General features: G+C 67.9%; 60 protein-coding genes and 1 pseudogene (2 of these 61 only partly in view). 34 read left to right on the top strand and 27 right to left on the bottom strand.

The window, feature by feature from the left end:
• Both CVM50_RS11720 and CVM50_RS11715 read left to right on the top strand, forming a co-directional pair.
• Positions 1–584: the 3' portion of a sulfite exporter TauE/SafE family protein gene (locus tag CVM50_RS11720; protein ID WP_085889445.1), read on the top strand. Its footprint begins 334 nt before the window's first position; the window shows 584 of its 918 coding nt (coding positions 335–918); its start codon lies off the left edge, out of view; it ends in the stop codon at positions 582–584.
• A gap of 2 nt (positions 585–586) precedes the next feature.
• Complete coding sequence (locus tag CVM50_RS11715) at positions 587–1,405, top strand: TIGR02186 family protein (protein ID WP_085889444.1); 819 nt, start codon at positions 587–589, stop codon at positions 1,403–1,405.
• 222 nt (positions 1,406–1,627) lie between these two features.
• Here CVM50_RS11715 and CVM50_RS11710 read toward each other — a convergent pair whose 3' ends face one another.
• From CVM50_RS11710 to CVM50_RS11680, 7 genes are all read right to left on the bottom strand, one after another.
• On the bottom strand, positions 1,628–2,521 hold the full coding sequence (locus CVM50_RS11710; RefSeq protein WP_085889443.1) for a lysophospholipid acyltransferase family protein: 894 nt from the start codon (positions 2,519–2,521) through the stop codon (positions 1,628–1,630).
• Positions 2,522–2,592: 71 nt separating this feature from the next.
• Positions 2,593–2,871 (bottom strand): HPr family phosphocarrier protein, encoded by a 279-nt coding sequence (locus CVM50_RS11705; RefSeq protein ID WP_085889442.1) that lies wholly within the window; start codon positions 2,869–2,871, stop codon positions 2,593–2,595.
• A 36-nt stretch (positions 2,872–2,907) separates the two neighbouring features.
• Complete coding sequence (locus CVM50_RS11700) at positions 2,908–3,306, bottom strand: PTS sugar transporter subunit IIA (protein ID WP_085889441.1); 399 nt, start codon at positions 3,304–3,306, stop codon at positions 2,908–2,910.
• Positions 3,307–3,350: 44 nt separating this feature from the next.
• Positions 3,351–4,253, bottom strand: coding sequence for an RNase adapter RapZ (gene rapZ, locus CVM50_RS11695; protein WP_085889440.1), 903 nt, complete (start codon positions 4,251–4,253; stop codon positions 3,351–3,353).
• 45 nt (positions 4,254–4,298) lie between these two features.
• Positions 4,299–4,748: an HPr kinase/phosphorylase gene (locus tag CVM50_RS11690; RefSeq protein ID WP_085889439.1), complete on the bottom strand. Its 450-nt coding sequence runs from the start codon at positions 4,746–4,748 to the stop codon at positions 4,299–4,301.
• A 1-nt stretch (position 4,749) separates the two neighbouring features.
• A complete protein-coding gene (locus tag CVM50_RS11685; protein WP_085889438.1) occupies positions 4,750–6,495 on the bottom strand; it encodes a sensor histidine kinase in 1,746 nt (581 codons plus the stop codon).
• A 12-nt stretch (positions 6,496–6,507) separates the two neighbouring features.
• Positions 6,508–7,209, bottom strand: a complete 702-nt coding sequence (locus CVM50_RS11680; RefSeq protein ID WP_085889437.1) for a response regulator transcription factor — start codon at positions 7,207–7,209, stop codon at positions 6,508–6,510.
• Between the two features lie 473 nt (positions 7,210–7,682).
• Between CVM50_RS11680 and CVM50_RS11675 the strand changes: the two genes are divergently transcribed.
• From CVM50_RS11675 to rimK, 3 genes are all read left to right on the top strand, one after another.
• Positions 7,683–9,281, top strand: a complete 1,599-nt coding sequence (locus CVM50_RS11675; RefSeq protein ID WP_085889436.1) for a phosphoenolpyruvate carboxykinase — start codon at positions 7,683–7,685, stop codon at positions 9,279–9,281.
• A gap of 5 nt (positions 9,282–9,286) precedes the next feature.
• Positions 9,287–9,889, top strand: a complete 603-nt coding sequence (locus CVM50_RS11670; protein WP_085889435.1) for a DUF3859 domain-containing protein — start codon at positions 9,287–9,289, stop codon at positions 9,887–9,889.
• 182 nt (positions 9,890–10,071) lie between these two features.
• Positions 10,072–11,454 (top strand): 30S ribosomal protein S6--L-glutamate ligase, encoded by a 1,383-nt coding sequence (gene rimK / locus CVM50_RS11665; protein WP_085889434.1) that lies wholly within the window; start codon positions 10,072–10,074, stop codon positions 11,452–11,454.
• 227 nt (positions 11,455–11,681) lie between these two features.
• Here rimK and CVM50_RS11660 read toward each other — a convergent pair whose 3' ends face one another.
• Complete coding sequence (locus tag CVM50_RS11660) at positions 11,682–12,461, bottom strand: sulfite exporter TauE/SafE family protein (protein WP_198431894.1); 780 nt, start codon at positions 12,459–12,461, stop codon at positions 11,682–11,684.
• Positions 12,462–12,622: 161 nt separating this feature from the next.
• Between CVM50_RS11660 and CVM50_RS11655 the strand changes: the two genes are divergently transcribed.
• Positions 12,623–14,311, top strand: coding sequence for an acyl-CoA dehydrogenase family protein (locus CVM50_RS11655; protein ID WP_085889432.1), 1,689 nt, complete (start codon positions 12,623–12,625; stop codon positions 14,309–14,311).
• A gap of 181 nt (positions 14,312–14,492) precedes the next feature.
• Positions 14,493–14,942 (top strand): SH3 domain-containing protein, encoded by a 450-nt coding sequence (locus CVM50_RS11650; RefSeq protein WP_143515633.1) that lies wholly within the window; start codon positions 14,493–14,495, stop codon positions 14,940–14,942.
• A 99-nt stretch (positions 14,943–15,041) separates the two neighbouring features.
• Here CVM50_RS11650 and CVM50_RS11645 read toward each other — a convergent pair whose 3' ends face one another.
• On the bottom strand, positions 15,042–15,617 hold the full coding sequence (locus CVM50_RS11645) for a fasciclin domain-containing protein (RefSeq protein WP_085889430.1): 576 nt from the start codon (positions 15,615–15,617) through the stop codon (positions 15,042–15,044).
• Between the two features lie 187 nt (positions 15,618–15,804).
• Between CVM50_RS11645 and CVM50_RS11640 the strand changes: the two genes are divergently transcribed.
• The gene (locus tag CVM50_RS11640) at positions 15,805–16,641 is read left to right on the top strand and encodes a BKACE family enzyme (protein ID WP_085889429.1); all 837 of its coding nucleotides are present in this window, start codon (positions 15,805–15,807) and stop codon (positions 16,639–16,641) included.
• 158 nt (positions 16,642–16,799) lie between these two features.
• Here CVM50_RS11640 and CVM50_RS11635 read toward each other — a convergent pair whose 3' ends face one another.
• Complete coding sequence (locus CVM50_RS11635) at positions 16,800–17,153, bottom strand: hypothetical protein (protein ID WP_085889428.1); 354 nt, start codon at positions 17,151–17,153, stop codon at positions 16,800–16,802.
• Between the two features lie 172 nt (positions 17,154–17,325).
• The gene (locus CVM50_RS11630; protein ID WP_306372321.1) at positions 17,326–17,580 is read right to left on the bottom strand and encodes a DUF6732 family protein; all 255 of its coding nucleotides are present in this window, start codon (positions 17,578–17,580) and stop codon (positions 17,326–17,328) included.
• Between the two features lie 266 nt (positions 17,581–17,846).
• Here CVM50_RS11630 and CVM50_RS11625 point away from each other — a divergent pair, with 266 nt between their 5' ends.
• Positions 17,847–18,836 (top strand): glutathione S-transferase family protein, encoded by a 990-nt coding sequence (locus CVM50_RS11625; protein WP_085889427.1) that lies wholly within the window; start codon positions 17,847–17,849, stop codon positions 18,834–18,836.
• Between the two features lie 67 nt (positions 18,837–18,903).
• Here the strand turns inward: CVM50_RS11625 and CVM50_RS11620 are convergent, their stop codons facing one another.
• On the bottom strand, positions 18,904–19,269 hold the full coding sequence (locus CVM50_RS11620) for a response regulator (protein ID WP_100148495.1): 366 nt from the start codon (positions 19,267–19,269) through the stop codon (positions 18,904–18,906).
• Between the two features lie 384 nt (positions 19,270–19,653).
• Between CVM50_RS11620 and CVM50_RS11615 the strand changes: the two genes are divergently transcribed.
• The 3 genes from CVM50_RS11615 (at position 19,654) to CVM50_RS11605 (ending at position 22,771) form a co-directional block, all read left to right on the top strand.
• The gene (locus tag CVM50_RS11615) at positions 19,654–20,592 is read left to right on the top strand and encodes a threonine-phosphate decarboxylase (protein WP_085889426.1); all 939 of its coding nucleotides are present in this window, start codon (positions 19,654–19,656) and stop codon (positions 20,590–20,592) included.
• Positions 20,589–21,503 (top strand): adenosylcobinamide-phosphate synthase CbiB, encoded by a 915-nt coding sequence (gene cbiB, locus CVM50_RS11610; RefSeq protein WP_085889425.1) that lies wholly within the window; start codon positions 20,589–20,591, stop codon positions 21,501–21,503. Before CVM50_RS11615 ends, cbiB begins: the two co-directional genes overlap by 4 nt.
• 83 nt (positions 21,504–21,586) lie before the next feature.
• Positions 21,587–22,771: a lytic murein transglycosylase gene (locus CVM50_RS11605; protein ID WP_085889424.1), complete on the top strand. Its 1,185-nt coding sequence runs from the start codon at positions 21,587–21,589 to the stop codon at positions 22,769–22,771.
• A gap of 268 nt (positions 22,772–23,039) precedes the next feature.
• On the opposite strand, the gene CVM50_RS11600 is transcribed toward CVM50_RS11605, so the two are convergent.
• Positions 23,040–26,495 carry a chromosome segregation SMC family protein gene (locus CVM50_RS11600; protein ID WP_085889423.1) on the bottom strand — a complete coding sequence of 1,152 codons (3,456 nt, stop codon included), beginning with the start codon at positions 26,493–26,495 and terminating at the stop codon, positions 23,040–23,042.
• A gap of 457 nt (positions 26,496–26,952) precedes the next feature.
• Here CVM50_RS11600 and CVM50_RS11595 point away from each other — a divergent pair, with 457 nt between their 5' ends.
• A complete protein-coding gene (locus CVM50_RS11595; RefSeq protein ID WP_085889422.1) occupies positions 26,953–27,423 on the top strand; it encodes a GNAT family N-acetyltransferase in 471 nt (156 codons plus the stop codon).
• A 3-nt stretch (positions 27,424–27,426) separates the two neighbouring features.
• Positions 27,427–27,891, top strand: coding sequence for a GNAT family N-acetyltransferase (locus CVM50_RS11590; protein ID WP_085889421.1), 465 nt, complete (start codon positions 27,427–27,429; stop codon positions 27,889–27,891).
• Here CVM50_RS11590 and CVM50_RS21715 read toward each other — a convergent pair.
• Entirely contained in the window at positions 27,888–28,307 is a 420-nt protein-coding gene (locus CVM50_RS21715; RefSeq protein ID WP_198431892.1) for a hypothetical protein, read from the bottom strand. The genes CVM50_RS11590 and CVM50_RS21715 overlap by 4 nt on opposite strands.
• A 118-nt stretch (positions 28,308–28,425) precedes the next feature.
• On the opposite strand from CVM50_RS21715, the gene CVM50_RS11580 reads away from it, so the two are divergent.
• Positions 28,426–29,196, top strand: coding sequence for a FadR/GntR family transcriptional regulator (locus CVM50_RS11580; RefSeq protein WP_085889420.1), 771 nt, complete (start codon positions 28,426–28,428; stop codon positions 29,194–29,196).
• Between the two features lie 199 nt (positions 29,197–29,395).
• On the opposite strand, the gene CVM50_RS11575 is transcribed toward CVM50_RS11580, so the two are convergent.
• The 5 genes from CVM50_RS11575 to CVM50_RS11555 all read right to left on the bottom strand — a co-directional run bounded on the left by CVM50_RS11575 (position 29,396) and on the right by CVM50_RS11555 (position 32,006).
• Positions 29,396–29,956, bottom strand: coding sequence for a F0F1 ATP synthase subunit B (locus CVM50_RS11575; RefSeq protein WP_085889419.1), 561 nt, complete (start codon positions 29,954–29,956; stop codon positions 29,396–29,398).
• 5 nt (positions 29,957–29,961) lie between these two features.
• Positions 29,962–30,504, bottom strand: a complete 543-nt coding sequence (locus tag CVM50_RS11570) for a F0F1 ATP synthase subunit B' (RefSeq protein ID WP_085889418.1) — start codon at positions 30,502–30,504, stop codon at positions 29,962–29,964.
• Positions 30,505–30,596: 92 nt separating this feature from the next.
• Complete coding sequence (locus tag CVM50_RS11565; RefSeq protein ID WP_010142019.1) at positions 30,597–30,833, bottom strand: F0F1 ATP synthase subunit C; 237 nt, start codon at positions 30,831–30,833, stop codon at positions 30,597–30,599.
• A gap of 76 nt (positions 30,834–30,909) precedes the next feature.
• The gene (locus CVM50_RS11560) at positions 30,910–31,674 is read right to left on the bottom strand and encodes a F0F1 ATP synthase subunit A (protein ID WP_085889417.1); all 765 of its coding nucleotides are present in this window, start codon (positions 31,672–31,674) and stop codon (positions 30,910–30,912) included.
• A 2-nt stretch (positions 31,675–31,676) separates the two neighbouring features.
• On the bottom strand, positions 31,677–32,006 hold the full coding sequence (locus CVM50_RS11555; RefSeq protein WP_085889416.1) for an AtpZ/AtpI family protein: 330 nt from the start codon (positions 32,004–32,006) through the stop codon (positions 31,677–31,679).
• A 318-nt stretch (positions 32,007–32,324) separates the two neighbouring features.
• Between CVM50_RS11555 and CVM50_RS11550 the strand changes: the two genes are divergently transcribed.
• A complete protein-coding gene (locus CVM50_RS11550; protein WP_085889415.1) occupies positions 32,325–32,699 on the top strand; it encodes an ArsR/SmtB family transcription factor in 375 nt (124 codons plus the stop codon).
• On the opposite strand, the gene CVM50_RS11545 is transcribed toward CVM50_RS11550, so the two are convergent.
• The gene (locus tag CVM50_RS11545) at positions 32,696–33,598 is read right to left on the bottom strand and encodes a DMT family transporter (RefSeq protein ID WP_085889414.1); all 903 of its coding nucleotides are present in this window, start codon (positions 33,596–33,598) and stop codon (positions 32,696–32,698) included. The genes CVM50_RS11550 and CVM50_RS11545 overlap by 4 nt on opposite strands.
• Positions 33,595–34,482 (bottom strand): LysR family transcriptional regulator, encoded by an 888-nt coding sequence (locus CVM50_RS11540; RefSeq protein ID WP_085889413.1) that lies wholly within the window; start codon positions 34,480–34,482, stop codon positions 33,595–33,597. Before CVM50_RS11540 ends, CVM50_RS11545 begins: the two co-directional genes overlap by 4 nt.
• A 199-nt stretch (positions 34,483–34,681) precedes the next feature.
• Here CVM50_RS11540 and CVM50_RS21345 point away from each other — a divergent pair, with 199 nt between their 5' ends.
• From CVM50_RS21345 to CVM50_RS11485, 13 genes and pseudogenes are all read left to right on the top strand, one after another.
• Positions 34,682–34,855, top strand: a complete 174-nt coding sequence (locus tag CVM50_RS21345; protein ID WP_157792175.1) for a hypothetical protein — start codon at positions 34,682–34,684, stop codon at positions 34,853–34,855.
• Between the two features lie 290 nt (positions 34,856–35,145).
• On the top strand, positions 35,146–36,690 hold the full coding sequence (gene ffh, locus CVM50_RS11535; RefSeq protein WP_085889412.1) for a signal recognition particle protein: 1,545 nt from the start codon (positions 35,146–35,148) through the stop codon (positions 36,688–36,690).
• A gap of 1 nt (position 36,691) precedes the next feature.
• Positions 36,692–36,934 carry a hypothetical protein gene (locus CVM50_RS11530; protein WP_085889411.1) on the top strand — a complete coding sequence of 81 codons (243 nt, stop codon included), beginning with the start codon at positions 36,692–36,694 and terminating at the stop codon, positions 36,932–36,934.
• Positions 36,931–37,485 (top strand): GNAT family N-acetyltransferase, encoded by a 555-nt coding sequence (locus CVM50_RS11525; RefSeq protein ID WP_085889410.1) that lies wholly within the window; start codon positions 36,931–36,933, stop codon positions 37,483–37,485. Before CVM50_RS11530 ends, CVM50_RS11525 begins: the two co-directional genes overlap by 4 nt.
• 1 nt (position 37,486) lies before the next feature.
• Positions 37,487–38,038, top strand: coding sequence for a GNAT family N-acetyltransferase (locus CVM50_RS11520; RefSeq protein WP_085889409.1), 552 nt, complete (start codon positions 37,487–37,489; stop codon positions 38,036–38,038).
• Positions 38,035–38,589: a GNAT family N-acetyltransferase gene (locus CVM50_RS11515; RefSeq protein ID WP_085889408.1), complete on the top strand. Its 555-nt coding sequence runs from the start codon at positions 38,035–38,037 to the stop codon at positions 38,587–38,589. The genes CVM50_RS11520 and CVM50_RS11515 overlap by 4 nt, the downstream gene beginning before the upstream one ends.
• Positions 38,586–39,188 (top strand): GNAT family N-acetyltransferase, encoded by a 603-nt coding sequence (locus CVM50_RS11510; protein WP_085889407.1) that lies wholly within the window; start codon positions 38,586–38,588, stop codon positions 39,186–39,188. Before CVM50_RS11515 ends, CVM50_RS11510 begins: the two co-directional genes overlap by 4 nt.
• Complete coding sequence (locus tag CVM50_RS11505) at positions 39,181–39,480, top strand: chorismate mutase (RefSeq protein WP_085889406.1); 300 nt, start codon at positions 39,181–39,183, stop codon at positions 39,478–39,480. Before CVM50_RS11510 ends, CVM50_RS11505 begins: the two co-directional genes overlap by 8 nt.
• Before the next feature lie 165 nt (positions 39,481–39,645).
• Positions 39,646–40,011 carry a 30S ribosomal protein S16 gene (gene rpsP, locus CVM50_RS11500; RefSeq protein ID WP_085889405.1) on the top strand — a complete coding sequence of 122 codons (366 nt, stop codon included), beginning with the start codon at positions 39,646–39,648 and terminating at the stop codon, positions 40,009–40,011.
• Between the two features lie 216 nt (positions 40,012–40,227).
• Entirely contained in the window at positions 40,228–40,359 is a 132-nt protein-coding gene (locus CVM50_RS22160; protein WP_263625143.1) for a hypothetical protein, read from the top strand.
• A 64-nt stretch (positions 40,360–40,423) separates the two neighbouring features.
• The gene (rimM, locus tag CVM50_RS11495; RefSeq protein ID WP_085889403.1) at positions 40,424–40,960 is read left to right on the top strand and encodes a ribosome maturation factor RimM; all 537 of its coding nucleotides are present in this window, start codon (positions 40,424–40,426) and stop codon (positions 40,958–40,960) included.
• A gap of 144 nt (positions 40,961–41,104) precedes the next feature.
• Positions 41,105–41,872: pseudogene (trmD, locus tag CVM50_RS11490) on the top strand (tRNA (guanosine(37)-N1)-methyltransferase TrmD); the annotation flags it as partial.
• 269 nt (positions 41,873–42,141) lie between these two features.
• Positions 42,142–43,092 (top strand): 2-hydroxyacid dehydrogenase, encoded by a 951-nt coding sequence (locus CVM50_RS11485; protein ID WP_085889401.1) that lies wholly within the window; start codon positions 42,142–42,144, stop codon positions 43,090–43,092.
• A gap of 117 nt (positions 43,093–43,209) precedes the next feature.
• Here CVM50_RS11485 and proS read toward each other — a convergent pair whose 3' ends face one another.
• Complete coding sequence (gene proS, locus CVM50_RS11480; protein ID WP_085889400.1) at positions 43,210–44,547, bottom strand: proline--tRNA ligase; 1,338 nt, start codon at positions 44,545–44,547, stop codon at positions 43,210–43,212.
• A gap of 167 nt (positions 44,548–44,714) precedes the next feature.
• On the opposite strand from proS, the gene CVM50_RS11475 reads away from it, so the two are divergent.
• The 4 genes from CVM50_RS11475 (at position 44,715) to CVM50_RS11460 (ending at position 50,376) form a co-directional block, all read left to right on the top strand.
• Complete coding sequence (locus CVM50_RS11475; protein ID WP_085889399.1) at positions 44,715–45,812, top strand: AI-2E family transporter; 1,098 nt, start codon at positions 44,715–44,717, stop codon at positions 45,810–45,812.
• 3 nt (positions 45,813–45,815) lie between these two features.
• Positions 45,816–46,514: a P-loop NTPase family protein gene (locus tag CVM50_RS11470; protein WP_085889398.1), complete on the top strand. Its 699-nt coding sequence runs from the start codon at positions 45,816–45,818 to the stop codon at positions 46,512–46,514.
• A gap of 71 nt (positions 46,515–46,585) precedes the next feature.
• Positions 46,586–48,766 (top strand): RNA degradosome polyphosphate kinase, encoded by a 2,181-nt coding sequence (locus tag CVM50_RS11465; protein ID WP_085889397.1) that lies wholly within the window; start codon positions 46,586–46,588, stop codon positions 48,764–48,766.
• A gap of 56 nt (positions 48,767–48,822) precedes the next feature.
• A complete protein-coding gene (locus CVM50_RS11460; protein ID WP_085889396.1) occupies positions 48,823–50,376 on the top strand; it encodes a Ppx/GppA family phosphatase in 1,554 nt (517 codons plus the stop codon).
• A 151-nt stretch (positions 50,377–50,527) separates the two neighbouring features.
• Here CVM50_RS11460 and CVM50_RS11455 read toward each other — a convergent pair whose 3' ends face one another.
• The 3 genes from CVM50_RS11455 to CVM50_RS11445 form a co-directional block, all read right to left on the bottom strand.
• Positions 50,528–50,950, bottom strand: coding sequence for a hypothetical protein (locus CVM50_RS11455; RefSeq protein ID WP_085889395.1), 423 nt, complete (start codon positions 50,948–50,950; stop codon positions 50,528–50,530).
• Between the two features lie 55 nt (positions 50,951–51,005).
• On the bottom strand, positions 51,006–51,692 hold the full coding sequence (locus CVM50_RS11450) for a molecular chaperone DjiA (RefSeq protein ID WP_085889394.1): 687 nt from the start codon (positions 51,690–51,692) through the stop codon (positions 51,006–51,008).
• A gap of 120 nt (positions 51,693–51,812) precedes the next feature.
• Positions 51,813–52,307 (bottom strand): GNAT family N-acetyltransferase, encoded by a 495-nt coding sequence (locus CVM50_RS11445; protein WP_085889393.1) that lies wholly within the window; start codon positions 52,305–52,307, stop codon positions 51,813–51,815.
• A 208-nt stretch (positions 52,308–52,515) separates the two neighbouring features.
• On the opposite strand from CVM50_RS11445, the gene CVM50_RS11440 reads away from it, so the two are divergent.
• Positions 52,516–52,965 (top strand): cupin domain-containing protein, encoded by a 450-nt coding sequence (locus CVM50_RS11440; protein ID WP_085889392.1) that lies wholly within the window; start codon positions 52,516–52,518, stop codon positions 52,963–52,965.
• A gap of 15 nt (positions 52,966–52,980) precedes the next feature.
• On the opposite strand, the gene CVM50_RS11435 is transcribed toward CVM50_RS11440, so the two are convergent.
• Together CVM50_RS11435 and scpA are read right to left on the bottom strand one after the other, a co-directional pair.
• On the bottom strand, positions 52,981–53,520 hold the full coding sequence (locus CVM50_RS11435; RefSeq protein WP_085889391.1) for an NADPH-dependent FMN reductase: 540 nt from the start codon (positions 53,518–53,520) through the stop codon (positions 52,981–52,983).
• 103 nt (positions 53,521–53,623) lie between these two features.
• A protein-coding gene (gene scpA, locus CVM50_RS11430; protein WP_085889390.1) for a methylmalonyl-CoA mutase crosses the window boundary here: on the bottom strand, positions 53,624–54,034 show its final stretch. It continues 1,719 nt past the right edge of the window; the window shows 411 of its 2,130 coding nt (coding positions 1,720–2,130); its start codon lies beyond the right edge, outside the window — the gene reads right to left on this strand; it ends in the stop codon at positions 53,624–53,626.

Here is a 54,034-nt window from a genome sequence, read left to right as displayed (position 1 = left end):
TGCTGGTGAACCTCTGCTACGTGGTCTTCCTCGGCGCCATCGGCTCCCTGATGTTCGTGGAAAGCCTCTCGGCCCTGCGCCGGGCGCGCGGCGGTGGCGGCGGGCCGGTGAAGAAGCGCAAGCAGCGCGGGCTGGTGCACACCCTGCCGATGAAGATGCGGTTCCGCACCTCGGGCCTTTATATCTCGGTCATCCCGCCCTTCCTGGTGGGGGCGGCCGTGGGCGTGCTGTCGGCGGTGATGGGCGTCGGCGGCGGCTTCATCATGGTGCCGGCGATGATCTACCTGCTGCACATGCCCACCAAGGTCGTGATCGGCACCTCGCTGTTCCAGATCATCCTGGTGGCCGGTGTCACCACCTTCCTGCACGCGGTCACCAACCATTCGGTCGACATCGCCCTGGCCCTGTTCCTGCTGATCGGCGGCGTGGTGGGGGCACAGATCGGCACCCGCATCGGGGCCAAGATGAAGGCTGAACAGCTGCGCATCCTGCTGGCCCTGCTGGTGCTGTCGGTCTGCTTCAAGCTGGGCCTCGACCTGGTGCTGCCCCCGGCCGAAGTCTACACGCTGACGGAGGTGCAGTGACCATGCGCCTGCCTCGCCTCTCTGCCCTTCGCGCCCTCCTGGCCGCCGCCCTTCTGGCCGCCCCCGTCGCCCTGCCCGCGCAGGAGGCGGAGGAGGTCCCCGCCCTGCCCGCACCCGAGGAACTGGTCCTGGGCCTGTCGCAGAACCGCGTGGCGATCACCGCCAATTTCGACGGCTCCGAGATCCTGATCTTCGGCGCCGTCAAACGCGACACCGCACCCCTGGCGGAGCCGGCCGATGTCATCATCACCGTCGCGGGGCCCACCGAGCCGATCGCGGTGCAGCGCAAGGAACGCCGCGCCGGCATCTGGGTGAACGCCGACCAGGTGACGATCCGCCAGGCGCCCAGCTTCTACGCCGTGGCCACCTCAGCGCCCCTGGAAGACATCCTGTCGGCCACCGAGGACCTGCGTCACCGCATCTCGATCCCCCGCGCCATCCGCTCGATCACCTCGGGAGACGAGGTGACGGACGAGGACGCCTTCGTCGAAGCGCTGGTGCGGATCCGCCAGCGCGCCGGGCTCTACCAGATGCGCGAGGAAACGGTGGGCTTCGACCGGCAGACCCTGTTCCGGACCTCGGTGCCGCTGCCCTCGTCGCTGCCCACGGGCGTCTACAGCGTCAACGTCTACCTGGTGCGCGATGGCTCGGTGGCCTCCACCCATGAAACGGCGATCCGCGTGGGCAAGGTGGGGCTGGAACAATGGCTCTACGCGCTATCGCGCGAACAGGGCGTGCTCTACGCGCTGCTGGCGATCTTCATCGCCATCTTCGCGGGCTGGGGCGCCTCGGAAATCTTCCGGCTTCTGCGCAACCAGTAACCGGATCGCCCGGGCCCGTTGGTTCACCGTGGAGGCCAGCCTCCGCGCGCCCGGGATCCTTCCGGCAAAGAGAAGACAGGGCATACAGGATCAGGGGCAGGCCGTCTTCACCGGGCGCCCGGCAAAGTGGTCATCCGACAGCCGAAAATACTCTGGGGGGAGGCGTGGCCTGCCACGACGGGGGGCAAAGCCCCCGCTGCCGTCAAACCGCAGCGGACGCGCTCAGCCCTTGCTGCCCAGCTTCAGCGTGTGCTCGCGCAGCCAGGCCATGAACCCGCGGGGGTTCTTCTTCAGCTCTTCCATCTGCGCGTCGTCGATCACGTCACCGACGATCGGCGCCTGCGGCTTGTTCAGCGAATGCACGATCTCATGCAGCAGCAGCCCCTGGCGCAGGGTGGCCGAGATGCGGTTGGCCACATGATACCAACGCGAATTGCCGCCGGTGAAATGGATCGGCACGACCTTGGCGCCGGAGCGGCGGATCATCTGCGCGGTGAAGACGTTCCACTCGGCCTCGATAGCCGGGCCGAACATGCTCTCCGAGGCGGCGACCACACCGGAGGGGAAGAGTGCGACCAGCCCGCCTTCCTTCAGATGCGCCATGGCCTTTGCGCGCATCTCGATCATCTTCTTCTGCGCTTCCGGATCATGCGGGAAGGGCACCGGGATCATGTAGGAGGAGGCGACCTCGTCGATGCCGGTCAGCACCGAGCGGGTCAGGATCTTGTAGTCGAGGCGCCGACGGCCGACCATCTCGGCCAGGATCATGCCGTCGACCATGCCGTGCGGGTGGTTCGCGACCACCACGACGGGGCCATCGGCCGGGATCTTCGCCAGCTGCTCCTCGGGGGTGGTGACGGGAATGCCCATCACGTCCAGGCAGGCCTTCCAGAAGGCCTGGCCCTGCGGCGCGCCCTGACGCTCGAACTTGCGGATCAGCCGCAGGATCGTCAGCTTGCCGGTGAACCATTCCAGGGTGCGGATCGCATTGCGCTGGAAGGCATTGTCGAAGGTGTTGGAATAGGTCAGGGACCGTCGGTCATACTTGGTATAGTTGACCTGATCGGGCGCGCTCTGGTGCCCGCGAGCGACGTGATTTTCAGTCGAGTCTACCAAGGCAAGTCACCTGTCTTCGTCGTCCGCGTTCTGTCGTGTGGGTTATACGCGGCGGGACGGAATGTCCGTCTCTACATGTCTTCCCCGAAACGGTCCGCCACCAGCTTTTCCAGCGCATCGGCCAGTGCCACGGCATCGGGCCCGGAGGTTTCAACCTCAATAGAGCTTCCCTTGCCTGCTGCCAACATCAAAAGGCCCATGATGCTGTCGCCGCCGGTGGACATCCCGTCGCGGCTGACTTCGGCGGAGGCGTCGAAAGCCTCCACAACCTCGACGAACTTGGCCGAGGCCCGGGCATGCAGACCCTTCTCGTTCACGATCTCAAAATGTCGTGTGACGCTTTCGCTCATCCCGGCCCCTCATTCGTCCCAAAACCCGATCGACCCTCAGGCGGACCCGGCGCTCAGATTGCGGCTGTCGATATACTTGCGCCCGGCTTCCGTGGCCACGCGCACCGCCTCCGGCAGCGTTTTATGCCGCGACTTGGCCAGCTTGATCAAGGCCGGAAGATTGACACCGTAGAGGATCCGCCGATCATCGGGACGGCAGGCCATCAGCGACAGGTTGCTGGGCGATCCGCCGAACATGTCGGTCACCACCACGACGCCCTGCCCCTGGTCCACGGACTCGGCGGCGGAACATATCTCCCGCTCCTTCGTACCGCGGTCGCAATTGGCGTCTATGGAGATGGCAGAGATTCCCGGTTGCGGGCCGACCACATGTTCGACCGCAGCCTTGTATTCCCGTGCCAGCCCGCCATGGGCGACGATGACGATTCCGATCAAGGCCGGTCTTCCCTCGGGTATGCGCGCGGGGACCACGTCGGGGGTCATCCTCCCCCCTCCGCAGTCCGGCGCCGTTCCTGTTCGCGATGCCTAATTGACACTTGCCAACCGGCCTCCGCAAGAGCCCGGCCGAGCCTTTCCGCCAAAGTGACGGAACGGTGCTGACCGCCGGTACAGCCGAAGCCGATGGCCAGGTGGGCCTTGCCCTCCTCTATATAGGCAGGCAGCAGCATCAGCGTAAGATCGGTCACCTTTTCGAGAAAAGGCGCGAAGCGCGGGTCGGAGGCCACATAGGTCTGCACCGGCTCGCTGGTGCCATCCAGCGCCCGCAGCGCCGGTTCCCAGTGCGGGTTGGCCAGGAAGCGCACGTCGAAGACCATGTCCAGCCCGCGCGGCAGCCCGCGCTTGTAGCTGAAGGAATGCAGCGACACCGCCAGGCCCTGTCCGCCCTGGGGGGCAAAATGGCCGTCGACCTCGCCGCGTAGGTCATGCACCGTCATTTCCGAGGTGTCGATCAGGATGTCGGCCAGGGCGCGGATCGGCCCCAACAAATCCAGTTCCCGCGCGATGCCTTCCTCCGGCGTGCCGTCGGGCGCTATCGGGTGGCGCCGCCGGGTCTCGCTGAAACGTCGTGACAGAACGTCGGCCCGGCAATCCACGTAAAGCAGCTCCAGCGGCAGGCCGCGCAGCTGGCGCAGCCGGTCCAGCGCCTCGATCAGCGCCTCGGTGGAGAAGTCGCGGTTGCGGGTGTCCACGCCAAGCGCCAGCGGGCGCGCCAGCGGCGGCCCGTCCAACAGGCGCGGCAGCAACGACAGGGGCAGGTTGTCGATCGCCTCGAACCCCAGATCCTCCAGCGCGCGGATCGCCGTCGACCGGCCCGCGCCGGCGGGGCCCGTCACGAGGACGAGGCGCGGGGATTGTCGGGGCTGATCTTCGGCGGTGGCCATGGCTGCCGTCGGTCTCGGGTGGACGGGAGAACCCGCCTCGCGTGTCTACGCGCGACGTCCCTCCCGCAAATATTGCAGAATCGCCGCGGCGAATGCCGCGGTCCCAGTATTGTGAAGCAAGGTTAAGGAAACCCCCAGCAAATTCGTGCTGCGCTGCGGCGGCAACCGCTCTGTTTCCGGGCGATCCAGGTCGACGACCAGCGCCAGCGGGCTGGGCCCGGCGGGGCTGGCGTTCAGCAGGCCGACGCCGCGCGCCTCGATCATGCCCGACAACGCCTCGGGGGCGCGGGCGATCACGCGGGGGCCGTCGCAGGTCAGGATCACCCGGTCATCGGCCACCAGCCGCGCACCACGGGCCATCAACTCCAGCGCGAGGGAGGATTTTCCGGACCCCGAGGCGCCCCGGATCAGCGCCGCGCACCCCCCAACCACGACGCAGCTGGCATGGACGACCTGCGCCCCCTGCCCGCCCACGCTGTCGGTCGCGGACACCATCTCAGATCGGCAGGCCGACGACGAAGCGCGCGCCCAGCGGGTCGGAGGTGATGTCGGCATCGGTGGGGCGGATGTTCTCGGCCCAGATCACCCCGCCATGGGCCTCGACGATCTGCTTGGAGATCGCCAGACCGAGGCCCGAGTTGTTGCCGAAATCCGACGCCGGCCGGTGCGAGTAGAAGCGTTTGAAGATCTTCTGCAGCGACTGGTCGGGGATCCCCGGTCCAGTGTCCTCGACCACCACCAGCACGCGGTTTTCCCGGCGCCGGGCCCAGACCCGGATCGCATCCCCCTCTTCGCAGAAACTGATCGCATTGGTGATGAGGTTGACGAAGACCTGCGCCAAGCGCGCCTCCAGCCCGCTGAGGATCAGGGTCTCGTCCGGCAGGTCGGTGATGAAGTCGATCCCCTTGCCGGCGGCCTGTTCGCCCAGATAGTCGGTCAGGCTGCCCAGCATGCGCAGCAGGTCGAACTCCTCTTCTTCTTCCTTCACCAGCTCCGAATCCAGCCGCGAGGCGTTGGAAATGTCGCTGACCAGCCGGTCAAGGCGGCGCACGTCATGTTCGATCACGTCCATCAGCTGTTCGCGCTGATCGTCGCGCTTGGCCACCCGCAGGGTACCCACGGCACTGCGCAAACTGGCCAGCGGGTTCTTGATCTCATGCGCCACGTCGGCGGCGAACTGTTCGTTGGCGTCGATCCGGTCGTAAAGGGCGCTGACCATGCCGCGCAGGGCGCCGGACAGCCGGCCGATCTCGTCGGGACGGGCGGTCAGGTCGGGAATGCGCACGCGGCTGGGTTTCGGCCGGGTATTGCCCCGATCGCCGCCCAGCTCGGCGGCGGCGGCCAGGTCCGACAGCGGGTTGGCGATGGTCGAAGCCAGCACCAGGCTGAGCCCCACCGAGACCAGCGTGGCGATGATGAACATCTGCAGCACGCGCTCGCGTTCCTGCCGGACCAAGTCATCGATCTCGCCCACGGATCCGGCCAGCGCCACGGCGCCCACCACCTGGCCCCCCGCCTCGATCGGCGACAGCGCGGTGTGGAACCGCCCCTCCGATCCGTGCGCGGTGGAGGTTTCGGCGGCGCCGATCCCGTGATCGGCCAGCAGGCGTTGCGCCTCCTGCTCGATGGCGACGGTGGGCTGGGGCACCCGACCGGAGGAGAAGACGGCGGTGATGCCGTTCCAGATCGCGGTCAGCGCATCGGTGACATAGGTGGGCTGATCGGACTGCGACCGGGGGGCCGCGCCGGATGCGGTGCCGGCCCGGCCCGCGACCAGCTCGCCCGCGTCATCGAAGACCAGCAGGGTCAGGCCGCTGCGCAGATCAAGGGCGGTCAGCGTGCCCGGCACGTCGACGCCGCGGCGGGCCCTCAGATCGACCTCCGCCCCCGGGGCGATCTGTGCCTCGAAGACACTGGCCACCAGGTCCGCCTCGCTGACCAGCGCGGCCTGGCGCTGTGCCAGCAGGCTGTCGCGCGACGAGTTCAGGTAGAGAACCCCCGCCACAAGCACGTTCAGTGCGATCAGGTTGAAGATGATGATCTTGCGCGTCAGCGGCGACGCCTTCAGCGCCAGCAGCCCACGTTTCTCGCGGCGGGCGCGGAACTCCTCGTCCACGACCGTTCCCGGGGCCTCGAACTCCTCGCCCAGCACGACATCGCCGCGGCGCTTCTTCGCGCCGCCGCTGCCTCGCCGTGCCCTGGCCGTGTCGTCCTGCACGCTGATCCCTTCGGCAAGCGCCATGGGCCTGGCCCGTTACTCTTCGTTGTAGCGATAGCCGATGCCGTAGAGCGTCTCGATCGCCGAGAACTCGTCATCGACCGAGCGCAGCTTCTTGCGCAGGCGCTTGATGTGGCTGTCGATGGTGCGGTCGTCGACATAGACCTGGTCGTCATAGGCCACGTCCATCAGCTGATCGCGGCTTTTGACGAAGCCGGGTCGCTGTGCCAGGGCCTGCAGCAGCAGGAACTCCGTCACGGTCAGGGTCACGTCCTGGCCCTTCCAGGTCACCGAATGGCGCAGCGGGTCCATGCGCAGGTGGCCGCGTTCCATCACCTTGGTGTCGTCGGTCTCGGCCACGACATCCCCCGACTGGGCCTCCTGCCGGCGCAGCAGCGCGCGGATCCGGGCCACCAGCAGGCGCTGGCTGAAGGGTTTCTTGACGTAATCGTCGGCGCCCATGCGCAGGCCCAGCACCTCGTCGATCTCGTCATCTTTCGAGGTCAGGAAGATCACCGGCATGGTGGTCTTCTGACGCAGCCGCTGCAGCAGGTCCATGCCGTCCATGCGCGGCATCTTGATATCCAGCACCGCCATGTCCGGCAGCGCCTTGTTGAAGGCCTCCAGCGCGGCCTGGCCGTCGGAATAGGTCTCGACCTCGAACCCCTCGGCCTCCAGCGTGATCGCCACGGAGGTCAGGATATTCCGGTCGTCGTCCACGAGTGCGATCTTGGACATTCTGCTTCCCTTCTAAACTGCTCGCTCCGGTCCCGGCTGTCTGTCGCCCCGTGCCGTCCCGAGATCGGGGAAACCGGGGCCCGCATCCTTCGGACCAGTCTGGGAGTCTCATTGACATGATTTTGCCGCAATACTCGCCCCTCCGGAGGGATCAGGCAATCCTGAAACGCGAATCGCGCTTTGCACCAGGATTGGATTGTGGCGAAAATGTCTTATGCACGTCGGCATTTTCCGTTGCACGACAGAGACCTGCCACCCCAGTGGCCGGTTCCCGCGCGTGGTTGCGCTAAACGCGGTATGGTTGCGCTAACCTCCCGGAAGCGCCCTGTTCACATCCGAAGACGACATGCTAAGAGGCCGATTATCGAGGCGTCCCGCCCCGGTTCCGCCGCCAGCCGCCCCATCGGGCGCGCGAACGGACGGCGACGGATGAGAGGACCGCCGCACCGACGCGGCTACAGGAGTGTTAAGATATGGCATTTGGACGGGTGAACCCGCACTTCCGGCTCGAAGATCAGGGGATCGAAGGGCTCGGCAATGTCTATTACAACCTTATGGAGCCCGCGCTGATCGAAGCCGCCCTGAAGAAGGGCGAAGGCACCCTCGGCAAGGGCGGCACCTTCCTGGTCACCACCGGCAAGTTCACCGGCCGGTCCCCCAAGGACAAGCACGTCGTGAAGACCCCCGACGTGGCCGACAAGATCTGGTGGGACAACAACGCCGAGATGTCGCCGGAGGCCTTCGATGTCCTCTACGCCGACATGGTCGAACACATGAAGGGCAAGGATTACTACGTCCAGGACCTCGTCGGCGGCGCCGACCCGGCCTATGCGATCAATGTCCGCGTCATTTCGGAACTGGCCTGGCACAACCTGTTCATCCGCCACCTGCTGCGTCGTCCCGACCGCGACGCGCTGAACGACTACGTGTCCGATTTCACCATCATCAACTGCCCCAGCTTCTCGGCCGATCCCGAAAAGCACGGCTGCCGCAGCGAAACCGTCATCGCGCTGAACTTCGCCAAGAAGGTCATCCTGATCGGCGGCACCGAATACGCCGGCGAGAACAAGAAGTCGGTCTTCACCCTGCTGAACTACCTGCTGCCCGAAAAGGGCGTGATGCCGATGCACTGTTCGGCCAACCACGCCAAGGGTAATCCGGTCGACACCGCCATCTTCTTCGGCCTGTCGGGCACCGGCAAGACCACCCTCTCCGCCGATCCCTCGCGCACCCTTATCGGCGATGACGAGCACGGCTGGTCCGACCGCGGCACCTTCAACTTCGAGGGCGGCTGCTACGCCAAGACGATCAACCTGTCGAAAGAGGCGGAGCCGGAGATTTACGCCACCTGCTCGATGTTCGGCACGGTGATCGAGAACATGGTCCACGACGAAGAGACCTTCGAGCTCGACTTCGAGGATTCCAGCCTCACCGAGAACATGCGCTGCGCCTACCCGCTGGAGGCGATCTCCAACGCCTCCGACACGGCGCTCGGCGGCCATCCGAAGAACATCATCCTGCTGACCTGCGACGCCTATGGCGTGCTGCCGCCGATCGCGCGGCTGACGCCGGCACAGGCCATGTATCACTTCCTGTCGGGCTTCACCTCCAAGACCCCGGGCACCGAGCGTGGCGTCGTGGAACCGATCCCGACCTTCTCAACCTGCTTCGGTGCGCCCTTCATGCCCCGTCGCCCGGAGGAATACGGCAACCTGCTGCGCGAGAAGATCGCCAAGCACGGCGCCACCTGCTGGCTGGTCAACACCGGCTGGACCGGTGGCGGTTTCGGCACCGGCTCGCGCATGCCGATCCGCGCCACCCGTGCCCTGCTGACCGCCGCCCTGGACGGCTCGCTGAACGAGGCGGAGTTCCGCAAGGACGCCAACTTCGGCTTCGAGGTGCCGGTCTCGGTCTCCGGCGTGGCCGACGCCCTGCTGGACCCGCGCCAGACCTGGGACGACAAGGCCGCCTACGACGCCCAGGCCGCCAAGCTGGTCGGCATGTTCTCGGAGAACTTCGAGCAATACCTGCCCTATATCGACGACGACGTGAAAGCCGCCGCGATCGGCTGAGGCGGATGCAGATCCTCTCGCACATATCCTCGCAGCGCCCCGCCCGGTCTTCCGGCGGGGCGTCTGCACGTCGGGGATGGGCCGCGCTGCTGGCGGTCCTGCTGCTGGCAGGCCCCGCGCCCGCGCAGACCGGCCCCGACATGATCGCGCCCCCGCTGGAGATGGACGAGGCCGGGATCTACTGCCCCGCCGACCATGTCAGCAAGGAACCGGCGCCCAACACGGAATCGGGCTACATCCTGCTGACCGAAGGCAACCCCGATCTGGCCCTGACCAGCCGCGTGGTGCCGGCCTACATCGGCATCTCCTTCGGCATCCGCATCCGGCTGGCGCCCGGCACCGCTCCCGGCCCCTACCTCTTTACCGTGCGCCATCCGCCGATCGGGGCCCGCCAGGTCACCGTCGAAAGCTGGGACCCGGCGCTGTCGGCCAACTGGGGCGTGCGCAGCTTCAACTTCGAGTTCGACCGCGAACTGGTGCCCGGCACCTGGACCTTCGAGGTCAGCCACGGCGAGGAGACCCTGCTGCGCCAGAGCTTCGAGGTGGTCCCCGCCATGCAGGCCCCCGCCGCCATCGACATCTGTTTCGGCAACAGCTTCGTCTCCTGACTGGGGCGCAGACGTATCCGGCGGGAATATTTCAGGCAGGACGACGACTCGCACGCCCTTGCGGCACTGCTGTCATATGGCCATTGCACCCGTCGGGTGTGATTGGCTAGTGGCCCTGTTAGGGTCGCACCCAGACCCGACGATTCCGCCCGCATCCAGCCCGCATTCCAGAAGGACCCGACATGGCGCAATTCACACTCGGCTGGGAGGAATGGCTCTCGCTGCCCGGCCTCGGCCTGCCCGCGATCCGCGCCAAGGTGGACACCGGCGCCCGGACCTCGGCCCTGCACGCCTTCGCCATCGAACCCTTCGGCCCGGCCGAGAAACCCATGGTGCGCTTCGCCATCCACCCCGACCCCTCCGACGAGTCGCTGGAGATCATCTGCTCCGCGCCGCTGAAGGACCGGCGTGAGGTGACCTCGTCCAACGGCGAGACCGAGCTGCGCTTTGTCATCGAGACCGAGGTGACCATGGGCGATCGCAGCTGGCCGCTGGAGGTGACGCTCACCGATCGGGGCTCCATGGCCTACCGCATGCTGCTGGGACGGTCGGCCATCGCCGAGGACATGATCGTCTCGCCCGCTCAGAGCTTCTGCCAGCCGGAACTGTCCTTCGACAGCTACCGCGACACGCCCCGACTGAAGAAGCATCGCCGCGCCCTGCGTCTGGCGATCCTGACTCGGGAACCGGGTAACTATTCCACGGGGCGCTTCATCGAGGCGGCAGAGGCGCGCGGCCATACGCTGGAGGTGATCGACACCTCGCGTTGCTACATGAACATCCGCGCCGTCGGTGGCGAAGTGCATTACGACGGCCGCCGCCTGCCTCATTACGACGCTGTGATCCCCCGCATCGGCGCCTCGATCACCAACTACGGCACCGCCGTGGTGCGCCAGTTCGAGAGCATGGGCACCTATTCCCTGGCCGGCTCCGAGGGCATCGCCATGTCCCGGGACAAGCTCTATGCCCACCAGGTCCTGGCCCGGCACCGCATCGGCATGCCCACCACGGCCTTCGCCCGCAGCCCGAAGGATTCGGGCAACCTGATCCAGCTCGTGGGCGGCGCGCCTCTTGTGCTGAAGCTGCTGGAATCGACGCAAGGCAAGGGCGTGGTCCTGGCCGAGACCAAGAAGGCCGCCGAGTCGGTGATCTCGGCCTTCCGCGGTCTGAAGGCCGACTTTCTGGTGCAGAGCTTCGTCAAGGAGGCGGCGGGCGAGGACATCCGCTGTCTCGTCGTGGGCGGCAAGGTGGTGGCCGCGATGCGCCGACGGGGCGCGCCGGATGATTTCCGCTCGAACCTGCACCAGGGGGGCACGGCCGAACCGGTGCGCATCACCCGCACCGAACGCGACACCGCCGTGCGCGCCGCCCGGGCGATGAAGCTGGACCTGGCGGGCGTCGACCTCTTGCGCGGCGAGGACGGCCCGAAGGTGTTGGAGGTGAACTCCTCCCCGGGCCTTGAAGGGATCGAGAAGGTCTCGCACAAGGACATCGCTGCGCTTGTTCTGCAGCACATCGAGGCCAAGGTCGCCCCCCGCAGTCCGCGCAGCAAACGCAAGGGCTAGGCGCCGGGCCCCGCCCCCTCTGCCTGCGCCCCTTGCCAGGGGCGGATGCCTCCGGCGGGAGTATTTTCAGCTATCGGATGAGAGAAGGACGTGCCCTTCGCGCGCGCCCTTCCTCCTATCCGATTGCCAGAAATACTCTGGGGGAGTCTCCGGCACGGAGACGGGGGCAAAGCCCCCTCTCGCCTTCACTTGCCGCAGCCGCGGCGGGGGCAAAGCCCCGCCCCCTGTCAGAGCATCAGCGCGCGCCGCAGCAGGTTCAGCCCGGCGACCAGCAGCACCACCAGCGTCGCACGGCGGAAGGTGGCCTGATCAATCCGGTCATGCAGGCGCAGCCCCACCCACATGCCGGCCAGGGCCAGCGGCACCATCATCAACGAAAACGGCAGCGTCTCGGCCCGCAGTACGCCGGAGCCGAGGTGGGCAAAGAGCAACGACACCGCGCCCAGCCCGTAGATCACCCCCTGCACCTGGATCTGCTCGCGCTTGGGCGTTTCCAGCGCCGTCAGGTAGGCCACCGTCGGCGGCCCCCAGACGCCCGAGAACCCGCCGATGAACCCCGCCACCAGCGCCACGGCCAGTTCCACCGCCCGTTTCGGCGGATGCGCCAGGCGCAGCTGGCGCCCCATCAGCTGGGTCAGGGCAAAGAGGACGATGGGCCCGCCGATCATCAGCAGCATCACCCGCTCCGGCAGGACCGAGACCAGCTGCGCCGAGATCAGCAGCGCCACCAGCGCCACGCCCAGAAAGACGCGGAACCGTTTCACCACCGCCCAGGCCGCCGCCGGGCCCAGGCGCAAGGCCTGCCAGCCGTTGGTGGCCAGCGTCGGCAGGATCAACCCGGCCAGCGCCCAGTCGGGGCCGACGATGCTGCCCAGGCCGGACACCATGATCATCGGCATGGCGAACCCCACCATGCCCTTCACCAGTCCCGCCAGCAGCGCCACCGCCACGATCGCCCCCCAGGCCCAGGGGCCGAGGGCCCCGGGCCCCATCATGCTCAGATCCATCATGCCGATTGCCTACACCCGCCGGGAGCCCGGCGCGATGTAAAATCCGTGACGTAATTATAGATCCAAAATAGTATGTCGAACGCAAACATATTGCGCTGCACCTGCAAAGGGATTAGGACGGGCAGCGAGACCAGTGACCTGGAGGAGGAGCTGCCCCCATGCCCCATGACGGACAGGACCCGAAGATGACCGAGACCGCCCTTCTGCCCGACCTGCTGCGCCTGACCGGCGCCGCCATTGCCCCGGCCGACTCCCTGCTGGCCGCAGCCCGCGACGCGGTGCGCGCCCGGGTGGTCGAGGGCGACCGCGTGTCCTCGCGCGCGGTGGAGGCCGAACAGACCGCCACGCACGGGCTGGCCTGGCTGGCCACCTATGTCGAGGCGCTGCGCCAGATGCAAACCTGGGCGGAAAAGCTGGACGCCAGGGGCGAGTTCGGAGAGCTGGAGGCGCTGATCCACCAGATCGCCTTCGGCGAATACCTCGGCCAGATCGCCGGCGGCATCCAGATGTCCCAGCAGGAGATCCTGCGCCTGCACGACATGGGCCTGCCTGCCAATGCCGCGACCGAGTTCACCGCCGGCGAGGTCGCCACGCTGATCGCCACCGGCAACACCCAGGCCGCCCGCTCGCGCCTGGCCGAGCTGATCGTCGAGCGTCAGGGCGCCGGGATCTTCGGCGCCACCGGCCTGGATGAAGAGCTGGAGATGATCCGCGACCAGTTCCGCCGCTATGCCGCCGAAAAGGTCGCTCCCTTCGCCCATGAGTGGCACCTCAAGGATGAGCTGATCCCCATGTCGGTGATCGAGGAGCTGGCCGAGATGGGCGTCTTCGGCCTGACCATCCCGGAAAACCTCGGCGGCTTCGGCCTCAGCAAGGCCTCCATGGTGGTTGTCTCGGAAGAGCTGTCGCGCGGCTACATCGGTGTTGGCTCCCTCGGCACCCGGTCCGAGATCGCGGCGGAGCTGATCCTCTGCGGCGGCACGGATGAGCAAAAGAGCCACTGGCTGCCGAAGCTCGCCTCGGGGGAGGTCCTGCCGACGGCCGTGTTCACCGAACCCAACACCGGGTCCGACTTGGCCGCCCTGCGCACCCGCGCGGTGAAGGGCGCGGATGGCGATTACACGATCACCGGCAACAAGACCTGGATCACCCATGCCGCGCGCACCCATGTCATGACCGTGCTGGCGCGCACCGATCCCGAAAGCACCGACCACCGCGGGCTGTCGATGTTCCTGGCGGAGAAGACCCCGGGCACCGACGACGCCCCCTTCCCCGATGCGGGCATCACCGGGGGCGAGATCGAGGTGCTGGGCTATCGCGGCATGAAGGAATACGAGCTGGGCTTCGACGGCTTCCCGGTGAAGGGCGAGAACCTGCTGGGCAGTGAAGAGGGCAAGGGCTTCAAGCAGCTGATGCAGACCTTCGAATCGGCGCGTATCCAGACCGCGGCACGGGCCATCGGCGTGGCGCAGGCGGCGCTGGATGTGGGCCTGCAATATGCGCTCGACCGCAAGGCCTTCGGCGGGCCGCTGATCCAGTTCCCCCGCGTCTCGGGCAAACTCGCCATGATGGCGGTGGAGATCATGGTGGCGCGTCAGCTGACCTATTTCGCCGCCTTCGAGAAGGACAACGACCGCCGCTGCGACCTGGAGGCGGGCATGGCCAAGCTCCTGGGCGCGCGGATCGCCTGGGGCTGTGCCGACAATGCGCTGCAGATCCACGGCGGCAACGGGTTCGCGCTGGAATACACCGCCTCGCGGCTGCTGTGTGACGCGCGGATCCTGTCGATCTTCGAAGGCGCGGCCGAGATCCAGGCCCAGGTCATCGCGCGGCGCCTTCTGGCCTGACGGCTTTCCTCCGGCCCGACCTCCCTCGGGGTCGGGCGGGACCCGCCCGGGGCGTCCTCCCAGTCGCCCCGGGCGGTTCTTGTTCGGGCGGATTTGCCTCAAATCCCGCAGGCAATTCCCGTGACCGGGCGGGGGCCGGCCCGCTATGCCCGTCGGGCGGATCCGCCGCCCGGAGAAGGCCATGCCCGTCGAACCGCCCAATTTGTTGCCGCGCCTCTTGCTGGCGGGTTCGCTGCTCTGCCTCGCGGCCGGGGGGGCCGTGCTGCTGCTGGCCCGGGGCGTGCTGCCGCCCCTGTCTCTGGGACAGCCCAATCCGGCGGATGCGGCGATCTACGAATATCCCCGGGACAGCGCGCGCAACTGCGACCCGGCCGTGTTCATCGCCAGCCGCGGCCCGGCGACGGAGGTACTGACCGTGCGCAGCGGCCCGGGACCGGACTATCGCACCCGCAACGCCCTGACCCATGGCGACACCTTCCTGGTCTTCGAGTATCGCGGCGACTGGGCCGGCATTGCCTATGGCCATAACCGCGAGGTCTGTGGCGCCCTGGAAAAGCGCGAGGTGCGCGCGACCCACCGTGGCTGGGTCCACGTGAGCGGAATCAGCTTCCTTCCCGGGCTGCCCGACTGACGCGACCGAACGCCTGCCGGTGCCGGAAACAGAACGGGCCGCCCCGAAAGGAGCGGCCCGCGCCGGCCCGGGCCAGACGGCCCGGCGAGACGGAGGAGATCAGCCCGCCTGACCGGCCGGCAGGATCACCCGGTCAATGACGTGGACAACGCCGTTCGACTGGTCCACGTCGGCGGTGGTCACGGTGGCGACACGACCGTTCTCGTCCTTCAGCTTCACCATGCCGTCCTCGATGTAGGCCTCCAGCGTGCAGCCGCCGACGGTGGTCACGCTGTGCATGCCGCCGTCATCCTCAATCATGCCGACGATGTCGGTGGAGAAGGCCTCGGCGGCGACCACGTGGCAGGTCAGGATCTGCGTCAGTTGGTCCTTCGCGTCGGGCTGCAGCAGCGCGTTCAGGCTGTCTTCCTTGATCATGCCGAAGGCATCATCGGTGGGGGCGAAGACGGTAAAGGGGCCATCGCTCATCAGCGTGTCCACGAGGCCCGCAGCCTGCACGGCGGCGACCAGCGTGGTCAGGTTCGGCGCGGCCGAGGCGTTCTCGGCGATGGTCTTGTCGGCGAACATCTCGGCGCCGCCGACCATCGGGTTTTCACCCGCCATGTGGTCATCGGCGAAGGCCGGAAGGGTCGCGGCACAGATCAGGGCGGTGCTGAGGGTCAGAATGCGTTTCATGGAATTTCCTCCGTTTGAGTGGCGCGCCGCCCCTCTCCTCCGGGGCAGCGTCACAGGAGTTACGGGGCGGATCGCCGGATGGTTCTTTTCCCGATCGCCCGGATCCATCACCTGTGCGTGATCCAGGCGTGAACGCGGCCCCGCCGGCGCCGTTGACAGCTTCGCGGCGAGGCGCCTAACTGCCCGCATGGACCCCAAACCCTGCATCATCTGCGTGGCCATCACCGGCTCGCTGCCCCGCAAGAGCGACAACCCCGCGGTGCCCGTCACCGTCGCGGAACAGATCGAATCCACCCATGAGGCCTTCGAGGCGGGCGCCACCATCGTCCACGCCCATGTGCGCAACGATGATGAAACGCCCTCCTCGGACCCGGAGAAATTCGCGGCGCTGAAGGAAGGGGTGAAAAAGCACTGCCCCGGCATGATCGTGCAGTTCTCCACCGGCGGACGGTCCGGCGCCGGGCAGACGCGGGGCGGGATGCTGCCGCTGAAGCCCGACATGGCCTCGCTTTCCGTGGGATCCAACAACTTCCCCACCCGCGTCTACGAGAATCCGCCGGATCTGGTCGACTGGCTGGCCGCGGAGATGAAGACCTACGGCATCCGCCCGGAGATCGAGGCCTTCGACCTGTCCCACATCCACCAGGCGGCGAAGATGTATGCCGACGGGCGGCTGGAAAAATCGCCCTACGTGCAATTTGTCATGGGGGTGAAGAACGCCATGCCGATCGACCGCGATGTCTTCGACTACTACCGCGCGACGATGAAGCGCCTGCTGCCTGACAGCGAATGGTGCGCCGCCGGGATCGGCGCCGGCCAGATCACGCTGAACGAATGGGTGGTGGAAACCGGCGGCCATGCCCGCTGCGGGCTGGAGGACAACATCCGCCTCGACAAGACCACCCTGGCCCCTTCGAACGCGGCCCTGGTGCAGCGGGTGACGTCACTCTGCGAGAAATACGAGCGCCCCGTGGCAACCTGGCAGCAGGCGCGCGAGATGCTGGACCTGCCCCTGCGGGCCTGAGCCTTCGGCACCGTCGGACAGAGGCCAGCCCCTGACGTGGCGGTGCCGCCACTCCGCCTGGGCAGTCTCGACAATTGGATGAGAGGGGTGCCCCAGGAGAGGCCGCCGAGCCCCGGCCCCGCACGGCTCGGGCACGCAGCTCCGCAATTTGCGTCAGATCAGTCGGGCCGACCCAGAAGGGCCACCGGCGCCTCTTCGTCCTGCTGGAAATCGACCGGAGCGCTGTCCCGGGCCGGGGTCGCGCGCTTGAATTCGTAGCGCATTTCGCCCGCCGCCTCGGCAGAGGCCACGATCAGACAGGTCGCCAGGAAACGGCTGCCCTCGAACAGATCCACATGGCCACGCAGTTGCGGCACCAGTTCCCTTTCGACCGAGAAGCCATCTTCCCAGCGCCGCAGCACGGGATAGCTCTGGCCGTCGGCTTCGATCCGCAGGCGAGACCCCTTGCGCGCCTTCAGCTTGCGCGCCTCTTCCAGCCCATCGGCCAGATCCTTGGGAAGAAATGTCGTCATGGTCAGCCCCGGCGTTCCTGTGCCCTACGCGCCATGACATGGCACGGCAGGCATTGAGATCAAGTTAACCACGATGAAGATTAGGTGACAGAAAAAAGTCGCGCCGCCCGAAACTGGTCCGGCGACCGAGGCTGCAAGGCCGCAGTGTCGCGGGCAAGGCGCCGCCCGTGTGTCAGGCGTCCTGCAACTCTTCGGTGCCGTCCGCGTCTGCCGCCTCGTCCTCTGCGTCCTTCGACGCCTCGGCGCGCCCGCGCAATCCCTTCCACAGCCCGATGGCCAGGGCAGCCCCCAGAGCAGCAGCGCCCAGCCAGTGCCCATGGCCCGCCACCTCGGCCAGGTGGCCCGGGTGGGCCGCCGCCGGCAGGGGCAGGGTCATCAGCAGGGCGGCTGTGACCGCGCCGGGACGCACAAGGGGAAAACGGGACATGGTCGGCTCCTTCTCGACGCCCGCAAAGGGCAGGATCGGCATCCCGCACCCGAGCGGGGCTGCCTTCTCTCTAGCCAAACGGCCCCCGGGGACGCAATCCCCGCTCCTCGCCCGAGCGCGCCATGCGGGCCGGACATGGCCCGCGCTGTGCAGGTCTGCACGATTTCTGCGCGAACATCGGGCTATACGGAACCCATGCACCGTCCTAGCTCTTGACCAAAGGAACCGGGCGTCCCTCGTCCGGCGAAACGGAAAGGAGCGCGGCCATGGGGTTGCTCATCGACGGCGAGTGGCAAGACAAATGGTATGACACCGAAAGCACCGGCGGTAAGTTCGTCCGGTCCGAAGCGCAGTTCCGCAGCTGGATCACTGCCGACGGCAGCGCCGGTCCCTCCGGCGAGGCCGGCTTCGAGGCCGAGAGCGGGCGCTACCATCTTTACGTGTCCTATGCCTGCCCCTGGGCGCATCGCACGCTGATATTCCGCGCCCTGAAGGGTCTGGAGGATCACATCGGCGTTTCGGTCGTCCATCCCGAGATGCTGTCCGAAGGCTGGGAACTCCGCACCGATTTCGACGGCGCGACCGGCGACGACCTGTTCGGGTTCGACTACCTGCGCGAGGTCTACCTGAAGGCGCAGCCCGGCGTGACCACGCGGGTCACCGTGCCGGTCCTGTGGGACAAGAAGACAGGCACCATCGTGTCGAACGAAAGCGCCGAGATCATCCGCATGCTGAACTCCGCCTTCGACGGCATCACCGGCGACACCCAGGACTTCTGGCCCGAAGAGCTGCGCGAGCCGATCGAGGACATCAACGCGCGGATCTACGACACGGTGAACAACGGGGTCTACAAGGCCGGTTTCGCCACCTCGCAGGAGGCCTATGACGAGGCCGTGCGCCCGCTCTTCGACAGCCTGGAGTGGATCGAGAGCATCCTGGCCGAGAACCGTTACCTGCTGGGAGACCGCGTGACCGAGGCCGACTGGCGTCTGTTCACCACGTTGATCCGCTTCGACAAGGTCTACCACACGCATTTCAAATGCAACCTGAAGCGCATCGTCGACTACCCCGCAACCTGGGGCTACGTGAAGGAGCTGTACCAGATCCCCGGCGTGGCGGAGACGGTGCATTTCGACCACATCACGCGGCACTACTACTACAGCCACGACAACATCAATCCGAACCGGATCGTGCCGATCACGCCGGGCCTGGACCTGCTGTCGCCCCACGGCCGCGAGGCACTGCCCGCCGCCTGATCCCCAAAGGCACCATTCGCTGAGCGTCACAGAGGGCGCAGCGCCTGCCCGCGCCGCGTCCCTTTCGTTACCGGGGGGCGCTGCCGTAGTGTTCGACCAGGGCCGCCAGGTCCGAGGGCGGCGCGGCCGAGTTGACCAGCGCGCAGGCATTGGTCGCATGCTGGAAGATCGACCCGTCCGAGAAGAAGCTGGTGTTGGTGACGAAGATCACCTTGGCGTCGGGCTGGCGGTAGTTGGCCAGATCGGCAATCGCCAGGGCAGAGCCGCGCTCCAGCACCAGGTCCAGCACGATCACGTCGAAAGGCACCCGCTGCAGGAAGGCAGCGGCCGCATCCTGCCCATGAGCCAGACAGGTCGCCACCCCCAGGCGATCAAGATGGCGTTTCCACATCCAGCCCAGGTTCGGCTCGCTCTCGACGATGAGCGCATGCACCTTCCCCTCCGGCCAATGCTCCAGTTCCTCCCGGGGATGCGGGCATTTGCCCATGATGTCGGTCACGCTGCCCACGCAGCCCCCTTCCGTGATGTCAGGCCGATCCCGGGCGGCGGCTGGGGTGCGGCAGTTTGTTGATTTGCAAACGAGATATCCGCCTCAATCTTTAACAAAACCCTAACGACTAAGGCGCACCGCCTCATCTGCGCGAGGACCCGCGCAGCAGCCTCCGCCCCCTGCGCATGGCTCCGCCGACCCGGCGAAGGCACAGAGCATTTGCTTTTTCCGATCACTGTGATGAAAGGGGGCCAACCCGACCAACCTCAGGTGCCTCATGCCTCGTCCCATCCTGCCCCGCCGCGCCAGCCCAGCGGCCACCGACCGATGAGCGCCGCTCGTGACCACGGCGGTGATCTGGACGCCGCGCGCGCGGAGTTCGGCGGCAACCGCGACGACTGGCTGGACCTGTCGACCGGGATCAACCCCGAGCCCTACCCCCTGCCCGCCTTCACCGCTGCGGACTGGGCCGCGCTGCCCGACGCTGAGGCGCAGGCGGCGCTCATCGCCGCCGCCCGACGGTTCTGGTCGGTGCCCGACGAGGCCGCCGTTCTGGCGGTGCCCGGCGCCTCTGCCGCCATCGCGCAGGTTCCCCGGCTGGCGCCCCCGGGGCGGGTGGAGATCCCGGGGCCGACCTACAACGAACATGCCGCCGCCTTCACCCGCCATCGCTGGCAGGTGACTCCGGACGGGCCCGCGCGGGGGCTGGTTCTGGTCCATCCCAACAACCCGACGGGGCGGCTGCATCCGGCTCCGACGCCGCACGGGCTGACGGTGATCGACGAGAGCTTCTGCGATGTCACGCCGGAGGAGAGCCACGTCTCTCTCTGCCCGCGCACCGACCTGCTGGTGCTGAAGAGCTTTGGCAAGTTCTGGGGGCTGGCGGGCCTGCGACTGGGCTTCGTCATCGGTGCGCCCGGCCCCGTCGGGCGGCTGGCCGAGATGCTGGGCCCCTGGCCGGTCTCCGGCCCGGCGCTCCGCGCAGGCACCGTGGCCCTGGCCGATCCCGCCTGGGCCGAGGCGACCCGCCTGCGGCTGGCCGGCGATGCGGCACGGCTGGACAGCCTGATGCAGGCGGCAGGGGCAGAGCCCGCCGGGGGCACCGCCCTGTTCCGGCTCTACGAGGTGGAGAACGCCGCCGCGATGCAAAGCCACCTGGCCCGGCATCACATCTGGTCCCGCATTTTCCCCTATTCGACTCGCTGGGTCCGCCTTGGCCTGCCGCCGCGGGACCGCTGGGCCCAGCTGGAGGCCGCCTTGGCATGAGTACCGCACTGATGCTGACCCTCGCCCTGCTGCTGGACGCCCTGCTGGGCGAACCACGCTGGCTATGGTCGCGCCTGGCCCATCCGGCGGTGCTGGCCGGACGGCTGATCGGTTGGGCGGACGCGCGGTTCAACCAAGGCGATGGTCGACGGGTCAAGGGAGCAGCCCTGGTGCTGGGACTGGTCCTGTTGGGCTGGGGCCTGGGCACGATGATCGCCGCCTTTGGCTGGTTGCCTCAGGTTCTGGTGGCCGCCGTGCTGCTGGCGCAACGCTCGCTGGTGGATCACGTCCGCGCCGTCGCCACCGGGCTGCGGCAGGGCCTGCCGGAGGGGAGGCGCGCCGTGGCGATGATCGTCAGCCGCGACACGGCGGAGATGACACCCGACGCCGTGGCCCGCTCGGCCATCGAAAGCGGCGCCGAAAACGCTTCCGACGGGGTGGTGGCGCCGGCCTTCTGGTTCCTCGTCGCCGGGCTGCCCGGCCTACTGATCTACAAGCTGATCAACACCGCCGATTCGATGATCGGCTACCGCACCCCTCGTCACGCGGCCTTCGGCTGGGCCGCGGCACGGGCCGACGACCTGCTGAACCTGATCCCCGCCCGGCTGACGGCCCTCGCCCTGGCGGTGCTGGCAGGCCAGTTGCGCGCCTGGCCCGCGATCCGCGCCGAAGCACGGCGCCACCGCTCTCCCAATGCCGGCTGGCCCGAAGCGGCCATGGCCCGCGCCCTGGACGTCGCCCTGTCCGGCCCGCGCCGCTACGACGGGGTGCTGCGGGACTATCCCTTCGTCCACCCCGAAGGGCGCCGCCATCCCGGCCCGGCAGAGATAGAGGCCGCCTGCGCCTGGCTCTGGCGTCTCTGGGCCGCGCTGCTGGCCACGACAACCCTGCTGGCACTGCTTGCCGGCTGACGCGGCGCCATAGGTCCTTCTGCCCATTGCCCAGGGGCGCTGCCCTGCTACCTTCCCGGACACCGATCACGAAAGGACCGCCCATGTTCCGTGCCGCCCCCCGCACCCTGGCCCTCGCCCTGGCCGTTGCCACCGCCCCCCTGCCTGCCCTGGCGCAAAGCTGCGGCGGCAGTTTCGCCGGCTTCGTCGACGGGTTGAGCGAGGAGGCCGTGGCCCGCGGCCATGACCCGGCACTGGTGCAACGGTTCTTCGCCTCCGTCCGGCACGACCCGAAGGTCATCGCAGCCGACCGCCGCCAGGGCGTGTTCCAGCTCGACTTCACCAGTTTCGCCCGCCGCCTGATCTCGCAGAACCGGATCCAGACCGGCCAGGCGAAGGAGGCGCAATGGTCCAGCGTCTTCGACCGGATCGAGCGCGAGATGGGCGTGCCGCGCGGCGTCCTGCTGGCCTTCTGGGCCTTCGAGACCGACTACGGCGGCTTCCAAGGGGATTTCAACACGGCCAACGCGCTGGTCACCCTGGCCCATGATTGCCGCCGGCCCGAGCTGTTCCGGCCCCAGGTCTTCGCCGCGCTGGAACTTTACGCGCACGGTGATTTCGATCCGGCCACGACGACTGGCGCCTGGGCCGGCGAGATCGGCCAGGTGCAGATGCTGCCCCGCGACATCATCGAGAACGGCGTTGACGGCGACGGAGATGGCCATGTCCGGCTGAAGACCTCCGCCCCCGATGCCCTGATGTCGGGCGCGCAGATGCTGCGGTCGCTCGGCTGGGCACCGAACCAGCCCTGGCTGCAGGAGGTGACGGTGCCCGCCCGGATGGACTGGAGCCGCGCGGGGCTCGACACCACGCTGGCCCCGTCGGAGTGGCAGGCCCAGGGCGTGGCCCCGCGCGGGGGCCGCTGGCAGGCCGACCTGCCCGCCTCGCTGATCCTGCCGCAGGGCAAGGACGGGCCGGCCTTCCTCACCTATCCGAACTTCTCGGTTCTCTTCGAGTGGAACCAGAGCTTCACCTACGTTCTCACCGCGGCCTATTTCGCCACCCGGCTGGAAGGCGCACCGGTCTTCGACGCGGGCAATCCGGCGCCTGGGCTGGAGGGGCCGCAGATGATCCGCCTGCAGGAGAAGCTGGCCACGCGCGGGCATGACGTGGGCGAGATCGACGGGATCCTGGGCGCTGGCACCCGGGCCGCCGTGCGCGCAGTGCAGGCGGAGATGGGCCTGCCGGTGGACGGCTGGCCCACTATGGATCTGCTGAACCGGCTGTAAGGGGCACGGCCCCTCGCCTCGGGCACATCTGAAAGGAGGAGGGGGCTCTGCCCCCGTCTCCGTGCCGGAGACTCCCCCGGAGTATTTCTGACGACGTGAAGAGGCGGGACGGTGCCCCCGCGGCGGCCGGCCCCTGCAAACGGACGGGCGCGCCCGCAGGCAGGCTGACGTCCGGCACCCGGCAGGGCGCTGCCCCGCTCCTTCACCTTGTCGCAAATACTCCCGCCGGAGGCATCGCCCGACAGGGCGATAGCACCTCTGCAAGAGATCAGGCGACCAGCTGTTCGGCCTTCTTCAGGTCAACGGAAACCAGTTGGCTGACGCCCTGTTCCTGCATGGTCACCCCAAAGAGGCGGTCCATGCGCGCCATGGTCACCGCGTGGTGGGTGATGATCAGGAAGCGGGTCTCGGTCCGGCGGCACATCTCGTCCAGCAGATCGCAGAAGCGGGTGACGTTGGCATCGTCGAGCGGCGCGTCGACCTCGTCCAGCACGCAGATCGGCGCCGGGTTGGCGATGAAGACGGCAAAGATCAGCGCCATGGCGGTCAGGGTCTGTTCGCCCCCGGACAAGAGCGACAGGGTCGACAGCTTCTTGCCCGGCGGCTGGCACATGATCTCCAGCCCGGCATCCAGCGGGTCGTCGCTTTCCACCAGTTCCAGGTTGGCCTCGCCGCCGTTGAACAGATGGCGGAAAAGGTTGGAGAAGTTGGCGTTCACCTGCTCGAAGGCGGTCAGCAGGCGTTCGCGCCCCTCGCGGTTCAGGCCCGCGATGCCGTTCCTGAGCTGACGGATGGCCTCTTCCAGGTCCGCCTTCTCGCCTACCAGCGTGTCGTGCTCTTCGCGCACCTCCTTGGCATCCTCCTCGGCGCGCAGGTTGACCGCGCCCAGCCCGTCGCGCTGGCGCTTGAGCCGGTTCACATCCGCCTCGATCCGCTCGGAGGGCGGCATATCCTCTACGCCCATGTCGAGGCTTTCCAGGAGCTGCTTCGGCGTCACCTCCATCGCCTCGGCGATGCGTTCGGCCGCCTGGGTCACGGCCTGGGCGGCGCTTTCGGCGTGACCCTCGGCGCGGGCGCGGGCCTCGCGCGCCTCGGACGCGGTCCGCTCGGCATCCCGCTCTCCCGCCACGGCCTCGCGCAGGGCGCTTTCGGCCTCGGCCAGGACATCGGCGGCGGTGGCGCGGCGGGCCTCGGCCTCCTCGATGGCCTCGGTCAGTTCCTCGCGCTGCGCCTCCAGCTCCTCGGGTTCAGCGCGCGCCTCTTCCAGTTGCTCCTCGGCCTCGGCGCGGCGTTCATCCAGTTCGGCGATGCGGCGATCAGCGCTTTCCAGGCGGTGGCGCCAGCCCGAGACCTCCTTCTGAACCTCCTGCCGGCGTTTCGTGCGCGCCTCGCCCTCGCGGCGGATCTCGTCATGGGCGGCGCGGCGCGACATCATCGCCATCCGCGCCGCCTCCACCGCCATGCGGATCTGCTCGATCCCGGCGCGGGCCTCGTCGAGATCGTCGAGATCGGCCACCGCTGCCTCGGCTTCCTTCACCTGGGCGCGGGCCTCCAGCGCCTCTTCCTCGTGGCGGGTCACGGCCATGCGCAGGTTTTCCACCCGGCTGGCGGCCAGGCTACGGTCGCTTTCGGCACGCGACAGCGCCCGGCTGGCCTCGGCCAGCTGGCGGTCGGCCTCGGCGCGGGCCTGGCGCGCGGCCTTGTCGGCGGCAGTCAGCTGCGACAGCTGCTCGGCCAGGTCGGCATGGGCCTCCCGCGCGGCCTCGGCGCGCTCTTCGGCCTCGGCCAGATCGCCGCGCAGCTCTTCCAGGCGGTTCATCTGTTCCAGGCGCAGGGCGGCGGCCGAAGGCGCATCCTCGGCGCCCGCGCGGTAGCCGTCCCACCGCCACAGGTCGCCCTCGGGACTGACCAGGCGCTGGCCGGGTTTCAGCTGCGCCTGAAGCGCGGCGCCCTGCCCGGCCTCGACCACGCCGATCTGCGCCATGCGCCGGTCCAGCACCCCCGGCATCCGCACATGGGCGGCCAGCGGCGCGGCGCCTTCGGGCAGCGGCTGCGGCGCGTCGTATCCCGGCAGCTCGACCCAGCCTGACAGCTCCCCCGCGCCCACCACGGGCGCGCGCAGATCATCGGCCAGGGCTGCCCCAAGCGCCTTCTCGTAGCCCGGATCGACGCGCACGGCGTCCAGCAACTGCTTGCCATCACCGGACTCGCGTTCGACCAGCCGCGCAAGCGCCCCCACCTCGGCCTGCAGGGCCTTGGCCTCGCCCTCTGCCGAGGACAGGGCGGCGCGGGCGTCGGATTCGCCGGACTGCGCCTCGGCGCGGGCGGCCTCGGCCTCCGCCAGGGTCTCCTCGGCCGTCTCGACCTGGGCGCGGGCCATCTCCTCGCGCTCCTCGGCGGCCTCGAAGGCCTCTTCAGCCGCCTGGGTCTTGCCGCGCGCCTCGGCCACGGCCTCACGGGCGCGGGCCGCCTCGGATTCGCTGCGCTCTGCGCCCTTGCGGCTGTCGGCGAGCATGCGCTGCGCCGACTGGTAGCGCGCGGCCAAGCGTGCCACGTCCTCGGTCAGGGTCGACAGGTCCGCCTCGCGGTCCGACAGCACGCTGGCGGCCTCGGTGGCCAGTTCCGCAGCCTCGGCCAGGCGCTCCTCGTGGCCATCATGGGCGCGGGCGATTTCGCGCGCCTCCCAGTCCAGCCGCTCGATCGTCTCGCCGGCGTCCTTGTTCAACCCGGCCTCGCGCTCGCGGTCCCGGGACAGCTGTTCAATCCGGTTCTGCAGGGTCAGGATCGCCTGCATCGCGCGTTCCTTCTCGGCACCCAGGCTGTCGCGCTGCACGGTCAGCCGTTGCAGCACCGCCGCGGCGATCGCCTCTTCCTCGCGTTTGGGGGGCAGCGCATCTTCCAGTTCCTGCCGCTTCGCAGCCAGGTCGCGCGCGATGCGTTCCGCCTGCGACGCCCCGGTGGAGCGTTCGCGCAGCTCCGCCAGCGCGACGTTGCGCGCCTCCTCGGCCTCCAGCCAGCGGCGATAAAGGAGCATGCCCTCGGCCTGGCGCAGTTCCGCGCCGATGGCACGATAGCGTGCCGCCTGGCGGGCCTGGCGTTCGAGCGAGCCAAGCTGCGTGGCCAGCTGTTCGACCACATCATCGACCCGGGTCAGGTTCTGTTCCGCGCCCTTCAGCTTCAGCTCGGCCTCATGCCGGCGTTGGTAGAGGCCGGAGATGCCTGCCGCCTCTTCCAGGATCCGACGCCGGCTTTTGGGTTTGGCGTTGATCAGTTCGGAGATCTGACCTTGCCGCACCAGCGCGGGCGAATGCGCGCCCGTCGAGGCATCGGCGAACAGCATCTGCACGTCCCGCGCCCGCACATCCTTGGAATTCGCCTTGTAGGCGGAGCCCACGTCGCGGGTGATCCGGCGGATGATCTCGATCTGGTCCTCGTCGTTGAAGCCCGCGGGCGCCAGACGGTCGGAGTTGTCGATATGCAGGCTGACCTCGGCGTAGTTCCGCGCCGGGCGCGTGGCGGCCCCGGCGAAGATCACGTCTTCCATCCCGCCGCCGCGCATGGCGGTCGGGCGGTTCTCCCCCATGACCCAGCGAAGCGCCTCCAGCAGGTTCGACTTGCCGCAGCCATTGGGCCCCACGACCCCGGTCAGGCCCTGATTGATGATCAGGTCCGTCGGGTCCACGAAGCTCTTGAAGCCGGTCAGTCTCAGTCTGGAGAAATGCAATGCGGCGCTCCCGCGCTTGGGCCTGGGGTGTCTGCTCTGGTGGCTGTCGGACCCTGCCGGGCCATCCCGGGGTGATTCCGACCTGAAAGGGAATGGTGCGGAGCCGCGCCGCACGAGTCAACGGGAGGCCCGCAGCATCTGGGATAGGATGGGCGGTTTTCCACAAGATATTGCGCAAACCAGCCCAATCAGCGCCGTCTGGCCCCCGCAACGCGGCCCGGCGAAGGCCGGGACCGTGCGAGTGGCGCTTGACCTCGGCCCCGGCGGCGCCAGAATGCCCCTGCCGCCCGCCTCAGGGGGCGCATGCGACCGGCCCGTTCCCCCGGGCCTTCGGCCTTTTGCCCGGATGGGCTTCGGCGCGCGACCGGGTGGCGCGCTGAGGTTCGGGCGGGGCATGGTGCCCAAGACTATGACCACCTCCACGCCGCGACGGCGCAAGTTTCGACGGAGTGACCAGATGACGACCCTTCACATCGCCCCCGCCTCGCCCCTGGCGCCCGAGGCCTCGGCCCTGCTCGACGCCTCCCAGGCGCTGATGCGGCAGCTCTACACGCCGGAGGAAAACAACTTTCTCAGCCATGAGGCGCTCTGCGATCCGTCGGTGCGGTTCTTCACCGCCGCCGACGGGGCCGAAACGCTGGGCTGCGCGGCTCTTCAGATCAAGGAAGGCTACGGCGAGGTCAAAAGCTTCTACGTGACCGAGGCGGCCCGGGGGCGGGGCGTGGGCACGGCCCTTCTGCGCCGGATCGAGGAGACGGCGCTGGCCGAGGGGCTGACGGTGCTGAAGCTGGAGACAGGCGACGCCCTGGCCGCCGCCTGTCGCCTCTACGAGGCCAATGGCTTCACCCGCTGCGGGGTCTTCGGCGACTATGAGGACAACGGCGTCTCGGTCTTCATGACCAAGACCCTTGTCCCGGCCGTGGCCTGAGCCATGACCCCGCTGCGCCTCGGCCCCTCGGACAACCTGGCGCCGGTGCTGGCGCTGTTGCGCGACAGCTTTGCCACCATGGACGGGCGGATCGACCCGCCGTCTTCGCTGACCCGCATGGGAGTGGCAGAGCTGGCGGCGGAGGCCACCCGGGCCGAGCTGTGGATCCTGCCGCCCGACAGCGCCCCCGCCGCCTGCATGCTGCTGGCGCCACGGGACGATCACCTCTACCTGGGCAAGCTGGCCGTCGCGGCAGCGCGGCGTGGGGAAGGGCTGGCCCGGCAGATGGTCGGCCAGGCGGAAACGCGGGCGCTGGCCCATGGCCTGCGTGAGATCCGCCTGCAGACCCGGGTGGAACTGGTGGAGAACCACGCGACCTTCACCCGGCTGGGCTTCGTAGAGGTAGGGCGCACTGCCCACCCGGGCTTTGACCGGCCGACCAGCGTGACCTTCGCCCGGCGCCTCTAGATCCGCGTACAGTCCAGCACCAGGGCAAGCTCCTGCCCGCCCAACTGGCGCCAGCTTTCCACCATCTCGCAGTCTTCGGGCGGCAACTTCTGTCGATCGACGACGCCTGTCTGCCCCACCCCGTCGCCGCAATCGAGACTCCCGAGGATCATCGCCGCGTCGCCCCGGATCTCGGTCACGCGACAGCCGGTGACCAGCGCCATGGCCCGCGCCGCGCGCGGCCCGACCGGGCCCAGGCGGGGCGCAAAGCGCGGATTGCGCCGGACCGCCTCCGCCAGGCGCCCGCGCCGGCGCACATCGAAGGTGTCCGGGCCGATCAGCACGCGCACCCTTGGGCTGTGGCGAAAATGCGGATCGGGCATGCCGCAGCCCGACAGCAGCAACAGGCAGGAAAGGGACAGCAGAACCACACGCATGGGGCCTAGCCTCCCCCGGCACTGGTTAACGCATGCTTAAGTCCGACGAGGACCGCGTGAGGGTTGCGTGGCCGCGCCGCTGGTCATAATTTCTGACCAATCCAAGCGAGGCCGCCCCATGCCCTTTCAGCCCATCCCGCCCGAGAAACGCGCCGACGCGGTGACCCGCCAGATCGAACTGCTGATCCTGCGCGGCATCCTGCGCCCGGGCGAACGCCTGCCAGCGGAGCGCGAGCTGGCCGAACGGCTGGAGGTATCCCGGCCCTCGCTGCGCGAGGCGCTGGCGGACCTGCAGACGCGCGGTTTGCTGGAGGCCCGCGCCGGATCCGGCGTCTACGTGGCCGACGTCCTCGGCGCGGCTTTCTCTCCCGCCCTCGTGGCGCTGTTCCAGCGCCATGGAGAAGCGGTTCTCGACTACATCTCCTTCCGCCGTGACCTCGAAGGCCAGGCCGCCGAGCGCGCCGCCCGTGCGGGTCTGCCCGCCGAACTGGCACTGGTCGAAGCCACCTTTGCCAAGATGGAGGCGGCGCATGGCAAGGTGGACGCGGCCGAGGAGGCACGGCTGGACGCGGCCTTTCACATGGCGATCCTGGAGGCCTCGCACAACATCGTCCTGCTGCACATGATGCGGTCCATGCTGGACCTGCTGCGCTCCGGCGTCTTCTACAACCGGGACATCATGTTCGACGGCATGGCGGCGGCGGAGCGGCTGTTGGACCAGCACCGGGCGATCAACGACGCGATCCAGGCGCGGGATCCGGCGGCGGCCCGCGCCGCAGTCGAGGCGCACCTGGATTTCGTCCGGGCCGCCTACCAGGCGCGGCTGGATGCCGCCCGGCGCGAGGAGATCGCGCAGATGCGGCTGGACCGGGAAACCTCCCGCAGCTGACAGCTCCGCGGGCCGCGCCGCCGAGGGGGCTCTGCCCCCGTCGCGCGCCGGGCGCGCGTCTCCCCCGAGGTAGTTCCAGCCAGTGTCTGAGGAAGCTGACATCGCGGGGCGGTCCGCCTATACGCACCTGATCGCTGCGCAAAGCAAAACCCCCGGCGCGGGGCCGGGGGTCTGTAGAGTGTCAGCGAAGAGAGGCGGCTCAGTTGAGGCGCGTCTTGGCCTCTTCGATGGACTTTTCGGTCAGCTCGGCGGCCTTGGCGTCGGTCATCTGCTTGGCGATGACCTCCCGCGCGGCGGAGACCGCGGCGGTGATCGCCGTGTCGCGGACATCCTTCACGGCCGAAGCCTCCGCCGAAGCAATCTGCTCTTCGGCGGCGGCCAGGCGGCGGGTGATCGAGGCCTGCAGATCCACCTTCGCCTGTTCGGCGGCGGCGGCGGCTTCGGCCTTGGCGCTTTCGACGATGCGATCCGCCTGGGCCTGCACTTCCTTCTGCTTGCGCTCGTAGGACGCCAGCAGCGCCTGGGCGTCTTCACGCAGGGCCTTGGCCTCTTCCAGCTCCGACTTGATGCCATCGGCCCGCTTGTCCAGCAGACCGACGATCAGGCCAGGAACCTTGAAGTAGACCAGCACCGCAACGAAGACGATGAAGGCGATCAACACGATGAAATCGGTGTTGCCGAGCGAGAAGAACGGGCCGGTGGCCGCGAAGGCCGGGGTGGCCGCGACACTCAGAGCGGCGGGAAGGGCGAGTTTCTTCATCGGGCTCATCCTTTCAGACGCTCGGAAACGGCGCCTTCGATCTCGTCGTCCTTGGGCGTGAAGCCCAGGGCGGCGACCAGCTCGGCGGCGGTATCCTTGGCGACGGTTTCCGCGGCCTCGGCGGCGCCGGCGCGGATCTCGTCGATGGCCTTGGCGCTTTCGGCGGCCTTGGCGGCGATCTCTTCATCGGCCTTGGCGGTGGCGGCCTTCAGCTCCTCATTGATCTCGGCCTTGGTGGCCTCGACGATACGAGAGGCTTCGGCGCGGGCATCGGCGAGGGCCTTGTCGTAGGCGGCTTCCGCCTCCTTGGCCTTCTGCTTCAGCTCTTCCGCGGCGGCGATGTCATTGGCGATCGTTCCCGCCCGGTCCGCCAGAACCGCCCCGACGCGCGGCAGCGCGATCTTGGTGAGGATCAGGTAGATCACGACGAGCGTGACGATCAGCCAGAAAATCTGGTTGCCCCAGGTCGAGAAATCGAGCTGCGGCATGCCTGCGGATTCGGCTGCGTGGGCAGCACCTTCCACGGCGTCGTGCGTTTCGGTCGCCATCTCTGCGAACTCCCGGGAACTGGATCTGTAGTCAAGTTACCACGGGTGAGTCCGAAGGGCCCACCCGCGCGTAAGGATCTGTTCCGGCAGTCTTAGACGGCGAACATCAGCAGCAGAGCGACGAGGAACGAGAAGATCCCCAGGGCTTCTGCGAAGGCCATGCCGATGAACAGCGTGGCGGTCTGCGAGGCAGCGGCGGAGGGGTTGCGGAGCGCGCCGGACAGGAAGTTGCCTGCCACGTTGCCCACGCCCATGGCTGCGCCGCCCATGCCGATGGCGGTCAGACCAACACCGATGTACTTGCCCAGTTCTGCGATATCGCCTTCCATCTCGTTTTCTCCTTACGTTGGAATTGGCTGGATTGGATCGCACGGCAGGCGGACCTGCCCTACGGATGTTCGAAACTCAGTGAGCCGGATGCAGCGCGTCCTTGAGGTACACGCAGGTCAGGATCGTGAAGACATAGGCCTGGATGAAGCCCACCAGGATCTCCAGCCCGTACATGCCGACGATGGCAATGATGGCAACGGGCGAGACCGCTGCGATGGCTGCGAAGCCGGCGAAGACCTTGATGACGGCGTGGCCGGCCATCATGTTGCCCGCCAGACGAATGGAGTGGCTGACCGGGCGAACGAAGTAGGAAATCACCTCGATCAGGGCCAGCAGCGGGCGGACGGCGGCGGGCGCCGAGGAGACCCAGAAGAGGCCCAGGAACTGCGCGCCGTGCAGGGCGAAGCCCACGATGGTCACGGTCAGGAAGACGACCAGCGCCAGCACGATCGTCACCGCGAAGTGCGACGTGGGCGTGAAGGACATCGGCAGCAGACCCAGCAGGTTCGAGAAGACGATGAACATGAACAGCGTGAAGACATAGGGGAAGAACTTCACCGCGTCCTTGCCGGTCACGTCCTCGATCATCTTGTAGACGAAGCCGTAGGCCATTTCCGCGATCGACTGGCCGCGCGACGGGATGCGCTTGGCGCCCGAGGTGGCCAGTACCATCAGCGCCAGGATCGCCAGGACGGTAATGCCCATCCACAGGGTCACGTTGGTGATCGTGTACCAATGCACCTCGGTGCCGCCGAACAGCGGCTTCACGATGAACTGGTCCATCGGGTGGAAGACCAGGCTGGAACCTTCTTCTGCACCGTGCGCTGCTTCAGTCGCCATGCTTATCCCTCGTCATCGTCACCGGACGTCTTGCCGGTCGGTTGTTCCTGCAGCTCCTGCGCGGAGCGGAGCATCGTCTTGACCCCGGCTATGAAGCCCAGGAGGGTGAAGGTGATCATCAGAAGGGGCGCCGTGCCGATCAGCCAGTCGAGCCCGTATCCGATGCCGAAGCCGAGCAAGAGCCCGGCCACGAGTTCCGTCACCATCCTCCAGCCCACCTGGGCCGCAGAGTAATGATCCTGTCCGTGCGAGGCCTGTTGCTTGCCGCCCTTGGCCGCAGCGATCCGGGCTTCGAGATCCGAAAGGCGCGTCCGGTGATCCGGGTCAGACATGGCAGAGAGATCCCCGCTTTGGTTGCTGGTTTGCTAAGCGGCGGAGGGGTCCGAGTCAACGCCTCGTGATCAGGCGGGGTTTCGGGTGGTAAGCTGTTGAATTTGAGTATTTTTGACGAGATGAATAGAGGAGGATTCAAGGAAATGCCCCACGGCAGCGCCCGAAAGGGGCTGAAAGGGCATTCTCAACCCTTCGGTTGAACATGGATTTCCGGGGCTGTTCCGGGTGTTTTGCCGGAGTAGACGGTCGCCTGACGCTCAACCCGCGGGTTGAGCTTTGGCGTTGACCGGCGCCCGGGCGCGGCGTACCCCGAGGCCATGGCCCCTTCCCTCGACACCATCTTCGCGGCGCTTTCGGATCCGACCCGTCGGGCGATCCTGACCATGCTGCTGGAAGACGACATGGCCGTCACCGACGTGGCCGAGCCTTTCGAGATGTCGCTGGCCGCGATTTCAAAGCACCTGGTGATCCTGGCCAATGCCGGGCTGATCGCCCAGGAGAAGCGCGGGCGGGTGAAGTGGTGCAAGCTGCAGCCCGACGCCCTGCGCGAGGCCTCGGTCTGGATGCAGGGCTTCGGCCAGTTCGAGGCGATCAACCTGGATGCCTTCGAGCGCTTCCTGGAAACGGAACTGGCACCCGCCGACCTGCCCGGCCCCGATGAGGAGCCGGGCGAGGAGGCCTCGGGCCGCTAGTCTTTCAGCAGGATCAGCAGCGCCACCACCGTCAGCCCGACGCCGCCCAGCATCATCACCGGCGGCAGGCCGCGGCCCAGCATCGCCTCCCACAGGATCACCCAGCTGGGTGTCAGGTAGGTATAGGCCATGACCTTTGCCGAGGGCAGGCGGAAGGAGGCGAACTGCAACAGCACCCCCGTCACGGCGGAGGCGAAGACACCCACGTAAAGCAGCGTGATCCAGACGATCGGCGGCAGCGACAGCCAGTCGGTCGCCAGGATCGACGGGGAGGCCCAGATCGCCAGAAGCCCCGCCCCCGCCAGCAGCGTGCCGAAGGTGAAGGCCACCGCCGACTCGCCCCGGTTCAGCCTGGCTACGAGGGGCGTGTAGAGGCCATGGGCCACGCAGCCCAGGAAATAGATCTGTTCGCCCCGTCCCAGGTGGAAGCCCAGAAGGGCCCCGGGATCGCCGCGGAAGATCACCCAGACCGCCCCCAGGGCGCCGATGGTCAGCGCCAGCGCCATGCGTCCGGTCATTACCTGCCGCAGCAGCAGCCAGCCGAAGCCTGCCGACAGCAGCGGCACCAGGGTGAAGACCGCCGAGGTGGAGACCGGCTCCGCCGTCTTCAGCCCCTCGAACATCAGCGCGAAATAGGCGCCGAAGAGGCCACCGAGCAGGAGGTAACGCCAAGGCGCCCGGAACTGCGCCAGATGCAGGCCCGGCCCCGCCAGGGCCACGCCCCCCACGACCCCGGCCGCCAGAAGCAGCCGCACCGCGGTCAACGCCGCGGGATCCACGTGTGGGGCGGCCATGCCCCCCAGGGGAAAGCTGCCCGCGACGATGGCCGAGAAGGCCAGCATCGCCAGGTGCCCCTTCCGCCGTTCGGCGGCCGAGCCCCGCAGATCGGCGTGGGTCATACGACCTCGTCCCGCAGGTGCTCCGTATGGTCCTTGAGGTATTTCAGGAAGGCCTGGACCTTGGTCGTGCGGTGCAGGTCCATGTGGGTGACCAGCCACAGCCGGCTTTCCCATTCCTCCAGCGGCGGGTGCACCTCCACCAGGTCACCGCCATCGGTCCTTTCATAGGTGCCGAGGAAACCCATGCCGACACCCGACAGGACCGCCTGACGGACCGCGCGGGTGTCGCCGGAGCGGAAGACCACCTGGTGCGCGGGCACGGTTTCCCGCATCCACTGCGCGAAGGGCGCGCGGCTGGCCTGGTCGTCGAGACCGACGAAGCGATGCCCCGCCATCCGGTTGGGAATGTCCGGCATGCCGTATCGGTCGATATATTCGCGGCTGCCGTAGATCGCGGATTTCAGAGTCAGGAAGGGCTGCACGACGTTGTCGGGCTGCTGCGGCGGGCTGCCCGCGCGGATCGCCACATGGGCCTCGCCGTATTCCAGCCGGAACAGACGCATCGAGGTCAGGTAGCGCAGCTGCACGTCGGGGTATTCCGCCTGGAAGCCCGCCAGGATCGGCACCAGCAACTGGCTGAGCCCGCCGATGGTGGTCACCACCAGCTCGCCCGAGACCTCGTTGCCGCGTCCCTTGATCCGGGCCGACAGCTGGCTGAACTGGTCATCGGTGGCCTGGGCCACGCGCAGCAGGTCCTGCCCGGCCTCGGTGGCGGTGTAGCCACGGGTGTGGCGCTGGAACAGCTTCACCCCTAGCCGCTTTTCCAGCGCGTCGATGTGGCGGATCACCGTGGCGTGGTGCACCCCCAGAACCTCGGCGGCGCCGGACACGGTGCCCAGGCGGGCGACCTGGTACGCGGTGCGGATTTCGTCCCAATTATCCATGCGGCCACCTCGAAATCTCATGTGCGCAAGAAAACTATGCCGTCAGACAGATCGGTTTCCGTGCGGAAATGCAATGGCAAAACGTCACGCCGTCGCGGTTTGACCTACCGCAAGGTAAATCGCCGCGACTCTGTTATAGTCCAGTCTTCCCCCGCAGGCGCCTTCCCTGTCCCTGCGGGAACGAAGGGAGGAATGTATCATGTTTGCCTTTTACCCGGCCTTCACCCCCGCCCAGGCTGCCGCCTACAGCTGGATGGCAGGTGTCACCTTCTGGATGACCGCGATGGAAATGAACGCGGCACTGCTGAAGGGTATGCATGCCTCCGACCTGGGCAAGCCCGGTAAGCATCCCTATCACAGCACGCCGGTGTGACCTTCGCCGGGTGGCCCCCGCCGCCCGGCCCGTCTAGTGCCCCGCGGGGCCGTCACAGGCCGCTCCTGTTGACTCCCCCCACCCTGCGGCGTAAACCGCGCGACAATATCCCGGAGTCTAAGTTGATTCCGGTCCCATCGCCTTATGCGGGGATCGCCACCAGTCAGCGCGTTGCGCCCACTGGTGCGCTCGGACTTTGTGCCGACCTCGCCGGGCCACATGGTTGAGCTTGTCACCTCCCCCACCCATCTGGGGGGTAATTCAGTCAGAGGCCATTGGAGGGCCGGGGCATGTTTGAAAATCTATCCGAACGCCTCTCCGGCGTCTTCGATCGCCTGACCAAGGCCGGCAGCCTGTCGGAAGACGACGTCAAGACCGCCCTGCGGGAAGTGCGCGTTGCCCTGCTGGAGGCGGACGTGTCGCTGCCCGTGGCGCGGCAGTTCATCAAGGCGGTGGAGAAGAAGGCCACCGGCGCCGCGGTCACCAAGTCGGTGACCCCCGGCCAGCAGGTCGTGAAGATCGTCCATGACGAGCTGATCGCCGTGCTGGCGGGCGAGAACGGTGAGCCCGGCAAGCTGAAGATCGACAACCCGCCCGCGCCGATCCTGATGGTCGGCCTGCAGGGCGGCGGCAAGACCACCACCACCGCCAAGCTCGCGAAGCGCCTGAAGGAGCGTGAGCACAAGAAGGTCCTGATGGCCTCGCTCGACGTGAACCGCCCGGCGGCCATGGAACAGCTGGCGATCCTGGGCACCCAGATCGGCGTCGACACCCTGCCCATCGTCAAGGGCGAGGACCCGGTGGCGATCGCCAAGCGGGCCAAGACCCAGGCGGGTCTGGGCGGCTATGACGTCTACATGCTCGACACCGCCGGCCGCCTGTCCATCGACGAAGAGCTGATGGCCCAGGTCGAGGCCGTCCGTGACGTGGCCAACCCGCGCGAGACGCTGCTGGTGGTCGACGGCCTGACCGGCCAGGACGCCGTGCACACCGCCGAGAACTTCGACGAACGCATCGGCATCACCGGCGTCGTGCTGACCCGGATGGACGGCGACGGGCGCGGCGGCGCCGCCCTGTCGATGCGCGCCATCACCGGCAAGCCCATCAAGTTCGTCGGCCTCGGCGAGAAGATGGAGGCGCTGGAAACCTTCGAGCCCGAGCGTATCGCGGGCCGCATCCTGGGCATGGGCGACATCGTCGCCCTGGTGGAGAAGGCGCAGGAAACGCTGGAGGCCGAGCAGGCCGAACGCATGATGAAGCGTTTCTCCAAGGGTCAGTTCAACATGAACGACCTGAAGATGCAGCTTGAGCAGATGATCAAGATGGGCGGCATGGACGGCCTGATGGGCATGATGCCGGGCATGAAGAAGATGGCCAAGCAGGTCGAGGCCTCGGGCATGGACGACAAGGTCCTGACCCGGCAGATCGCCCTGATCCAGTCGATGACCAAGAAGGAACGCGCCAACCCGCAGATCCTTCAGGCCAGCCGCAAGAAACGCATCGCCGCCGGGGCGGGCATGGAAGTGTCCGACCTGAACAAGCTTCTGAAGATGCACCGCCAGATGGCGGACATGATGAAGAAGATGGGCAAGATGGGCAAAGGCGGCATGATGAAACAGGCCATGAAGCAGATGATGGGCAAGGGCGGCGGCATGCCCGAAGGCATGGACCCGTCGCAGATGGACCCCAAGCAGCTGGAAGAGGCCGCTAAGGCCATGGGCGGCGGCAAGGGCCTCGGCGGCAAGGGCCTCGGCGGCATGGGCGGTCTCGGTGGCATGGGCGGCATGGGCGGCGGTATGCCCGGCGGCCTCTCCGGCTTCGGCAAGAAGAAGTAAGGTGAGCGGCGCGCTCCTCATATCCAGCGACATCTTCGCGTCGCTTTTCGTCGCCCCGCACCGGGCGGCCCGGCAGGCGCGTCTGCGTCCCGCCTCCCATGACCCGCGCGCCACCGCCACCTGCAAGCATCCGCAACTGGACGCGATGCCGGTCCAGCGCACCGCCGTCGATGCGACCGCGCCCCGGGATCAGGCCCATACACAGGCGCAGAACGGGTGCAAGGATCGGGAGGACGCCGCATGATCGCCGTCGCCCCCGCCCGCTGGCCCGAACTGCAGACCGAGCGCCTGCGCCTGGTCTGCCCGGCCTCGCCCGAATTCGATGCCACCGCCGCTTACCTGATGCCCGGCGCCCGCCGCTTCGTCGATCAGCACCCCGACGAGGAAGCCGCCTGGTGGTCGATCGCCACGATCATCGGCCATTGGCACCTGCGCGGCTACGGCCATTTCGCCGTCTGCGAACGCGACACCGGCCTGCAGGTCGGCCTGGTCGGCCCCTGGTATCCGCGCGGCTGGCCAGAACCGGAACTGTCCTGGCAGCTGCTGGATGGGGCCGAGGGCAAGGGCTATGCCACCGAGGCGGCGCGCGCCGTGCTCAACTGGCTGTTCCAGGACAAGGGCTGGGCGTCGTGCATCAGCCTGGTGGACCCCGAAAACGACCGCTCGGTCGCCATGGTCGAACGGCTGGGCGCCCGCGCCGAGGGCATGTTCCATCACCGCATGGCGGGCGACATGCGCATCTGGCGCCACCTGCCGCGCACCGTCGCAGGCCGCAAGCTGCTGGAGGGGATCTGACATGACGACGCACCTGGCCTTGATCCCCACGCTTCACACCCCCCGGCTGACCCTGCGCGCCCCCGGTGCCCGGGACGCCGAGGCGCTGATGGCCTTCTATGCCTCCGACCGCGCGCGTTTCGTCGGCGGGCCGAAGGATCGCGCCCAGGCCTGGCGCCAGCTGGGCACCGAGATCGGCCATTGGGTCATGCGCGGCTACGGCCGCTGGATGGTCGACGTGACCGAAACCGGCGAAACCGTCGGCATGGTCGGCCTGTGGAACCCCGAAGGCTGGCCAGAGCCGGAAATCGGCTGGGACCTGTTCGAGGGGGCCGAGGGCCGCGGCTATGCCACCGAGGCCGCCGAGGCCGCCCGCGCGCATGCCTATGACGTGCTGGGCTGGAGCACCGCGATCTCGCTGGTGGACCCGGAAAACCACGGCTCGGCCGCCGTGGCCCGCCGCCTGGGCGCCGCCCCCGACGGTACCTTCACCATGGGCGACCACGAGGTGGTGATCTACCGCCATCCCGGCCCCGACGCGCTGTCGGAAGGCGGGGCGGAGGCCTACGCATGACCGCGCTTGCCACCTGTGCCACCCGACTGCCGATCCCCGTGATCGAGACCGAGCGGCTGATCCTGCGCGGCCCCGAGCCGCAGGATTTCGACGCCATCGAGACCTTCCTGGCCGATGCAGACCGCTCGCAGTACATCGGCGGCCCCGTGACCGACCGCGACCAGGTCTGGCGCGGCTTCCTGTCCACGATCGGCCACTGGATGTGGCGCGGCTACGGCATGTGGACCCTGGCCGAAAAGGACAGCGGCGCAACCGTCGGCCGCGTCGGTATCATCAACCAACTCAAGTGGGACGAGCCGGAAATCGGCTGGCATGTCTTCGCGGATTTCGAGGGCAAGGGCTATGCCCATGAGGCCGCCCTGGCCGCCCGCCAGCATGCCGCCGATCATTTCGGTCTGGATCGCCTGATCTCCTACATCGACCCGGCCAATGCCCGTTCGCGCGCCCTGGCCGAACGGCTGGGCGCCGTGGTCGAACGCGAACGGCCCGAGTTCTATGGCACCACCGTGCTGGTCTATCGCCACCCCGCTGTGGCGAAGGGGGACGCATGAGCTTCCAGATCCCCGTCATCGAGACCGAACGGCTGGTGCTGCGCGGGCCCGAACCGCAGGACTACCCGAACTTCAAGCATGCCTTCAGCTCCTACCGCTCGCGCTTCATCGGCGGGCCGCTGAATGCCTATGACACCTGGATGCTCTATGCCGCCGAGATCGGCCACTGGCAGATCCGCGGCTATGGCATGTGGATGATCCACGACCGCGCCAGCGGCAAGACCCTCGGCATGGCCGGCGGCTGGAAGCCCGCCTCCTGGCCGGAGGCGGAGCTGGCCTGGATCATCTGGCCCGAGACCGCCGGCAAGGGCTACGCGCTGGAGGCGACCCATGCGGCGCGGCGCCACTTCTACGACCAGTTGGGCTGGGAGGGCGCGGTGTCCTACGTGGACCCCAAGAACCTCGCCTCGATCCGCCTCTGCGAACGGCTTGGCGCCAAGCGCGACACGGAGGCGGCCACGGTGGACGGCAACGAACACTGCTACCGCCACCCCTCGCCCGCCGCACTAACCAACAGCCAGATCTCCGACGGGATCGAGCTGGAAATCCGGTCCTACATGGACCCGCTTTTCAAACCGAAAGGATACGCCCTTGACTGATGATGTCACGGCCCGCGCGGCCGAGGTGCTCAAAGGCCACCGGGCCTCGATCGACCGCCTGGATGCGATCCTCGTCTACACCCTGGGGGAGCGGTTCAAGCACACCCAGGCCGTGGGGAAACTGAAGGCTGAACATGACCTTCCCCCCTCGGACCCCAGTCGCGAAGCGGTGCAGATCGCACGCCTCGAAGAGCTCGCGAAGGAAGCGGATCTTGATCCCGAATTCGCGAAGAAATTCCTGAATTTCATCATTCAGGAGGTGATCCGGCATCACCGGCAGCACCAGGGCTGAACGGCCCAGACCGGACCGGCAGGCCCTGCGCCCGCGGCCCGGAAAGACCCGGCGGAAAACCCGCCATCCGAACCCGGCGGCCCCGGCCGCCTCTCTCATCCGGCGCATTGCGCCGCCAACCTCTCCGGCGCCTCGCGCCGAACCGCCATTTGAAGGAGAAAACCAATGGCCATGAAGATCCGTCTCGCCCGTGGTGGCTCGAAAAAGCGCCCCCACTATTCCGTCGTCGCCGCCGACTCGCGCATGCCGCGTGACGGCCGCTTCATCGAGAAGCTGGGCACCTACAACCCGCTCCTGCCCAAGGACAGCGAAGACCGCGTCAAGCTGAACATGGAGCGCGTGCAGTACTGGCTGGACCACGGCGCCCAGCCGACCGACCGCGTGTCCCGTTTCCTGGAAGCCGCAGGCGTCCTGGAGAAGAAAGAGCGTGCCAACCTCAAGAAGGGCACCCCGGGCAAGGCCGCGCAGGAGCGCGCCGCTGCCAAGGCAGAGAAAGAAGCCGCCGCTTCCGAGGAAGCCGCAGCCGAGTGATCGGTCTGTGCGCGGGTCATGGATCCGCGCAACAGCTTCGGGGCCGGTGCCATCATGGCGCCGGCCCTTTTCTTTTCCGCCCTGTCACGGGCCGGCAAAGCCCCGCCCAGGGCAGGGCTTTTTCCGCCGCTGCCATTTTTCCGTCGCGATTGCGCCCTAGCTCTGCGGGCAGGCGCGGCCCCCCCGGGGGCCGCCATTGCCTCTGCGGACCCTGGAATGATCTTTCGTCTCTTTCGCCTGCCCATCCTTCTCGGCCTCGCCTTCCTGGCCGGCATCGTCTACGAACGCGACCGAGTGGCGCAGGAGTGCCAGGCCAATCCGGATCTTCTCGCGGAGCGCCTGTGCTAGTATCCTGCCCGGCACCACGCGCCGCGGCCTCGTGCCACGGCCCCTGCCAAGGTAAGACACGCGCATGACGACAGACCAAGAGCCCCAGAGCAACGACGCCCCCGACCTGATCTGCCTCGGTGCCATCGCCGGCGCCTACGGCGTGCGCGGCGAGGTGCGGCTGAAAAGCTTCTGCGCCGAGCCGGAAGCGATCGCGGACTACACCCCGCTGACCTCCGAGGATGGCCGCCAGAGCTATGCCGTCACCCTGACCCGGCCGATCAAGAACGGCTTCGCCGCCCGCCTGCCGGGGGTGGAGACGAAGGAGGAGGCGGATGCGCTGAAGGGGCTGCGCCTGTTCGCGCCGCGCGACCGCCTGCCGGCCCTGCCAGATGACGAATTTTACCACGCCGACCTGATCGGCCTGACCGTGGTCGACACCGGCGGCACCGAGCTGGGAAAGGTGCGTGCAGTGATGGACCACGGCGCCGGCGACCTGCTGGAAATCGCGGCACCGGGCGCCTCGGCCACCGTGCTGCTGCCCTTCACCCGCGAGGCGGTGCCGACCGTCGACCTGGACGCGCGCCGCATCGTCGCGGATCCGCCCGAGGGGCTTTTCTGACCCCTGCGCTGCGCCTCGGGCCGCCGTCGCGCCGTGAGTATCTCCGGCCATCGTATGGGAGGGGCGCGGCGCGGTTGCGGCGCCCGCCCGCTTGATCCCCGCCGCCCCGCCGCCTAGAGACGGGCGGAACTGGAGAGAGTGCCGATGACCCTGAAATCCCATGGCCGCAAGAGCATCAGCGCGACCCTGAAGCCGCGCAGCCTGATGGACGAGCCCGAGACCCTGGCGGGTGTCTGGACGGCGCAGATCATCACCCTGCTGCCCCAGGCCTTTCCGGGCCTTCTGGGCGAAAGCCTGACCGGCAAGGCCCTGAAGGACGGGCTGTGGCAGTTGCAGACGGTGAACCTGCGCGAACACGGGCTGGGCAAGCATCGCAACGTCGATGATACGCCGGCCGGCGGCGGCGCGGGCATGGTCCTGCGCGCCGACGTGATGGAAAGCGCCATCGCCGAGGCCCGGCCCCGCGCGCGCGGCCACCATCCGCTGGTCTATCTCTCTCCCCGGGGGCGCCGTTTCGATCAGCAGATGGCCCGCGACTGGGCGCGCGGCGACGGGGTGACCCTGATCTGCGGCCGCTTCGAGGGGCTGGACGAGAGGGTGATCGAGCATTTCGGCATCCAGGAGGTCTCCCTGGGCGATTTCGTCATGACCGGGGGAGAGTCGGCGGCCCTGGCCATGCTGGACGCCACAGTGCGCTTGCTGCCGGGCGTGCTCGGCAATGCCGCCTCCACCGAGGAGGAGAGTTTCTCCGAGGGTCTGCTGGAGCATCCGCAATACACCCGCCCGCCGGAATGGCAGGGCCGCGAGATCCCCGAGGTCATCATGTCCGGCCACCACGGCGAGATCGCCAAGTGGCGCCGCCGCATGGCGGAGGAGATCACCCGCGCCCGCCGCCCCGATCTCTGGGCTGCCACGCGCGAAGCACTGCTGGACGATGCGGTGCGTGAGGTGCGCGACGCCGAGAGCCTGGCCGCCTTCCTCGACGCCGAGGCGCCGGAATTGCAGGCGCTGGCCGAGGCACTGCGCAACCGTGAGTCTGAGGCCCCCCTGCCCGCCGATCCTTACCGCGCCCTGGCGCAGCTGGTGCGGCAAAGCCGCGGCTGACACCGCCGCGCGCGGCGAGGTGTTTGGCACTTCCTTCCGCCCCTGCTAGCTTTCGCGGCAACAGGAAAGGAAGCCCCATGATCAACGTCCTCTTCGCCGCGACCGAAGCCCGCTGGAGCGAATACGAGGCCCCCCTCACCGCCGCCTTTGCCGACCGAGACCTGGCCGTCGACCTGCGCACCGATTTCGCCCCCGACGCCTTCGCGCCGGAGGAGGTCGATTACATCATCTATGCGCCCAATTCCGACGTGCAGGATTTCACCCCCTACACCCGCTGCAAGGCCGTGCTGAACCTCTGGGCCGGAGTCGAGGCCATCGTGGGCAACCAGACCCTGACCCAGCCGCTCTGCCGCATGGTCGACCACGGGCTGACCCGCGGCATGGTGGAATGGGTGACGGGCCACGCCCTGCGCCACCACCTGCACATCGACCATTTCCTGGCCCACCAGGACGGCGACTGGGAGGGGGCGAAACTGATCCCGCCGCTGGCCGAGGAACGCCCCGTGACCGTTCTGGGCCTGGGCGAGCTGGGCACCGCCTGTGCGCAGTCGCTGGCACAGATGGGGTTCCCGGTGACCGGCTGGTCGCGCACGCAGAAGGACATCGAGGGGCTGACCTGCCTGTCGGGAACCGACGGCCTGGCAAAGGCGCTCTCCAACGCGCAGATCCTGGTGCTGCTGCTGCCGCTGACGGAGGAAACGACGGATCTGCTGGACGCCACCCGCCTGGGCCAACTGCCCGAGGGCGCGGTGATCCTGAACCCCGGGCGCGGGCCGCTGATCGTCGATGACGCGCTGCTGGCCGCGCTGGACAGCGGGCATCTGCGCCATGCCACGCTGGATGTCTTCCGCGAGGAACCGCTGCCCGCCGCGCATCCCTTCTGGTCCCATCCGAAGGTTACGGTCTGCCCGCATATCGCCTCGGAAACGCGGCCCCTGACCGCCTCGCGCATCATCGCCGACAACGTGGCCCGCGGCGAGGCCGGGCAGGACTTCCTCTTCGAGGTCGACCGCAGCCAGGGCTACTGAGGCCCGCTCCGGAACCGGCGGCGCCCGTCACGACCACCCTGAAGCACGAAGGGGCGGCCCCTTGCGGCGCCGCCCCTCCCATCCGATAGCCAGAAATACTCCGGCGCCAGGCCGGTCTTACAGCCCGGCGTAGATCCCAATGATCTTCTCGATGGCGGCATCGGGCGCCATCTCCTCGCTTTCGCCGGTGCGGCGCGAGGTGACCTCGACCACGCCGTTCTTCAGCCCGCGCGGGCCGACGGTGATCCGCCAGGGCAGGCCGATCAGGTCCATGGTGGCGAACTTGCCGCCCGCACGTTCGTCGCGGTCGTCGTAAAGCGGCTCCAGCCCTTTGGCTTCAAGGGCCTTGTAGAGGCTCTCGCAGGCGGCATCTGCCTCCGCATCGCCGGTCTTCAGATTGACGATGCCGACGTGGAAGGGCGTGACGCCCTCGGGCCAGATGATGCCCTTGTCGTCGTGGTTGGCCTCGATGATGGCGCCGATCAGGCGGGACACGCCGATGCCGTGGCTGCCCATATGGACCTCGACCGGCTTGCCGTCCGGCCCCTGCACCGTGGCGCCCATGGCCTCGGAATACTTGGTGCCGAAGTAGAAGATCTGGCCAACCTCGATGCCGCGCGCGGTGCGGCGGCGCTCTTCGGGAACTTCGGCGAAGACCGCCTCGTCATGGGTCTCGTCGGTGCGGGCATAGCGCGAGGTGAACTCTTCCAGAACCGCCTCGCATTGCGCGACATCGTCATAGTCGATCTGGCGGTCCCCGAAGGTCAGATCGGTGATCTCGCTGTCATAGAAAACTTCCGATTCGCCGGTTTCGGCCAGCACCAGGAACTCGTGTGTGTAATCGCCGCCGATCGGCCCCCCATCGGCGCGCATCGGGATGGCTTGCAGGCCCATGCGTTCGTAGGTGCGCAGATAGCTGACCAGGTGGCGGTTGTAGGCGTGCAGCGCATCTTCCTTGGTCAGATCGAAGTTGTAGCCGTCCTTCATGAAGAACTCGCGGCCCCGCATCACGCCGAAGCGCGGGCGCACCTCGTCACGGAACTTCCACTGGATGTGGTAGAGGGTCAGCGGCAGATCCTTGTAGGACCGCACGTAGCTGCGGAAGATGTCGGTGATCATCTCCTCGTTGGTCGGACCATACAGCATGTCGCGGTCGTGCCGGTCGCGGATGCGCAGCATTTCCGGCCCGTAAGCGTCATAGCGCCCCGATTCCTTCCACAGCTCCGCCGATTGCAGCGTCGGCATCAGCATCGGGATATGGCCCGCGCGCTGCTGCTCTTCGTGGACAATGTTTTCCAGCTTGCGCAGCACCTTGAAGCCCAAGGGCAGCCAGGAATAGATGCCCGCGCTGGCCTGCTTGATCATGCCGGCCCGCAGCATCAGGCGGTGGCTGGCGATCTGCGCCTCGGCGGGAGTTTCCTTCAGGACGGGCAGGAAATAGCGGGACAGACGCATTGTGGCCTCTCTGGTTGGGTCGCGCCATGGTGTATTGAATGCCGTCCGCCCGGGCAATGCCCTATCCCGCCGATCGGCGGTCGATCGGCGGTCGATCGGGCCGATCAGTGCTTGAAAAATACCCCCTGCAGGGTGAGATAAGGGCGTGACCCACCCGGAGGAAGACCTTGGCCCTGCCCGTGCGCAAACAGATGAAGTACTGGGGCGTCGCCGCAGCGGTGTTCCTCTTGGCCATGTGGTGGCTGGGGGATGTCATCATGCCCTTCCTGCTGGGCATGGCCATTGCCTATTTCCTTGATCCTGTCGCCGACCGGCTGGAAAGCTGGGGCACCTCGCGCGCGGCGGCCACGGCGATCATCACCCTGGGCGCATTGCTGATCTTCATCCTGGGCGCCCTGCTGGTGCTGCCGGTGGCGATCAACCAGGCGCTGGACCTGTTCGACACGGCTCCGCAGCTGTTCCAGAACCTGCAACGGTTCCTGACCGAACGCTTCCCCGACCTGACCGAGGAAGGATCTGTCCTGCGCCAGTCCCTGTCGGCCGTGGGCGAGACGATCCAGTCGAAGGGGGGCGAGCTGCTGAACACCGCGCTCAGCTCCGTGGGGTCGCTGATCTCCATCGTGACGCTCTTCGTGATCGTGCCGGTGGTGGCCTTCTACCTGCTCTACGACTGGGACAACATGGTGGCCGAGGTCGACAGCTTGCTGCCGCGTGAACATGCCGACACGATCCGCGGCCTGGCCCGCGACATCGACCGGTCGATGGCCGGGTTCATCCGTGGCATGGGGTCGGTCTGCCTGATCCTGGGCACCTACTACGCCGGGGCGCTGATGCTGGCCGGGCTGAACTTCGGCCTGGTGATCGGGGTCGTGGCGGGGCTGCTGACCTTCATCCCCTACGTGGGCGCGCTGACCGGCGGCGTGCTGGCCATCGGGCTGGCGCTGTTCCAGTTCTGGGGCGACTGGCTGTCCATCGGGCTGGTCACCGGCATCTTCGTGCTGGGCCAGGTGATCGAGGGCAATTTCCTGACGCCGAAACTGGTGGGGTCTTCCGTCGGGCTGCACCCGGTCTGGTTGATCTTCGCGCTGTCCGTCTTCGGCTCTCTCTTCGGTTTCGTCGGCATGCTGGCCGCCGTGCCCCTGGCCGCGGCCATCGGCGTCATAGCCCGGTTCGTCGTCGGCCAGTACAAGCAGAGCAAGCTGTACAAAGGCGTCAACGAAGACCCCTGGGACACGGCGCCGGTCCGCGACAACGCGCAGGACTGAGCCATGACCGATCACCAGAAGCCGCTGGACCTGCGTATCCCGCCAGGCCGGATGAGCCGCGAGGATTTCATCCTGGGCAGCCCCAACCAGATGGCCTTCGCCATGCTGGAAAGCTGGCCCGAGGGCTGGAGCGCGCGGAAGATGGCGCTGATCGGGCCGCGCGGATCGGGCAAGACCCACCTGACACATATCTGGGCGACCCGCGCCGATGCCAGGCTGCTGGACGCTGCCGACCTGCCCCGGGCGGACGTGCCCGCCCTGGCCCGCGGTTCCGTCGCCGTGGAGGACGTGCCGAAGATCGCCGGGGACCGGGCGGCGGAGGAGGCCCTCTTTCACCTGCACAACCTCGTTCTGGCCGAGGGCAACACCCTGCTGGTGACCGCCGACACGGCCCCCGCCCGCTGGCCGCTGGTGATCCCCGACCTGGCCAGCCGCATGCAGGCCTGCCCGGCGGTGACCCTGGCCGCCCCCGATGATGCGCTTCTGGGCGCATTGCTGGGCAAATTCTTTGCCGACCGCCAGGTGATCCCCCACCCCGACGTCATCCCCTACCTGCTGCGCCGCATCGAACGGTCCTTCACCGCCGCGCAACGCATCGCCGCCGCGCTGGATGCGCAATCCCTGGCCGAGCAGCGCCCGGTGACCCGCGCCATGGCCGCCCGCGTACTGGAGCGTCTGGCGGAGGCGACCGATCGCGCCTAGACTGCGGCAGGAGACCCGATTTTTCCCGCGACCCGCGAAAAATCGTTACATTTGTCCCCGATGCAGGTGCCATGATCGACGCAGACTTCCTGAACCAGCCCACCCCCGTCCCCGTTGCCATGCCAGAGCTCGACCCGACCGGCCCCGGACGGTTCTACAACCGTGAGCTCAGCTGGCTGGGGTTCAACTGGCGGGTGCTGGAAGAGGCGGAAAACCCTTCGGTGCCGCTGCTGGAACGGCTCCGCTTCCTGTCAATCAGCGCCAATAACCTGGATGAATTCTACACCGTCCGCGTGGCCGGTCTGCGCGAGCTGGCCAAGGCCGGCAACACCAACCCCGCCGCCGACGGGATGACCCCCGCCGAACAGCTGGTGAAGATCAACGAGGACGCCCGCAACCTGCTGGAGCACCAGCAGACGGTGCTGTCGGACCTGCGCCGCCTGATGGCCGTGGAAGAGATGCACATCCTCAGCCGCGACGACCTGACGGATGCCGACCGCGATTACCTTGGCGACATTTTCCTAACCCGGATCTTCCCGGTGCTGTCGCCGCTGGCCATCGACCCGGCGCATCCCTTCCCCTTCATCCCCAATCTCGGCTTCTCCCTGGCCCTGCAGCTGGAGCGCAAGCGCGATCGCCGGCCCCTGCAGGCGCTGCTGCCGATTCCCCATCAGATCGACCGCTTCCTGCGCCTGCCCGCGCCCGAGGGCGCGCTGCGCTTCGTACCGCTGGAGGAGGTGCTGCTGGTCTTCCTCGACCGGCTGTTCCCGGGCTACCGCGACACCGGCCACTGTACCTTCCGCGTGCTGCGCGACAGCGACCTGGAGATCGAGGAAGAGGCCGAGGACCTGGTGCGCGAGTTCGAGACGGCCCTGAAGCGCCGCCGCCGCGGCGAGGTCGTGCGGCTGAAGATGTCCGCCGGCGCGCCGGAGCAGCTGAAACGGGTCATCAAGCGCGAGCTGCGGGTGATCGAGGACGAGGTGATCGAGGTCGACGGGCTGATCGGCATCGCCTCCCTGTCCGAGCTGGTGATCGACGACCGGCCCGAGCTGCTCTGGCCGAAGTTCACGCCGCGCGTGCCCGAACGGGTGCAGGACCACGACGGCGACATGTTCGCCGCGATCCGGCAGAAGGACATGCTGCTGCACCACCCCTATGAGACCTTCGACATGGTGGTGCGTTTCCTCAAGCAGGCGGCGCAGGATCCGGACGTGGTGGCGATCAAGCAGACCCTTTACCGAACGTCGAAGAATTCGCCCATCACCGAGGCGCTCTGCGAGGCCGCGGAGGAGGGCAAGTCGGTCACCGCCCTGGTCGAGCTGAAGGCGCGTTTCGACGAGGCCGCCAACATCCAGCAGAGCCGCGTCCTGGAACGCGCCGGCGCCCATGTGGTCTACGGCTTCGTCGATTGGAAAACCCACGCCAAGATCTCCACCGTGGTCCGCCGCGAGGGGCAGGACCTGGTGACCTACTCGCACTACGGCACCGGCAACTATCACCCGATCACCGCGCGGATCTACACGGACCTGTCGTTCTTCACCTGCGACGCGGGCCTGGGGCGCGACGCCGCGCGGGTCTTCAACTATCTCTCGGGCTATGCCCAGCCGGAGAAGCTGGAGAACCTGTCGATTTCGCCGCTGACCCTGAAATCCGACCTGATCCGCATGATCGGGGACGAGGCCGAACACGCGAAGGCCGGCCGGCCCGCGGCGATCTGGGCCAAGATGAACTCTCTGATCGAACCGGACGTGATCGACGCGCTTTACGCGGCGGCTCAGGCCGGGGTGAAGATCGACCTAGTGATCCGCGGCATCTGCGGGCTGCGCCCCGGCATCGAGGGGCTGTCGCCCAACGTCCGGGTGAAATCCATCGTCGGGCGCTTTCTGGAGCATTCACGCATCGTCTGTTTCGGCAATGGCGGCGGCCTGCCATCGGACGGGGCGCGGGTCTTCTTTTCCTCCGCCGACTGGATGGGGCGCAACCTGAACCGCCGGGTGGAGACGCTGGTGGAATGCAAGACCCAGACGGTGAAGGACCAGATCGTGCGCCAGATCATGGCCGCCAACCTGCACGACACGGACCAGAGCTGGGTGATGCAGCCCGACGGCCGTTTCCTGCGGGCCAATCGTCCCGAAGATGGAACCGCCTTCAACTGCCACAGGTTCTTCATGGAGAACCCCTCGCTTTCGGGTCGTGGGTCTGCGGGGGCCTCCGACGTCCCGCATCTGACCCATGACCCATCCGCCGGTTGACCCGGGCCCGCAGCTTTGCGCATAACAGACCAGAAATACCCGGGAGTCCGCCAGTGATGGATGGGGATAACCAGCCAAGCGTTTCCGACTGGGGGCCCTTCGGGCGCCCGCTTTTCGACAATCCGGAGGCGCGGGCGCTCAGCCGGGTCGGCGTGGTCGACGTCGGCTCCAACTCCGTCCGCCTCGTGGTGTTCGACGGGGCGGCGCGCAGTCCCGCCTATTTCTACAACGAAAAGATCATGTGCGGCCTCGGTGCCGGCCTGTCCGAGACGGGCCGGTTGAACCCTGAGGGCCGCAAGCGCGCACTGGCGGCAATCCATCGCTTCCAGCTTCTCGCGCAGGGCATGGATGCCACGCCGCTGTCGGCTGTGGCCACGGCGGCCGTCCGCGACGCCGAGGACGGCCCAGATTTCGCCGCCCAGGTGGAACGCCAGACCGGCCTCCGCCTGCATGTCATCGACGGTCAGGAAGAGGCGCGCCTGTCGGCGCAGGGCGTGTTGCTGGGCTGGCCCGGCTCCTACGGCCTGGTCTGCGACATCGGCGGATCTTCGATGGAACTGGCACGGATCAACGACGGCCGCGTGGGCGACCGCGAAACCTCGCCCCTGGGCCCGCTGAAACTGGCGGACGTGAAGGGCGGCAAGAAGGGGCGCCGCGCCTACATCAAGGCCGAGATCGACACGCTGACCGAGACGATCCCCGCCGACCGCAACCGCCTGTTCCTGGTGGGCGGATCCTGGCGGGCCATCGCGCGGATCGACATGGAACGGCGCGGCTACCCGCTGCATGTGCTGCACGAATACCGCATGACCGCCAAGACGGTGCGCGACACCGTGGCCTGGATCGCCAAGCAGGACCCCGAGGCGCTGCGCAAACGCTGTTCCCTGTCCTCCACCCGGATGGGGCTGGTGCCCATGGCCTCGGAAGTGCTGCTGGAGCTGGTGAAACGCTACAAGCCGCATGACATCGCGGTGTCGTCCTACGGGATCCGCGAGGGGCTGCTGTATGAACAGATGCCGCAGCACCTGCGCGACCGCGATCCGCTAATCGAAAGCTGCCGCTTCGCGGAGCAGAAGGACGCGCGCCTGCCGGGCTTTGGCCGGACGCTCTACACCTTCATCCAGCCGCTGTTCAAATCTGCCAAGCCAGAGCGGCTGCGCCTGGTGAAGGCCGCCTGCCTGCTGCACGACGTGACCTGGCGGGCGCATCCCGACTACCGCGCCGAGGTCTGTTTCGACAATGCCACCCGGGCCAACCTCGGCGGGCTGAAACATGCCGAGCGGGTCTTCCTCGGGCTGGCGCTGCTGCACCGCTACCGTAACCGGCGCGAGGGCACGGCCTTCGAGGAGCTTTACGGCCTGCTGACGGAAGAGGAGCAGCAACAGGCGGAGATCCTGGGCAAGGCCATGCGTTTCGGCGCCATGCTCTGGCCCGAGCGCGACGGCGAGATCGGTGAGCTGCGCTGGTTCCCGAAAAAGAAGGTGCTGGAGCTGAAGATGGCCGAGGCCCATTGGCCGCTGTTCGGGGAGGTGGCCGAGGCGCGCTTCCGCTCGCTGGCCTCCTCGCTGAAGGCCGAGGTGTCGCTGAAGCTGGGTCCGTCGCGGAGCTGAGAGGCTGGGAATTGTCGGCCGCCGCCCGGGGACTTGAGCGATTGCGCAGGCTGAGAAGCCGGGGGGCTGTCTGCCCCCCCAGACCACCCGAGGATATTTCCGGCCAGAAAATGGGAGGGGTATGGTGCCTTCCCCCACGTGGGCGGCAGGATCAGAGGTCGATGGAGCCGTCGGGGTTTTCGCCGGGCACCGGCGGGGCGTAGCGGGGGGCATCGTCGCGGCGCTTGATCAGGATGTCGCCATTGGGCAGCACGGTGGGCGCCTCGTAGTTGGCCAGATCGCCCACCTTCGACAGGGCATCGGCCATGGCAGGCCCCATGCGCATCACGAAATCGCGGATCTTAGGCGCGGCCTCTTCGGCCGCCTCGCCCATGTCGTCCAGCGTGTCGTCGAGGCCGCCGGATAGCCCTTCCATCAGCAGGCGCAGGCCCTCGCGCATCAAGGCGCCGTTATCGCCGCCCTCCTCGGTCGCCGAGTCGTCGGATTGCGACCCGGGCGGCGCCTCCTGGGCGATCAGCGGCAGGGGGGCAGCCAGGGACATGCAGATCAGCGGGGCAAGCAGCGTCTGTTTCATACCCCAGATATAGGGCAGCCGCGTGACATCTCAAAGACCGCCGACGGCGCGGCGCTCAGTGGGCCGTATCCCGCGCCTGGATCTCCTCCCAGGCGGCGTTGATATCGATCATCCGCTTTTCCGCCATCTTCACCGCCTCTTCGGGCACGCCACGCGCCAGCATCCGGTCGGGGTGGCTTTCGCGCACGGCTTCGCGCCAGGCGGCGCGGGCCTGTTCGATGCTGGCATCAGGCGGCAGGCCCAGCACGGCGAAGGGATCGGGCCGGGCGTCGGGCACGAAACGCGAGCGGGCGCGGCGGAACTGCCCTTCGCCGAGGCCGAAAATCTCGGCCACGCGTTTCAGGAAGGCATCTTCGGCCTCGTGATATTCGCCATCGGCCACGGCAATGGCAAAGAGGCCTTCCATCAGGTCGCAAAGCACCGGGCTTTCGGGGCCGAACATGCGAGCAATACGGGCGGCGTAATCCTCGAATCCCGCCACGTCCTGGCGCGCCATATTGAAGACCCGCGCGGCGCCGGCCTCATCCTCGGGAGGGATGCGGAAGACTTCGCGGAAGGCCGTGACCTCGTTGCGGGTCACCAGGCCATCGGCCTTGGCCATCTTGGCGCCAAGGGCGATGACGGCGATGGTGAAGGCGACGGAGCGTTCGGGGGGCGTGCGCAGGCGATCGAAGACCGCCGACAGCGCTTCGCCCTTCGCCAGCGCCTGCAGCGCCTCCATTATGCGGGACCAGATGGACATGGGCGCGATCCTAGCCTGCTTCGCCCCGATTGTCCCGAGGCCCCGCGGGGATTTGAAGGGTGTTACAGCGGGGCGTTCCGTCGCGCCCCGTCCGGTCGGGGCGGACCCGGGGGCAAGGGTTCAGAGGAGCTTCTGCATCAGCACCAGATCATGCCACTGATCGAACTTGCGGCCCACCTGGGGCATGCGGCCGGTGATCTCGAATCCCATGGCCTCGTGGAAGGCGATGCTGGACGCGTTGTCGGCGGTGATGGCCCCCACCAGGACGTGCTGGCCGGCGGCCCGGGCGTGGTCCTCCAGCGCCTGCATCAGCGCCCGCCCGGCGCCGCGACCCGCCGCCGCCGCGGTCAGCATGATCGTATGCTCCATCGTGTGGCGGTAGCCGTCGTTGGGCCGAAACTGGTCATAGGTGGCATAGCCCAGCACCTCGCCCCCCTCCTCGGCGACGAAGCTGCCCCGGCCCAGGGCAGCCCGCCCCTCGAAATAGGCCGCCATGGCGGCGGCGTCCTTTTCCACCGCGCTGAGAGAGACGGTGGTGTGGCGCACGTAGTGGCTGAAGATCTCGGCCAGCGCGGCGTGGTCGCGCGGTTCGACGGGGCGAATGGTGAGGGACATGGGAGAGCTCCGGACAGGTCGTGGCGGAGTTGTCCCGCGCGCGGGCGGGGAAGGCAAGGGGCCGCCCCTCACGGTCCCGCACCGAATCGCGGCCAGTGCCTGCGCGGTGATCACCTGCGCGGCCCCGGGTCGCGGATCACGTCCTGCCCTCTGGCCTACGCCGCCGCGAACGGCGTTAATCGGCCCGGGCCGACAGAAGGAGAGACGGATGACCACCGCGGCGGAACTGATCGAGACTCTGGGGCTGACACCCCATCCCGAAGGCGGTTGGCACAGCGACACCTGGCAGCCGGACTGGGCCGGCGGGCGGCCCGGCATCTCGGCCATCTACTACCTGCTGGACGAGGGACAAAGCTGCCACTGGCACCGGATCGACTGTGACGAAACCTGGTATTGGCACGCGGGCCATCCGTTGCGCTGTTCGGTTGCGGCAGGCGATCACGACAGGCCGGTGGACAGCTGGCTGGGGATTGACGTGGGCCGGGGCCAGCGGCCCAGCCATTTCGTCCCCCGCCACGCCTGGCAGGCGGCCTTCGCCGAACGGGGCTGGGTGCTGGTATCCTGTGTCGTCTCCCCCGCCTTCACCTTCGACGGCTGGGAGCTGGCGCCCGAAGGCTGGGCGCCGGGGCCCCAGGCGAGCGCCCTGCCCCGGCGCTGACCGGCAGCTGCGCGATCAGTCGAGGGCGGCGGCGAACCCGGCCATGAAGTCGCTGACGCGGCGACGCGTATCCTCGTCGGTCAGCTGGCCCTTGTCGTCGAACTTGTCCTTCGCACGGCCGACCATCAGGCGGCCCTCGAACCAGGGGCGGGTGCCCAGGGTGCGCAGCACCGGCAGCCAGTGGTTCTGCGCCATGATCGCCCCCGTCGCCATGGGCGAGGCACCCATCAGGGCAACCCACTTGCCCTTGAAGAGATCGGCACCGGGACCGGAGGCCATCCAGTCGATGGCGTTCTTGAAGGGGCCGGGGATGCCGTTGTTGTACTCGGGCGTGACCAGCAGCAGCGCATCCGCCGCCTCCAGCGCCGCGCGCAGATCCAGGACGGGCTGCGGCGTGCCCTCGGCCTCCAGGTCGGCATCGTAGAGCGGCACGCCATGGATGCCCTGCACGTCCACCTCGGCGCCCTCCGGCGCCAGTTCGGCGGCCGCGCGCAGCAGGCCGGCGTTGAAGGAGGCGCGGCGCAGCGAGCCGGAGATGCCGAGAATGCGGGTCATGGAAATCTCTCCCTGGAAACAGTTGCCCCAAGGATGGTGCGGCGACGGGCCCGATCAAGGCCCGTCACGGTCTTTTCACAACCGCGCGGCGTGGCGCCGGGCGTCAGCCCCGGGCAGCGCGGATCAGCTGCAGGATGTCCTGGGCGGCAGAGGGGATATTGGTGCCCGGGCCGAAGATCGCGGCGACGCCGGCGTTCTTCAGGAAGTCGTAATCCTGCTGCGGGATCACGCCACCGCAGATCACGATGATATCGCCCGCATCCTTGTCCTTCAGCGCCTGGATCAGCTGCGGCGCCAGGGTCTTGTGCCCCGCCGCCTGAGAGCTGATGCCAACGACGTGCACGTCGTTGTCGATGGCATCCTGCGCCGCCTCTTCCGGGGTCTGGAACAGCGGGCCCACGTCGACGTCGAAACCGATGTCGGCGAAGGCCGTGGCGATCACCTTGGCACCGCGGTCGTGGCCATCCTGGCCCATCTTCACCACCAGCATCCGGGGCCGACGGCCCTCCTCCTC

The organism is Pseudooceanicola marinus (genome assembly GCF_002786295.1).
GTDB lineage: Bacteria > Pseudomonadota > Alphaproteobacteria > Rhodobacterales > Rhodobacteraceae > Pseudooceanicola > Pseudooceanicola marinus.
The sequence above is the reverse complement of the archived record's forward strand: the minus strand, read 5'-3'. Positions and strand labels throughout refer to the sequence as shown.

Excerpts from the sequence above, each read along its gene's own strand:
- CVM50_RS11570 (WP_085889418.1), bottom strand. The coding sequence starts at position 30,504 with ATGGCGACCGAAACGCACGACGCCGTGGAAGGTGCTGCCCACGCAGCC.
- CVM50_RS11690 (WP_085889439.1), bottom strand. The coding sequence starts at position 4,748 with ATGGTGTCCGCGACCGACAGCGTGGGCGGGCAGGGGGCGCAGGTCGTC.
- ffh (WP_085889412.1), top strand. The coding sequence starts at position 35,146 with ATGTTTGAAAATCTATCCGAACGCCTCTCCGGCGTCTTCGATCGCCTG.
- CVM50_RS11630 (WP_306372321.1), bottom strand. The coding sequence starts at position 17,580 with ATGTCCCGTTTTCCCCTTGTGCGTCCCGGCGCGGTCACAGCCGCCCTG.
- CVM50_RS11435 (WP_085889391.1), bottom strand. The coding sequence starts at position 53,520 with ATGACCCGCATTCTCGGCATCTCCGGCTCGCTGCGCCGCGCCTCCTTC.
- CVM50_RS11605 (WP_085889424.1), top strand. The coding sequence starts at position 21,587 with ATGTTCCGTGCCGCCCCCCGCACCCTGGCCCTCGCCCTGGCCGTTGCC.
- CVM50_RS11615 (WP_085889426.1), top strand. The coding sequence starts at position 19,654 with ATGAGCGCCGCTCGTGACCACGGCGGTGATCTGGACGCCGCGCGCGCG.
- rpsP (WP_085889405.1), top strand. The coding sequence starts at position 39,646 with ATGGCCATGAAGATCCGTCTCGCCCGTGGTGGCTCGAAAAAGCGCCCC.
- CVM50_RS11465 (WP_085889397.1), top strand. The coding sequence starts at position 46,586 with ATGATCGACGCAGACTTCCTGAACCAGCCCACCCCCGTCCCCGTTGCC.
- CVM50_RS21345 (WP_157792175.1), top strand. The coding sequence starts at position 34,682 with ATGTTTGCCTTTTACCCGGCCTTCACCCCCGCCCAGGCTGCCGCCTAC.
- CVM50_RS11705 (WP_085889442.1), bottom strand. The coding sequence starts at position 2,871 with ATGAGCGAAAGCGTCACACGACATTTTGAGATCGTGAACGAGAAGGGT.
- CVM50_RS11545 (WP_085889414.1), bottom strand. The coding sequence starts at position 33,598 with ATGACCCACGCCGATCTGCGGGGCTCGGCCGCCGAACGGCGGAAGGGG.
- CVM50_RS11640 (WP_085889429.1), top strand. The coding sequence starts at position 15,805 with ATGGACCCCAAACCCTGCATCATCTGCGTGGCCATCACCGGCTCGCTG.
- CVM50_RS11440 (WP_085889392.1), top strand. The coding sequence starts at position 52,516 with ATGACCACCGCGGCGGAACTGATCGAGACTCTGGGGCTGACACCCCAT.
- CVM50_RS11565 (WP_010142019.1), bottom strand. The coding sequence starts at position 30,833 with ATGGAAGGCGATATCGCAGAACTGGGCAAGTACATCGGTGTTGGTCTG.
- CVM50_RS11515 (WP_085889408.1), top strand. The coding sequence starts at position 38,035 with ATGACCGCGCTTGCCACCTGTGCCACCCGACTGCCGATCCCCGTGATC.
- CVM50_RS11625 (WP_085889427.1), top strand. The coding sequence starts at position 17,847 with ATGGGGTTGCTCATCGACGGCGAGTGGCAAGACAAATGGTATGACACC.
- CVM50_RS11650 (WP_143515633.1), top strand. The coding sequence starts at position 14,493 with ATGCCCGTCGAACCGCCCAATTTGTTGCCGCGCCTCTTGCTGGCGGGT.
- CVM50_RS11455 (WP_085889395.1), bottom strand. The coding sequence starts at position 50,950 with ATGAAACAGACGCTGCTTGCCCCGCTGATCTGCATGTCCCTGGCTGCC.
- CVM50_RS11525 (WP_085889410.1), top strand. The coding sequence starts at position 36,931 with ATGATCGCCGTCGCCCCCGCCCGCTGGCCCGAACTGCAGACCGAGCGC.
- CVM50_RS22160 (WP_263625143.1), top strand. The coding sequence starts at position 40,228 with ATGATCTTTCGTCTCTTTCGCCTGCCCATCCTTCTCGGCCTCGCCTTC.
- CVM50_RS21715 (WP_198431892.1), bottom strand. The coding sequence starts at position 28,307 with ATGCGTGTGGTTCTGCTGTCCCTTTCCTGCCTGTTGCTGCTGTCGGGC.
- CVM50_RS11450 (WP_085889394.1), bottom strand. The coding sequence starts at position 51,692 with ATGTCCATCTGGTCCCGCATAATGGAGGCGCTGCAGGCGCTGGCGAAG.
- CVM50_RS11675 (WP_085889436.1), top strand. The coding sequence starts at position 7,683 with ATGGCATTTGGACGGGTGAACCCGCACTTCCGGCTCGAAGATCAGGGG.
- CVM50_RS11540 (WP_085889413.1), bottom strand. The coding sequence starts at position 34,482 with ATGGATAATTGGGACGAAATCCGCACCGCGTACCAGGTCGCCCGCCTG.
- CVM50_RS11645 (WP_085889430.1), bottom strand. The coding sequence starts at position 15,617 with ATGAAACGCATTCTGACCCTCAGCACCGCCCTGATCTGTGCCGCGACC.
- CVM50_RS11715 (WP_085889444.1), top strand. The coding sequence starts at position 587 with ATGCGCCTGCCTCGCCTCTCTGCCCTTCGCGCCCTCCTGGCCGCCGCC.
- CVM50_RS11635 (WP_085889428.1), bottom strand. The coding sequence starts at position 17,153 with ATGACGACATTTCTTCCCAAGGATCTGGCCGATGGGCTGGAAGAGGCG.
- CVM50_RS11660 (WP_198431894.1), bottom strand. The coding sequence starts at position 12,461 with ATGGATCTGAGCATGATGGGGCCCGGGGCCCTCGGCCCCTGGGCCTGG.
- CVM50_RS11580 (WP_085889420.1), top strand. The coding sequence starts at position 28,426 with ATGCCCTTTCAGCCCATCCCGCCCGAGAAACGCGCCGACGCGGTGACC.
- CVM50_RS11575 (WP_085889419.1), bottom strand. The coding sequence starts at position 29,956 with ATGAAGAAACTCGCCCTTCCCGCCGCTCTGAGTGTCGCGGCCACCCCG.
- rimM (WP_085889403.1), top strand. The coding sequence starts at position 40,424 with ATGACGACAGACCAAGAGCCCCAGAGCAACGACGCCCCCGACCTGATC.
- CVM50_RS11670 (WP_085889435.1), top strand. The coding sequence starts at position 9,287 with ATGCAGATCCTCTCGCACATATCCTCGCAGCGCCCCGCCCGGTCTTCC.
- CVM50_RS11510 (WP_085889407.1), top strand. The coding sequence starts at position 38,586 with ATGAGCTTCCAGATCCCCGTCATCGAGACCGAACGGCTGGTGCTGCGC.
- CVM50_RS11555 (WP_085889416.1), bottom strand. The coding sequence starts at position 32,006 with ATGTCTGACCCGGATCACCGGACGCGCCTTTCGGATCTCGAAGCCCGG.
- CVM50_RS11460 (WP_085889396.1), top strand. The coding sequence starts at position 48,823 with ATGGATGGGGATAACCAGCCAAGCGTTTCCGACTGGGGGCCCTTCGGG.
- CVM50_RS11520 (WP_085889409.1), top strand. The coding sequence starts at position 37,487 with ATGACGACGCACCTGGCCTTGATCCCCACGCTTCACACCCCCCGGCTG.
- CVM50_RS11655 (WP_085889432.1), top strand. The coding sequence starts at position 12,623 with ATGCCCCATGACGGACAGGACCCGAAGATGACCGAGACCGCCCTTCTG.
- cbiB (WP_085889425.1), top strand. The coding sequence starts at position 20,589 with ATGAGTACCGCACTGATGCTGACCCTCGCCCTGCTGCTGGACGCCCTG.
- CVM50_RS11590 (WP_085889421.1), top strand. The coding sequence starts at position 27,427 with ATGACCCCGCTGCGCCTCGGCCCCTCGGACAACCTGGCGCCGGTGCTG.
- proS (WP_085889400.1), bottom strand. The coding sequence starts at position 44,547 with ATGCGTCTGTCCCGCTATTTCCTGCCCGTCCTGAAGGAAACTCCCGCC.
- CVM50_RS11470 (WP_085889398.1), top strand. The coding sequence starts at position 45,816 with ATGACCGATCACCAGAAGCCGCTGGACCTGCGTATCCCGCCAGGCCGG.
- CVM50_RS11550 (WP_085889415.1), top strand. The coding sequence starts at position 32,325 with ATGGCCCCTTCCCTCGACACCATCTTCGCGGCGCTTTCGGATCCGACC.
- CVM50_RS11685 (WP_085889438.1), bottom strand. The coding sequence starts at position 6,495 with ATGGCGCTTGCCGAAGGGATCAGCGTGCAGGACGACACGGCCAGGGCA.
- CVM50_RS11485 (WP_085889401.1), top strand. The coding sequence starts at position 42,142 with ATGATCAACGTCCTCTTCGCCGCGACCGAAGCCCGCTGGAGCGAATAC.
- CVM50_RS11560 (WP_085889417.1), bottom strand. The coding sequence starts at position 31,674 with ATGGCGACTGAAGCAGCGCACGGTGCAGAAGAAGGTTCCAGCCTGGTC.
- CVM50_RS11445 (WP_085889393.1), bottom strand. The coding sequence starts at position 52,307 with ATGTCCCTCACCATTCGCCCCGTCGAACCGCGCGACCACGCCGCGCTG.
- rapZ (WP_085889440.1), bottom strand. The coding sequence starts at position 4,253 with ATGGCCACCGCCGAAGATCAGCCCCGACAATCCCCGCGCCTCGTCCTC.
- CVM50_RS11680 (WP_085889437.1), bottom strand. The coding sequence starts at position 7,209 with ATGTCCAAGATCGCACTCGTGGACGACGACCGGAATATCCTGACCTCC.
- rimK (WP_085889434.1), top strand. The coding sequence starts at position 10,072 with ATGGCGCAATTCACACTCGGCTGGGAGGAATGGCTCTCGCTGCCCGGC.
- CVM50_RS11595 (WP_085889422.1), top strand. The coding sequence starts at position 26,953 with ATGACGACCCTTCACATCGCCCCCGCCTCGCCCCTGGCGCCCGAGGCC.